The sequence below is a fragment of the Ruegeria sp. SATB045 genome (assembly GCF_059613525.1).
In genome coordinates, this window is record NZ_JBXWSR010000021.1 from 168835 (window position 1) to 210729 (window position 41895).

The following is a 41895-nucleotide window of genomic DNA, read 5'->3' on the forward strand; positions in this document are numbered from 1 at the left end:
CGAAGCCAAATCGCAAATCCTGAGCGAGGCGGATTAACCCTCTGCCCTTGAACTCATGATCTTCATGAGTTTTATGAGTTTGATTCGAAGCCCCGGTCATGAGACACGGGGCTTCTTATTTTTTTCGGCTCCGCCGACTTTTCGGGAACGCCCAATGACAAACGCGCTGACTGATCTTCTTGCCGCAAATGATGCCATCCTTGCCGACGGTGCAACCGGCACAAACTTGTTCAATATGGGATTGCAGTCCGGGGACGCACCAGAATTGTGGAATGTGGACGCGCCAGACAAGATACGGGCATTGTATCAGGGATCAGTTGATGCGGGCAGCGACCTGTTTCTGACCAACACGTTCGGTGGTACGTCAGCACGGCTTAAATTGCACGACGCCCAGAACCGTGTGGGTGAATTGAACCGTATTGGCGCCGAGCTTGGTCGCGAAGTTGCTGGCAAGGCGGGCCGGACGGTCGTTGTGGCTGGTTCGGTCGGTCCGACCGGTGAGATAATGGAACCTGTCGGAGCTCTGTCCCATGCCGGGGCGGTCGAAATGTTCCACGAACAGGCTGAAGCGTTGAAAGCGGGCGGCGCGGACGTCCTGTGGCTGGAAACGATCAGCGCCCCCGAGGAATTCCGCGCGGCGGCCGAGGCGTTTGCCCTTGCCGATATGCCCTGGTGTGGCACCATGAGCTTTGACACCGCCGGTCGCACCATGATGGGCGTCACGTCGGCCGACCTGGCGCAGCTGGTTGAGACCCTTCCAAACCCACCCGTCGCCTTTGGTGCAAATTGCGGCACCGGCGCATCGGACATCCTGCGCACGGTGCTGGGTTTTGCTGCGCAGGGCACAGAACGTCCTGTGATCTCGAAAGGGAATGCGGGCATTCCTAAATATGTGAATGGGCACATCCATTACGACGGTACACCCGAACTGATGGCGCAATACGCCGCAATGGCGCGTGATGCGGGTGCGACGATTGTTGGCGGTTGTTGTGGTACAATGCCTGACCACCTGCGCAAAATGCGCGAGGCGTTGGATAGCACGCCCCGTGGAACGCGCCCGACACTTGATCAGATTACTAATGCGCTGGGGCCGTTTTCGTCCGCCTCTGATGGCACCGGTGACGACGCGGTGCCAGAGCGCCGGACCCGCCGCCGCCGCCGCGCGTGAAGCTCAACGCCCTTCGAATTTCGGGGGGCGTTTTTGCATGAAGGCTACGACGCCCTCGGCAAAATCCCGAGACCGTCCGCATTCACCCTGAAGGTGGGCTTCGATCTCAAGCTGTTCACCCAGCGTCTTTTCGTAAGTCCCGCGGATCGCCTTTTTGATCGCGCCAAACCCAGCGGTCGGACCGCTGGCCAGATAGGCGGCTCGGCGTCGCCAATGGGCGTCGAAATCGGCATCCGGGACGGCCTCCCAGATCATGCCCCACTCATCGGCTTGCCGCGCGCTGATCTTGTCCGCAAACAGAGCGGCCCCCATCGCTTTGGCAAAGCCCATTTGGCGCGGGGTAAACCATGTCCCGCCAGCATCCGGCAACAAGCCGATCCGGGCAAAAGCCTGCAGGAAATAGGCGCTTTCCGTTGCAATCACTACATCCGCGCACAAGGCCATATTGCAACCAGCCCCCGCAGCCGGGCCGTTCACAGCGGCAATGGTGGGAACCGGACAGTTGTAGATCGTTTCGAGCATCGGCTCGTATTCATCCCGCAACGTGCGTTCGAGGTCGATTTTTCCTGTGGTCGAGGAATCGCCCAAGTCCTGTCCGGAACAGAACGCGGCCCCTGCCCCAGTAAGCACTACGGCGCGTGCATTGGCTGCCGCCTCTTTCATGGCATATGCAACTTCGGCCCGCATCTGGGCGGTCATCGCATTCATCTTGTCCGGTCGATTCAGGGTCACTACCGCCAAATCGTCCGAGATGTTCAGCAGCACGGTTTCATAATCCATCAGGTTCCCCCCCAAGCACTATTCTTGAGGACAAGCCTGACTTAATTCACAATCAAGGGAAAGACCGACCAAGGGTCAGTCCTTCAGAATTTGCTCTAACCGCTTCTTTTCAGCGTCGCTAAGCCCGTCAGTGTCCGCGGTCGCGTGCGCATCTGCGCGCTTTCGAAGGAAACTCCAACCCACCGCTGCAGCAATCAACAACATGATCGGTCCCGCAAGCCACAGCAGCAGGTTTGAACCAGTTATGGTAGGCTTCAACAGCACGTACTCCCCATAACGGTCTACAATGAAGCTGATTGCTTCTTCGTCGCTATCGCCCGCAACAAGCCGTTCCCGCAACAACAGGCGCAAATCCCGCGCCAGCCCGGCATTGCTTTCGTCAATACTTTCATTGCGACAGACCAAACAGCGCAAACCGGTACTCAGGTCACGTGCACGTTGCTCCAAGACCGGATCGTCCAGTACCTCGTCTGGCTGCACGGCGTATAAAGGCGACGCGATAATCGCCAGGATCAGGATCAGGCGTTTCATTCTGCTGGCACTCCGCCCGTTGGGGCCTTGCGTGCGCCTGCAGCCACGCGGAACCTTCTGTCGGACAGGCTAAGGAACCCACCCAAAGCCATCAGGATACAACCACCCCAGATCCAGTTTGCCAGAGGCTTGATGTAGGTTCGCATCACCCAGCCTCCGTCAGCCTGCTGATCGCCGATCACAACGTACAGGTCCCCTAAGAACCGGTAGTCGATCGCCGCTTCGGTCGTTGGCATTCTGGCAACAGGATAGTCCCGTTTTTCCGGGTGCAACATACCCATGGGGCGGCCGTTCTTTTCCACCCGAACATCGGCGGTGGTCGAGAAGTAGTTGGGCCCTTGCACGCGGCGGACATCGTCCAGTGTCAGGGTGAATTGACCAACCTCAAAAGGCTGACCAGGCTGCGCCACTCGGATATCCTCAACCTCCCACGCGGTCAGACCGGCAATGGCAAACATGGTCACGCCAAGCCCGGTATGCGCAACGGCTTTGCCCCAATCGGCTCCGGGCAGCCGGAACAGGCGACTTAGGCTTCCGTTGCGGCCTGTACGGCTCCACAAATCAACCGCAGCGCCAAAAGTGACCCACGCCCCAAGGAACAGACCAATAGGGCCAAGCGCGCTACGCCCCGTTTGCATGACCCAGACCAGTATCGCCAAAGCCACGGCCAATACAAAGGCGTAGCGAAGCGAATACGCCGCCTTGCCAATCTTGCCGCGTTTCCACGGCATCATTGCGCCCACAGGTAGAACGATCCCCAAAACGATCATGAAGGGTGTAAAGGCCGCATTGAAAAACGGTGCCCCGACCGAGAGTTTCCGGTCAAAAGCCATCTCGGCCACCATCGGCCACATGGTCCCGAAGAACACCACAAAGCAACTGACAGCCAACAAAATATTATTCAGTACCAGTGCGCTTTCACGGCTGACCATGCCAAAGACGCCCTTGGCCTCCATCGCTTGCGCGCGTGCGGCAAACAGCGTCAGCGCACCACCGATGAAGATGACCAAAATGAACAGGATAAAAACGCCGCGTTCCGGGTCGTTGGCGAAGGCATGAACCGAGGTCAGCAAACCCGAGCGCACGATGAACGTGCCAATCAACGAGAACCCGAACGCGATGATCGCCAACAGGATCGTCCAGCTTTTCAGCGCCTCGCGTTTTTCGACAACGATGGCGGAATGCAGCAACGCAGCAGCCAGAAGCCAAGGCATGAACGACGCATTCTCGACGGGATCCCAGAACCAGAACCCACCCCAACCCAGTTCGTAGTAGGCCCACCAAGACCCCAGCGCGATCCCAATAGTCAGAAAAACCCACGCCGCCAGTGTCCACGGGCGCACCCACCGACCCCACGCCGCGTCGATACGGCCTTCGATCAAGGCAGCAACGGCAAAGCTGAACGCCATGCTGAGACCCACGTAACCCAAGTACAAGAACGGAGGGTGGAACGCCAAACCGGGATCTTGCAGCAATGGGTTCAGGTCCCGCCCATCAAAGGGTGCAACAACAAGCCGGTCAAAGGGGTTCGATGTGAACAGGATAAAGGCATAGAACGCCACGCCAATAGCGGCTTGAACAGCCAGCACGCGCGCCTTCAGTGTAGGTGGCAAACCCGCCCCGAAAATCGCAGCCATCCCACCGAATATGGCCACGATATAGACCCACAACAACATGGACCCCTCATGGTTTCCCCATGTCCCGCTGATCTTGTAAAGCATTGGCTTAGCCGAATGACTGTTCTCGACCACGATGCGCAGCGAAAAATCCGATGTGGCAAAGGCCCAAACCAGCGCACTGAAAGAAAACGTCATGAGCACCAGTTGGGCCACCGCGGCGGTTTCCCCAAAAGTCATCCAACCTGTCCACCTTTTGGACGCGCCAACCAGCGGAATGACGGACTGCACGATCGCCACGAGAAAGGCGAGGATGAGGGCGTAGTGACCAAGCTCTGTAATCATGGCCCTGCATATAATCCTGTTGCAAAGGAAGCACCAATAACTTTCGCGTCCTGAAGGCGCACATAGTGTCGCGGCTCATGCCGTGCGGGCGCGCCTCCAATCGTCCAGTGCCCGGTTTTCGTCAGGGTTCAGCGCGTGCTCGGCTAGGGTTACATCGGTCCCCGGATCAGCCGCGCCAACGGACTTCGCCCGCATATGTCTGAGTTCCGCGATATTCTGCGCAACCACAGGCGCGCGCCGCACTGTCGCCGAAAGCTCGCGTTGCCAGTCCTGCATTTTGGCCTGGTGCCGCGCGCCGAAATAGAACGAAACAATAACCCCCAAAAGCCACCACAGCGGTTCAGGCACAAGGGCGATGCCCTGCATCCGCGCCGCAAACCAAAGGGGGTCCACCATTGCCGCCACAAATAGCGCAAGCGTACCAAGCGCCAGAGCAGGACGCGGCAATCGGTTCAGGCCGTCCATAAAACGGTCGAAATCACCCTTGCGCGGCACGGCATATTCAGCACCGAACTGAACCATTGCCTGCTGTTGAAGCGACAGGTCCCGTTCGGCACCTTTTTCCGCATTTTCACGAAACACTTCGGCAGTTTCGCGAACAACATTCCTTCCGTCCCCAAAAAGGAACGACAAAAAACCCGAGATCAATCCCATCCCGCAACCCTCTGCTGAAATTCCGCATCGCTCAGGTGGTACCCCGGAGAGACAAATTCCTCTGCTCTTCGAATCCACCCACCCTTGTGTCCAGTTTGCGTACGCGCGTATTTCCGCGAAGCAACGCGCCCATCGGCAATCCGGAAATAATAATTCCGACGCGCCACTCCATACGCGTCTCGCAAGGCAATCGGGTCCGGCAGCGCGGCAGTCTTGCTGGCCTTCGCAGCCTGCGGGCCGACAACACCGTCCACTGTGATCTTAAAATCCATTTTCCTCAGAAGATATTGAAGTATTTTAACCGCTTGCGCGCCAGCGTTGACATACATGTCAAAGACAGAAGGTTGCAGTACCTCTGGCAACATGCTCAGTCTTGGGCCCTTGAAATAGTGAGACACGAAAATATCGACAGCCTGTGTTTTTGAGAGGCGCTTAACGTCTTGGCGTGTAATGAATCCATCGCCGGTCAAGTCCAGCCCCAAGCGCCGCATTGTGTGGATCGTGACACCGTATTTTGTCGCGCCGCCCGGATCATCCGGGTCGTCTACAAAGCCACCTTCGCGCGATACGATATCAGTCGCGATCTCTTGAACCGTCTGCATTGCATCCTCCGCTTGAATTCGCACAAAGGCTGCAGTCTCTGGGTTAAGAGCGATCTACGAAAAAGGGCGCTGCTACCGCAACGCCCTATAACAATTCTATCTATTCGAAGGTTCAGCCTTCGCTTGGCTCCACATACACGCCTTGTTCCTTCAGCGCGTCCACAACCTCTTTGGGCATGTAGGTTTCATCGTGTTTGGCAAGAATCTCGGTCGCCTCGAATACGCCATTCACATAAGAACCAGTCCCGATCATGCCCTGGTTTTCTTCGAACAAGTCCGGTAATACGCCTGTGAAAGCGACTGGTACACTTTCCCCGCCATCGGTTACGACAAACGTCACCGTTTCACCCTGCCCGCGAACGATCGAGCCCTCTTCGACCAAACCACCAATCCGGAACACTTCGGTGGACTTTGGCGGCTCTGCGATTACCTCGCTAGGCGAGCGGAAAAAGTTGATACCGTCCTGCAAAGCCCAGCCGATCAATGCTGTAGATGACACAAGGGCCACGACTGCCAGCAGTATGATCTGTACGCGGCGGCGTTTCTTGAGCGACTTCATGATATCCTCATGGGAACAGAGGGGCCATCATCAGGCCCGTTGTTTCAGCTTCACCTAACATCAGGTTGGCGTTCTGCAAGGCTTGGCCACTGCTACCTTTTGTCAGGTTATCCAGGGCACCGATCACGATCGCGCGACGTTCGATCCGGTCGCCAACTACACCGATATGGCAAAAATTCGAGCCCCGCACGTGGTGGGTCGATGGCGTCTCGCCAAAGGGTAGCATCTGGATAAAGGGTTCGTTTTCATAGGTCTTGGTCAACGCCTCGTACACGCTGGCCGGATCGCCTTTGACATAGGTGGTGGCCAGAATCCCGCGGTTCGCGGGCACCAGATGCGGCGTGAACTGGACCTTGACCGGACGGCCTGCCAATGCCGAGAATTCTTGATCGAACTCACCCAGATGGCGGTGGGTGCCGCCGACGGCATAGGCGTTGTACCCCTCGCTAAGTTCGGCGTGCAGGAGGTTTTCCTTGAGCGACCGCCCCGCGCCGGACACTGCGCACTTAAGATCCAGAATGATGTCATCCAGATCAATCACGTTGGCTGAGATCAGCGGGCGCAGCACATATTGCCCCGTTGCCGCGTTACAGCCAGTGCCCGCCACCAGACGGGCGCTGCGGATGTCGTCGCGGTAAAACTCGGTCAAGCCGTAGACTGCCTCGTCCTGCTGCGCCAGAGCGGCATGTGGGTTGCCGTACCATTTTTCATATTCCGCCGGATCACGCAGACGGAAATCGGCGGACAAGTCGATGATCTTGAGGGTCTTGGGCAGATCGCGGATCACTTCCTGACTGGTCTTGTGAGGCAAGGCACAGAAACACAGGTCGATCTGCGAAAAGTCGATTTCGGAAATCTTGCACAGGGTCGGCAGGTCCATGTGGCGCAGATGCGGAAAGACCTGCGCCATGGTCATCCCGGCCTTCCGCTCGGCGGCCAGTGCGGCGATCTCCATGTTGGGGTGTTCGGCAATCAGCCGTACCAGTTCAGCGCCTGTATAGCCCGAAGCCCCTAGAATTGCGATTTTATGGGTCATGTCAGACCTCTTGTTTGCGTGGTGTCACATGTCACGACCGCCGATGCGACGGTCCGGGAATAAATCAGCACAAGGCTGGGCGTCCTTGACCTAAGTCAGACAGCCTCGAACGTGATTTGTCGTCGCAGGAACTGTGTTGCGCGGTCGCTGACCGTGTCGGGCTTGCCGGTTGTCAGGAATCCGCCCTGCCCCCCGCCCCGCATGTTTGGATGACGTTCCAGATAATCCGCAAGGCTTTCGGCGACCAATGCGCCCTGGCTGAATACCTGCACATCCTCACCCAGCGCGGCCTGAAACTCGTCAGCCATCAGCGGATAATGGGTGCAGCCCAGAATGGCCGCCTGCGGTTCGGGCATTTTACGTTTAAGCGCGTCCACATGGCTGCGCACCAGCGCCTCGGCCAGGATCATATCGCCGTCTTCGATGGCATCGACCACACCGCCACAGGCTTGCGCCTCGACATCCACACCGATGGCGCGGAAAGCCAGTTCGCGTTGGAACGCTCGGCTAGAGACCGTCGCAGGCGTTGCAAACAGAGCCACATGCTTGACCGCAACCTCGCGCGGAGGGCTGTTGTCTCCCCATTGCCGTTCGGTCAGCGCCTCGATCAAAGGCACAAAGACGCCGAGCACTCGCTTGCCCTCGGGCACGCCCTCTTCCTGCATCCGGCGCAGAGCCGCGGCGCTGGCCGTGTTGCAGGCCAGAATCACCAGATCACAGCCCCGGTTCCAAAGCTCATTAACCGCGCCGCGTGTAAGCTCATAGATGTTCTGTGCATCCCGCACGCCGTACGGAGCGTGCGCACTGTCCGCGTAGTACAGGAAATCCAAGTCCGGCAGACGTTTCTGCGCGGCGTCCAGAACGGTCAGACCGCCCAAACCAGAATCAAAAATACCTACTGCCATTAGCCCCTTCAGGCGCGATGCCGTTCCTCAAACTCATAGCCGTAGTCATAGGACTCTAACGGCGTTGGAGACAGCTCATACGTGGCTTTGCGCAGGAAATCCATCATCTTGCGCGTGTCCTTGGCCAGAGGGTCCAAAACGTCGCGGCCGATGGGCTCTCCGACCACCACTTTGACCGGAGTGTCGACGCGCTTTTTGAACTCTTTGATCAGCAAGCCCATGCGCAAAGTGTTGTGCAGATGGCTGGCGACCTGAAACAGGCGCGAGGTGTGGCCCTCAAAGAATACCGGCACCACCGTTGCGTTCGACTTGGCGACCATGCGCGCCGTAAACCCGCGCCAACCCGGATCCATGGGGTATGAGAACGGTTTGACCCCGGTGCTAACCGTGCCACCGGGGAAAATCCCGATCGCTCCACCCTCATCCAAATAATTCAGCGCGGTTTTGCGGGTATCCAGATTCAGATTCATCGCCTCTTTCGTCTCATCGAACGAGATCGGCAGGATGATGCGGTTCAAATCTTCGGCTTTGCGGAATACGCGATGGGCCAGTATGCGGAAATCGCCCCGAGCCTGAGACAGGATGTGGCCCATCATCATCCCATCCAGAATGCCGTAAGGATGGTTGGCGATCAGGATCAGCGGACCGGTCTGAGGGATGTTGGATAACGCGCCACCGACTACATCCAGCGACAAACCATACCGGTCCACCATAACCGACCAGAAATCGCGCCCCTGCGCGACCTCGTGCTCGTACCCATCCGCACGCTTGATCAGGCGCATGCGGCCTGTGGTATTCTCCATCAGTTTGATCACCATCCGTCCGCCTTTCGTTTCGGCAGAATGGGCATAAGAAATGTCACGAGCGACGTGGCGGCGCGAGGGCATGGTTGTCTCCGAAACTTGCTGCCTGCAATCTATGTGCGGCTAACAATCTTGCCTAGTGATCGTGACAGTGTTGTGACGATTTACTCGGCCGCTGCGCGCAAATTGGGCCCTCCGCTACGGATCGTTGACAAAAGTTCCTCTCGGCGTTTCGCTGCCTTGGCTTCGTTTTCCTGAAGCACCGGGCCGAAGCCGCGAATATCCAGTGGCAGTTCGGCCAAAGCGATGACGGCATCGCGGGTCTCAGAACTGATCAGCGGAGTGATCTCTTTGAGATCACGCTCGTATTGCTTGATCAGAGCTCGTTCCATTCGGCGTTCTGCGCTGTACCCGAATATATCCAGGGGCGTCCCACGCAAGGCTTTCAACCGGGTCATCAGCTTCAATGGCCCCAGCATCCACTCGCCATAAGTTCTTTTCCGCGGCCGACCATCCGGGCCTGTACCACCAAGGATCGGCGGCGCGAGGTGGAACGTCATCTTGAAGTCACCATCAAATTCGGTCTCCGCTTTTTCGCGGCTGGACAGCAAAAGACGCGCGACCTCGTATTCATCCTTATAAGACAGCAGCTTATGATACCCTTTTGCAACGGCATCACGGATACCCTTATCTTCGAATGTTTCGACCAGTCTGCGGTACCGTTTCGCGAGCCGCGCACTTTGATAAGCGGTCAGGTGATCGGCGCGAAAACTGATCATTTGATCCAGCGTCTTGGGTAGTTCAGCCACACTGGGCCGCAGAATTTCCGCGACTTTTTCCGGATACAGAACCGCCCAGCGACCGATATCAAAAGCCCGCTTGTTTCGCTCTACAGCCGTTCCGTTCAGTTCGATCGCCTGAAGGACAGCCGAATGGTTGATCGGAAGCAAACCACGCTGCCAAGCGGCCCCGAACACCATCATGTTGGAATAGATCGAGTCGCCCATCACTGCCCGCGCCAGATCAGTTGCGTCGAACAGCCAGACATCCTCTTTCAACCGCGCCTGTAAAGCCAGCTCGAGACGATCGCCCGGAATCCGGAACTTGGTATCGCGCGTGAAATCACCGGTGACCGTTTCGTGGCTGTTGACGACGGCACCAGTTTGCCCCGACCGGGTCAATCCCAGAGTCTTGGCCCCGGCAGAGACCACCAGATCACCCCCTATCAGCGCATCGGCTTCTCCTGTGGCGACGCGGATCGCGCTGATATCTTCGGGTCGGTTGGCCAGACGGCAATGGATGTGTACGGCACCCCCTTTTTGCGCCAGCCCGGCCATCTCCATCATCCCGGCTCCTTTGCCGTCGATCTGAGCGGCCTGAGCCAAAACAGCACCGAGCGTGACAACACCTGTGCCGCCGATACCCGTGATGACCACGTTATGCGTGCCTATGATCTTCGGCAGTGTCGGCATCGGAAGGTCTGGCAGGTCGATCTCGGTCGTTGCTTCCTTGCGGATTTTCGCACCTTCCAGCGTCACGAAGGACGGGCAGAACCCCTTGAGGCAGGAAAAGTCTTTGTTGCAACTGGACTGGTCGATCGCGCGCTTCCGGCCGAGTTCAGTCTCTTTGGGCACAATCGACACACAGTTCGACTGAACGCCGCAATCGCCGCAACCTTCGCAGATATCGGTGTTTATAAATACCCGCTTGTCGGGGTCAGGAAAGGTACCGCGCTTACGACGGCGGCGCTTTTCGGCGGCACAGGTCTGTACATAAACCAGGACCGAGACACCTTCGACACCGCGCAATTGTTCTTGGACCTGCATCAGCTCGGCGCGTTCGTGTGTTTCGACACCCGCAGGCAAGGCTTTGAAGTTCACATCTTCCTTTTCATCATAGACCAGCGCGACGTCTTTGACGCCCATAGCCTTAACCTCTGCCACGATCCGTTCCGCGGTCAAATCGCCTTCATTTCCCTGACCACCAGTCATCGCGACGGCATCGTTGAACAGAATTTTGAACGTGATGTTGGTGCCAGCCGACAGGGCCGCGCGGATCGCTTGAACGCCCGAGTGGTTATAAGTTCCGTCACCAAGGTTCTGGAAAACGTGATCCGTGGTCGAGAACGGCTCTTCCCCGATCCAGTTGGCCCCTTCTCCACCCATCTGCGTAAAGCCCGAGGTGCTGCGGTCCATCCACTGGACCATGTAGTGGCAACCGATCCCGGCATAGGCCCGGCTTCCATCCGGCACCTTGGTCGAACTGTTATGCGGGCATCCCGAACAGAAATACGGCAGACGCGTTGCGATCTCCTCCGCGTTGTCGGCACGCCGGGCCTCGGACAGCTTGGCTAATCCGGCGCGAACTCCATCGGTGTCACGGCCTTCCTCAATCAGAATTTCGCCAAGCTTTTCAGCGATCATGTTGGGGTCCAATGCCCCTCGGGTCGGGAACAGTTCTTCGCGATGCAGAGTACCCGCACCGCCCTTGTACCAGCCATAAACACGACGCCCCCGACGGTCGTCAAAGATTGCCTCTTTAACCTGAACCTCGATCAGCTTGCGCTTTTCCTCGACGATTACGATCAGATCCAGACCTTCTGCCCAATCGTGAAACCCAGCCATGTCCAATGGGAATGTCTGGCCCACCTTGTACGTCGTGATGCCCAAACGCTCGGCCTCGGCTTCATCGATGTTCAGAAGAGACAGCGCATGGGCCAAATCCAACCAGTTCTTGCCTGCGGCAACAAACCCGATTTTTGCGCCGGGTTTGCCCCAGACACGTTTGTCCATCTTGTTGGCGTGCGAGAACGTCTCGGCCGCGAAGCGTTTGAAGTCTATCAGTCGTGCCTCTTGCAGGTGCGGCGTGTCCACCAGCCTGATGTTCAACCCGTCCTGAGGCATATCAAAGTCAGGGACGACAACGGACATCCGATCTGCGCTGCCATCCACGACCGAGGTGACCTCGATCGTGTCCTTCATGGTCTTTAGACCGACCCAAACCCCGGCAAACCGGCTAAGGGCAAATCCATAAACACCATAATCCAGAATTTCCTGTACGCCTGCGGGGCTGACGATCGGCATATACATGTCAACCAGCGACCATTCTGACTGATGCAGCACGGTCGAGCTTTCACCGGTATGGTCATCCCCCATAGCCATCAATACGCCGCCATGGGTCGCAGTGCCCGCCATGTTGGCGTGGCGCATCACGTCGCCGGAACGGTCTACTCCGGGCCCTTTTCCGTACCAAAGACCGAAAACCCCATCAAACTTGCCATCCCCTCGAAGACCCGCCTGTTGACTGCCCCACAAAGCAGTTGCAGCCAAATCTTCGTTTAGACCGTATTGAAAGGTGACATCGCTTTCGGCCAATTGCTTTTGAGCGCGCATCATCTGTTGATCAACCGCCCCAAGCGGAGAACCACGGTAGCCGGTTACAAGCCCGGCAGTATTCAGCCCGGCCTGACGATCCCGTGCCTTTTGCATAAGCATCAGACGCACCAGCGCTTGGGTGCCATTCAACAAAACCTGGTTCTTTTCCAGATCGAACCGGTCATTCAAAGTTACTTGTGGCTTACTCATCAAACGCCTCCCCACGTCAGATCAGTGTGCTATCTTTAATTGCATATTAGGTCATAAACTATGACCTGTATAGGGATTTTCCCATAAAACATAAGGATTTCACCGTTTGAATGTAGAAGTTGTTACCTATTTCATATAGGCGTTCCGAAGGATAACGAAAGTTGCGGCGATGGATTGGGATAAGCTTAGGATATTTCATGCGGTTGCAGATGCGGGCAGCCTGACCCATGCGGGCGATAGGCTGAACCTGTCGCAATCCGCCGTCAGTCGACAAATCCGAGCGCTGGAAGAGTCTCTTGATTCGACTCTTTTTCATCGCCACGCGCGTGGTCTGATCCTGACCGAACAGGGTGAGTTGTTGTTTGACGCCACCTCGGCCATGTCTAAACGCCTGGACGCTGCTGCGGCACGCATTCGCGACAGCGAAGAAGAAGTCTTTGGTGTTCTTCGCGTCACCACAACTTTCGGTTTTGGAACCCTATGGTTGGCCCCGCGTCTGCCAAAGCTGTACGAACAGTATCCCGACCTCAACATTGACCTGATGTTGGAAGAGCGGGTTCTGGATCTTCCTATGCGCGAAGCCGACGTGGCCATTCGGATGAAAGAACCCAGCCAGGCAGATCTGGTGCGCAAAAGACTGATGACAGTTCAGATGCAGCTATACGCGACACAGGAGTACATTGAGGAAAACGGCACCCCTCAAACGTTGGAAGACATTTCCAACCATCGACTGATCTGCCAGACCCCCGCTGCCCCACAAGCTGGGGCAAGCGCTGCCATGGTGCGGCATCTTATGACTTATAATCCGGGGTCCTTGCTGACGGTGAACAACTATTTCGGTGTTCTACAAGGCGTACTGCACAATTTGGGCATCGGCGTGTTGCCAGACTACGTGACACAAGATTTCCCCCACCTCGTTCCGCTTCTGGCAGATATCGAAACTGCGGATGTCCCCGTTTATCTCGCCTACCCAGAAGAACTGCGGCACTCCAAGCGCGTGGCCGCGTTCCGCGATTTCGTTCAGGACGAAATTATTGCGCAACGTAAACAGTTGAAGCAGTTGGGAAAGCTGTAGCTATGCGCCTTAAGCATAGCGGGCATGATCACTCAACAGCATGAAACATCTTGATCGTTCATAAACTGATCCCTAAATGAGCACTCGAAGACGGTGATGCTGAAACGCTCATCATCTTCATACCTCCCTGTTGGACTACGGCCGAGCTTAGTGCTCGGCCTTTTTTTTGTTCGAACTTTAGATTTTCGCACGCCACAGGGGAAACATCTGGGAAAATCTGACACTTATCCCTATTATCACGAAAAAATCATCAAGACGTGAGTTCGAGGACAGATTCGATGTTTCACCCCATTCGCCTCATTTTGGCGATCATTTCCGTCATTTGTCTGTCGGCGCCAGTGCTGTCACAAGAGAGCAGCACAACCAGTCCGACTACGCCTATCGCTATTCCCGAAGACCTCACACCTGAACAGGTGGATGATCTGGTCGCGCGGATGTCTGACGACCAGGTTCGCGCCATTTTGCTGGACCGGCTAGACGCCGTAGCAGAGGAACGCGCCGCCGAGGCCGCTGACCGCGAAGACCCCATCAAGGAATTAAATGCCATCTGGGAGGCAATGGTTGCCTCGTGGACGCATGTGTTGACGACCATTCCGAACCTCATCAGCGCTCAGGTTCATGCTACCGAGAACTTTATCGGCACATTTGGTTCAACAGGCGCCCTGACCCTGATGGGTATTGTTCTTAGCGTATTGGTCGTTGGCTTCATTGCTGAGAAGCTGTTCTACCTCTTGACGCGAAAATGGCACGAAAAGTCAGGCATGCACGAAGACAACGACCTGCGGGGAGCTGTTCGCTTTCTGTTCCGCCGCTTTTGCCGAGAAATCGCCGGACTGGTAGTGTTTTACGTAGTCATCCGAGCAGTTGGGCGTGGATTGATGACGCCAGAACAGATCACTTATGCCGCACCTTTCGTCTTCTATCTGATCTGGGTTCCCCGTCTAGGTGCTGCTGCGTCGCGTTTCGTACTGGCACCCAACCAGCCGCATTACCGACTGGTCAACATTGACGATCATTGGGCAAAGTTCCTGCACCGCAATCTGATTGGGTTGCTGATCCTGATCGGTTTGACGCTGTTTACAGTGCACTTCAACGCGCTCAACGGCATCACCCCCGGCGAAACCCGTATCGGTTTCTGGCTGAACGCAGGCATTCACATCTATATTGGTGTCATCGCCTGGAAAGCTCGCGAAGGCCTGACGCAGATGATGCTGGGCACTGACCCGGATCACACTAAGTTTGACGAGGAAGTTGCCTACTATTACCCCTATTTCGCCATTGGCGTTTCAGCGGTGATCTGGCTGCTGGTTGAATTCCTAGCCGCACAGCGAGATCCAGTTCTTCGATCGCTGTTGCTGCAAGGTGCGCATTTCACCACTATGTTCTGGCTGCTGATAGCGCCCGCACTGGATACGCTGATCCGCGGTCTGGTGCGTCACTTGCAACCTCCGATGCTAGGTGAAGGTCCGGTGGCCGAACGCGCGTATAAATCGACCAAGCGCAGCTACATCCGTATCGGGCGCGTTTTGGCCGGTATTCTGGTCATCTTGATGATTTCACGCGCGTGGGATCTGAACCTTCAGGAAATCGCTGGTGGCGGAGATGAGTCCGGCAGCAAACTGGTGCAGTTTTTCATTATTATCGCCATCGGCTATATACTTAATGAGGTCATATCGCTGTGGATCAACCGCCGTCTGGCCAAAGAACACACCGCCAATGGCCAAAGTCCTGATGAAGAGGCTGGCGAAGGTGGCGGTGCCGGTGGCTCGCGTCTGGCGACGGTGCTGCCGCTGCTACGAGTCACCGCGCAGGTCGCGATTGCAGTGATCTTTGTGTTGTTGGCGTTGGGCGCGTTGGGCATCAACATCACACCACTGCTGGCCGGTGCTGGTGTTCTGGGTCTGGCCATCGGCTTTGGGGCACAGAAGCTGGTAGCAGATATCGTTGGTGGGATTTTCTTCCTAGTCGATGACGCTTTCCGCGTGGGCGAATACGTCGATGTCGGCGGCACCACCGGCACGGTCGAAAAGATCTCGATCCGGTCCATGCAGCTGCGTCACCACCGAGGCCCAGTCCACACCATCCCCTATGGTGAGATCCAGAAGCTGACCAACTACAGCCGTGACTGGGTCATCATGAAGCTGAAATTCACCGTGCCTTTCGATACTGATCCCAACAAGGTCAAGAAGATCTTCAAGAAGATCGGAGCCGAGATGATGGCCGACGAAACCCATAAAGACGGGTTCCTGCAGCCCTTCAAATCACAAGGCGTATTCGATTTCGACGATGTGGGCATGATCATCAGGGGCAAGTTTATGGCCAAACCAGGCAAGCAGTTCACGCTGCGCAAAGAAATCTTCAACCGGGTGAAGGCCTCGTTCAAGGAAAACGGCATCGACTTTGCCCGCCGTGAGGTGCGTGTTGCCATTCCGGGCCTGGAAGACGCCGACCACCTGACTGAAGAGCAGAAGGCCGCCGTTGGCGCCGCGGCTGCCGACGCAGCGAACCAACAGCAGAACCCGGCCTAAGCCAAAACCTGACTGCAAAATAGGCGGAACCGGCCTCTGGTCGGTTCCGTTTTACTTTGGCGCGTAACGCCTGCGCTGACTTGACCCTTCCCACGGGCGCATCCTTGCCCTACAAGGCGCGCAATCTCGGCCCATTTGGACACAGGACAGAAGATGCAAGAGCCCGCAATCACACCCGATCTGATCGCCGCACACGGGCTGAAGCCCGATGAATATGACATGATCCTCGAGATCATCGGGCGCGAGCCGACCTTCACCGAACTGGGCATCTTCTCGGCCATGTGGAACGAGCATTGCTCGTACAAGTCCTCCAAGAAATGGTTGCGCACCCTGCCCACCTCTGGTCCGCAGGTGATCTGCGGTCCGGGTGAAAATGCGGGTGTGGTCGATATCGGCGACGGTCAGGCCGTGGTGTTCAAGATGGAAAGCCACAACCACCCCTCGTATATCGAACCCTATCAGGGCGCGGCGACCGGCGTGGGCGGCATCCTGCGTGACGTCTTCACCATGGGCGCGCGGCCCATCGCGTCGATGAACGCCCTGTCCTTTGGCGAACCTGCACACCACAAGACCCGCCAGCTTGTGAATGGCGTGGTTGAAGGTATCGGCGGTTATGGCAACTGCTTCGGTGTGCCCTGCGTGGGTGGCGAAGTGCGGTTCCACCCCGCCTATAACGGCAACTGCCTTGTGAACGCCTTTGCTGCCGGTCTGGCCGACAGCGACAAGATTTTCTACTCAGCCGCGTCTGGCGTCGGTATGCCCGTCGTTTATCTGGGTGCCAAAACCGGCCGTGATGGTGTTGGTGGTGCGACCATGGCCTCAGCCGAATTCGACGATACAATCGAAGAAAAACGCCCCACCGTTCAGGTCGGCGACCCCTTCACCGAAAAGCGCCTGATGGAGGCGACGCTGGAACTGATGCAGACCGGTGCTGTGATCTCGATTCAGGATATGGGTGCAGCTGGCCTGACCTGTTCCGCCGTAGAAATGGGCGACAAGGGCGGCCTTGGCGTGCGTCTGGATCTGGAAAACGTACCCCAGCGCGAAGAAAACATGACCGCCTATGAGATGATGCTGTCGGAATCTCAGGAACGGATGCTGATGGTCCTAAAGCCCGAGCTGGAAGCCGAGGCCCGCGCCGTGTTCGAGAAATGGGATCTGGACTTTGCCATCGTCGGCGAAACGATTGCCGAGGACCGTTTCCTCATCGTCCACAATGGTGAGGTCAAAGCCGATCTGGTGTTGTCGAAACTGTCCTCGACCGCGCCGGAATATGACCGCCCGTGGGTCGAAACACCTGCGGCCGAGGAATTGGCCGAGGTCCCTCAGATCGACCCGATTGACGGTCTGCGCGCCCTGCTCGCCTCGCCCAACTATGCAGGCAAGCAATGGGTGTACGAACAGTACGACACAATGGTGATGGCCGACACCGCCCGCACCCCCGGCCTCGGCGCGGGCATGGTTCGCGTGCATGGAACAGACAAGGCGCTAGCCTTCACCAGCGACGTGACGCCGCGTTACGTGCGCGCCAACCCGATTGAGGGCGGCAAGCAGGCAGTGGCCGAAGCCTATCGCAATCTGACCTCCGTTGGGGCCACTCCGCTGGCGACCACCGACAACCTGAATTTCGGCAACCCCGAAAAGCCCGAGATCATGGGCCAGTTCGTCGGCGCGATCAAAGGCATTGGCGAGGCTGTCGCCGCGCTGGATATGCCGATCGTATCGGGCAACGTCTCGCTCTATAACGAGACCGACGGCCAGGCGATCCTGCCGACCCCCACCATCGGCGCGGTTGGTCTGCTAAACCACACTGATGAGATTATCGGCAATGAGGTTCGCGAAGGCCATGTTGCGCTGGTCATCGGCGAAACCAAAGGCCATCTGGGTCAATCCGCCCTGCTTGCTGAGGTGTTCAACCGCGAAGACGGTGACGCGCCCCATGTCGATCTGGACGCCGAAAAACGCAACGGCGACTTTATCCGCGCCAACCACGAGATGATCAAAGCCTGCACCGATCTGGGCGACGGCGGCCTTGCGCTGGCCGCGTTCGAACTGGCCGAGGCGGCTGGCGTGGGGGTCTGCCTCGATGATGCTTCGACCGAGTTCCTGTTCGGCGAGGATCAGGCGCGCTATCTGGTCGCCTGTAACTTTGATCAGGCCGAGGCACTGATGATCGCCGCCGGTCAAGCAGGTGTTCCGCTGGTCTCGGTTGGTCGTTTCACCGGCGAGACAGTCAAGATCGGAGGATCCGAGGCCGCTCTGAACGAATTGACCGCCACCTTCCGCAGCAGCTTTGCCGACGCTGTGGCCTGATATCGCCTTCGCAAACCAAGATGAAACCCGCGCTTGGACCGGCGTGGGTTTTGTCGTCCCAGGACCACTTGCGCGCCCCGCTTTGGCGCTCTACATCTTGGGAAAGACCTTCAGGAGTGACCTACATGCCGATGAGCGCCCACGAAATCGAACACCTGCTGCGCGAAGCCTTTCCCGATGCGGAAATTCAGGTCGGCGGCAGCGACGGCGTGCATATGTCAGCCATGGTCGTGGACGAAAGCTTTCGCGGCAAAAACCGGGTTCAACAACAGCGGGCGGTCTATGCGGCCTTGAAAGGTAAGATGGACGGCCCAGATGGAGAGTTGCACGCGCTGGCGCTGACTACAAAAGTGCCGGAGTAACATGGAGCATTTGATCGCACTCACAATTGCGATTTCTGTCTTTGTCCTGCTAATCGGACTGTTAGCGTGGAACCACTCAAAGACCGGCCGCAAAACAGGACGAGGATCTCTGCCTGCGCAGGACAAACACATTCTGCACTCGTCTTACAAGTCGCATGACGGTGCAATTCGTTCAACGCAGACCCATATTCCAAAAGACCCACAAGACTTCGCCAAAGCGATGATGCCGAAGAGCAAAGGAAACGCGAAATGACTGACGTGAAAACCCAGATCGACGAAACCGTCAAAGCCAACGATGTGGTGCTTTATATGAAGGGCACCAAGGAAATGCCTCAGTGTGGGTTTTCGTCCCGCGTGGCTGGTGTGCTGAACTATATGGGCGTCGACTATGCCGACGTGAACGTTCTAGCGGATGAAGAGGTCCGTCAGGGCATCAAGGATTATTCCGACTGGCCGACCGTGCCGCAGCTTTACGTCAAAGGCGAATTCGTCGGCGGTTGCGACATCATCACCGAGATGACCCTGTCGGGTGAGCTGGACACGCTGTTTGATGACAACGGCGTTGGTTACAACAAAGAAGCCGCCGACAAGATCCGCGAAGCAAACGCCTGATCACCGGCTGGAGCAATTCTCTAATATAACCTGCTCGCTGGCGGCATCCCCTGTCGCCAGAAAGCTGACCGTTGCATCCCAACCTTTAGACCGCAGAATATAGGTGCCGCCGTTGCCTTCGGATCTGTACTGGATTCCCGATCCACTTATACTCTGCTCTAACGCGATCAGTTGATTGTCGACCAGCATGGCCGCGGCGCTCGAGCCGTCCGAGGCATTAAAGAACACCACCTCAAGCGGAACGGCATTGTCGCAGGTGAAGGTAACAGGGAGAACGTCGAGTTCCGCCCAAGCGGTGTTTCCCAACACCGTCGCCACGAAAACAGCAGATATCCGACGCAACATCATCCCGCAGTCTTTTCTTCCACAACCGAGGCAAGCGCTTCGGCCCGAGCCGCCAATTCAGCTAGCGTGTCTGTCACGGAAGGCGGCACAACCGCTACCTCGACCCTTTCGGGTTCAGGCTGCGGTTTGTTGCGCAAAGCCTGAATTTCGGCCTCGGCCTCGGCCAATTTTGCTTGCAGGGAACTAATCTGATCTTCCGACGCGGCCGTTTTGTCAGCAAGCATGAGGCCGGCCATCAGCAGCATTCTGGACTCGGGCATTCGTCCTATTTGATCAGAAAGAACCTGTGCTTCGTCGTCCAACATCTTAGCGGCGGCTTGCAGGAACACTTCTTCCCCGTCCTGACATGAGACGTCAAAACCCCGCCCACCAATTTGAATGGTTACCTCGGGCATTACTCCACCTCTCCTTCAGCCAGCTTGGCTTGCGACAAAAGCGGCTCTAGTCGCGCCAGCACAGCATGCGCTTCGGCCGCGTCCGTGGCCTGAGCGGCTCGGGTCGCTTCCAGTTCGGCTACTGTTGCGCGATTTAGAAGTTCGGCATCCGGCAAACCGCCCTCGGACGCAGCGCGCAGCTCATCGACCGAATTGCGCAACTGTTCATTAGCCTTGCGCATACGCTGCAGATCGTCATCCAAACGGGACATAGCCGCGCCATGACTATTGCGTTCAGCGCGCAACATCTCAAGCTCGGCACTTAACTCAGCGACCCGCTCGCTATCAGCCAGTTCCGATTTCAAACGCGCATTCTCGGCCTTCAACTCCTCTGCCATGCTTGCAGTCGCCTTCAACCGATCGTTCTCCGCCTTCAAAACAGCAAGCTCGTCCTGATCTTCCAAGGCCGCCTTGGCTTCCGCAAGCTCTGCGCGGGCGGCTTCCACCGCGGCCAGTTTCGCGGTTGCTTCAGCCAATTGCTCGCGCAAAGCTCCATTTTCCGGGTGTTCAGCAGGAACCGAACGCAAGCTCTCCATATCGGCGCGCATTGCGTCGACTTCCTGTTCATGACGTTGCTTGAGGGCTCTAAGACGCTCTTCCAATTGCGCATTTGCTACACGTTCGTCATCCAGCGCGGCACGCAGCGTTTCATCTTGCGCGCGCGGAGGTTCTGACATTGCACCCATGGCGTCCACACTTGCACCGATACGTTCCATCGCGACAACAATACGGCGCTGTAATTCTTCGATCTGGCTCATGCCCCTGCCACCTCTTTATCAAGGTTCCGTGTGCTGCGGTTCATCCGAATCAACTTAATTCACGAATTGGTCTAGTCTAACCGAATGGCGCGGAAAATACCCACTGTTTGCTTTCAAATACTTGAGCCGCGTTCTTGAAGCAGTTCGCCCTTGTAACCCCCGGTTCTGCTTGCACTTTGAGGACTGAGTGGTATTCAGCGCGCAATCTGCCTGTAATCCAAAGGAATAACGCCCGTGGACCTGACTGCGCTGCGCAATGCAAACCCCGAACATTGGGACAAGGCTGCGGCCATCCGCACATTGACCCTTGATGCCGTCGCCGCCGCCAATTCCGGCCATTCCGGCATGCCGATGGGCATGGCCGACGTCGCGACCGTGCTGTTCGAAAAGCACCTGAAATTTGACGCCTCGGCGCCGAACTGGCCCGATCGCGACCGGTTTATCCTGTCTGCAGGTCACGGCTCGATGCTGATCTATTCCTTGCTCTATCTCACAGGCCACGCTGACGTCACTCTGGACGAGATCAAAAACTTCCGCCAGCTGGGCGCAAAAACTGCGGGCCACCCCGAGAACTTCTTGGTCAATGGCATCGAGACCACCACCGGCCCATTGGGTCAGGGCATCTCGAACGCTGTAGGCTTTGCAATGGCCGAGGAAATCCAGCGCGCGCAATACGGTAAGAAGGTCGTTGACCACTATACCTATGTGATCGCGGGCGACGGCTGCCTGATGGAAGGGGTCAGCCAAGAAGCCATCACCCTTGCCGGACGTCATGAGCTGAGCAAGCTGATTGTTTTCTGGGACAACAACAACATCACCATCGACGGCACCGTGGACATCGCAGACCGCACCGATCAGGTGCGCCGTTTCGCGGCCTCAGGCTGGCATGTGATCGAGATTGACGGACACGATCCGCAGGCCATCGACGCGGCCATCGTGCAGGCGAAAAAGTCGAACAAGCCGACCATGATTGCCTGCGAAAGCCACATCGCATTGGGTCACGCAGCGCAGGACACTTCGAAAGGCCACGGTGCGCTGACCGATCAGGATCAGCTGAAAGCCGCCAAAGAAGGCTATGGCTGGCCGCATGGCGCGTTTGAAATCCCCGCCGATGTGAAATCCGCATGGGAAGCCATCGGTGCACGCGGTGCCGCAGAGCGCGCGGCATGGGAAGAACGTTTCGCACAAATCTCGGAACGCAAGCAGGCAGATTTCAACCGCGCCTACGCATTTGAAGCGCCCAAGAAACTGGCCGGCGCGATCCGCGCGTTCAAGAAACAAGCCTCAGAAGACCAACCGAAACTGGCCACCCGCGCCTCATCGGAGAAAGTTTTGAACGTCGTCAACCCGATCATGACCGAGACCGTGGGCGGTTCGGCCGACCTGACGGGCTCGAACAACACCAAATCTGCTGATATGGGCGTGTTCCTGCCGGAAAATCGCAAGGGCCGTTACATCCATTACGGTATCCGTGAACACGGCATGGCCGCTGCGATGAACGGCATGGCGCTACATGGTGGCATCCGCCCGTATGGCGGCACGTTCATGGCCTTCACCGACTATGCGCGTCCGTCGATGCGTCTGGCAGCGTTGATGAAAATCCCTTCGGTCTTCGTGATGACCCACGATTCCATCGGTCTGGGCGAAGACGGCCCGACCCACCAGCCGGTCGAACATCTGGCCATCAGCCGCGCGACGCCCAACACCTATGTGTTCCGCCCCGCCGACACGGTTGAAACAGCAGAAGCCTGGGAACTGGCGCTGACCTTCAAGGAAAGCCCCTCGGTCCTGTCGCTGACTCGTCAGGGCGTACCGACCGTGCGCAAGGATCACAAAACCAAGAACCTGTCCGCGCAAGGCGCCTATGTTCTGGCCGAGGCCGAGGGCAAACGTCAGGCCATCCTGATTGCCACCGGCTCTGAAGTGTCGCTGGCGATGGAAGCCAAGGCGATGCTTGAGGCCGAAGGCATCGGTACCCGTGTCGTCTCCATGCCCTGTATGGAGTTGTTCGCCGAGCAGGACGAAGCCTATCGCAAGCGCGTGCTGCCCGCTGGTGCCGTCCGCGTCGGGATTGAGGCCGCTGTGCGCGCCGGTGGCTGGGATCGCTGGCTGCTGGGCGAGCGTGGCCGTGAAGCCAAAGCCGGGTTCATCGGCATGTCGGGCTTTGGTGCTTCAGCCCCTGCGGGTGAGCTGTATAAGCATTTCGGCATCACTGCCGAGGCCACCGTTGCCAAAGTCAAGGAACTGCTGGGTTAATTCCCGACGTCAGTCCAAAGGAAACAGGCGGTCCGCATGGGCCGCCTTTTTTTGCGCCCTACCCTCACAGACTGGTGAGGCGTCGTGATCCCACCTGCCCTATTTCGTAGGCCGTAACGTCTTAAGTGCTGGAGGCAATGCAGTTACAGGGAAGTTTAGAAATGAAGAAACACGCCGTACTGAGCGCCGTAGCAGTTATCCTGGCTGCCCCAGCATTCGCGGGGGATTTCGCTAGCAAGGAAGAAATTCAAAAAACGATGGCCGACCACACCTATCCAGGCGGTATGCTGTCAGGCGCGTTTACCGAGTATTATGCAGCCGACGGTACCATCAAAGGCGAAGGCTATTCGGGCAAGTGGGAAGCAACAGATAATGGGATGTGCTTTCAGTATGGCGATGATCCCAAAAACTGCTGGGACCTGAAAATTGACGGAGCCGCCGTTACCCTGGTTGAAGATGGTAAGATTGACGGGTCTGGCGTCGTGGTAAAAGGCAACACTAACGGGTTCTAACTCCAATCCGCGCCGCCGAAACTGCGGCGCGGATTTTATTTTTCAGTGGGATTTTAACAGTTTCGTCGCCGGGGGGATTAGTACCATCCCCCAAGCCAGTCCGAATACTCCGTCCATGGCGGCCTTGGCGATCCACTCCACGGCACCCTCGTATTGAGCAGAAACCATATGGCCCACCGCATAGGCCCAGTCGTGAATGTGGTGGCCCAGCCAGCCAAAGCCCAAAACCTCGAGCCCGTGGATGATGATCGACCCGCCGACCCACAGCATCGCGGCGGTCCCGACGATAGAGAGTACTTTCATTACAATCGGCATGGCTCTGACCAAGCCTCGCCCGGTTCCGCGCCCGATCGGGGTTGGTGCGTTCTGCGCCAGAAACAGGCCCACATCGTCCATCTTCACGATCAACGCCACCGAGCCATAGACCGCCACCGTCACACCTATCCCGACAACAGCCAACGTTGCCGCCTGCATCCAGATGTTCGGCGCCTCGATGGCGGCAAGCGCGATGGTCATGATTTCGGCTGACAGGATGAAATCGGTCTTTATTGCACCTTTGACTTTTTGCTCTTCCAGATGGCCCGGATCACGGATTTTCATATCCTCGTCGATGACGTGGCTGCCATGGGGGAAGAGGACATGGAAAATTTTCTCAGCCCCCTCGAAACATAAATATGATCCGCCCAGCATCAGCAAAGGCGTGATCAGCCAAGGTGCGAAATTAGCCAGCAACAGCGCAACGGGCAGCAGCAGCACGATCTTGTTGAAAACCGAACCGCGCGCGATGCGCCAGATGATCGGCAACTCGCGCGCCGGGGCGAAACCTTGCACGTATTTCGGCGTCACGGCGGCATCGTCAATGATTACACCCGCCGTTTTGGCCCCGGCCTTGCCCGCCGCAGCAACAACATCATCAACCGACGATGCCGCAACTTTTGCAATTCCGGCAACATCGTCCAGCAATGCCAAAAGACCGCTCATGCCTAGTTCCTTCCTGTAACCAGCCGCAGGTGGACCCTACCTGATCTTTCAGCTAGCGCAAGCGTTAGCGATACCGGAGAAGGTTTGCGCTAACACGTTAAAAATATGTCACTTTTACTCTTTTGAGAACGCGTTAGGGCCGCTATATCGCCTGCAACGCAAGCGCATTTTGGAGACGTCATATGACCATCAAGGTCGGCATCAATGGTTTTGGCCGTATCGGCCGCTGCACCCTGTCGCATATCGCGGCATCGGCCCGCAACGACATCGAAGTGATCAAGGTCAACGCAACCGGCCCGCTGGAAACCACGGCGCATCTGCTGAAATATGACAGCGTCCACGGGCGCTTCCCCCGCGACGTCTCGATCGAGGGCAACACCATGGATCTGGGCCGCGGCCCTATGGAAATGTTCTCGACCTACGACATGAACGAGCTGGACTGGGAAGGTTGCGACGTCGTTCTGGAGTGCACCGGCAAGTTCAATGACGGCCTGAAGGCCAAGACTCACCTTGAGCGTGGGGCGCAAAAGGTTCTGCTGTCTGCACCGGGCAAGAATGTAGATAAAACCATCGTCTATGGCGTGAATCACAACAGTCTGGCTGTTGACGATAAAATGGTCTCAAACGGGTCTTGCACCACGAACTGCCTTGCTCCGCTTGCCAAGGTTCTGGACGAAGGCATCGGGATCGAGCATGGCATCATGACCACGATCCACGCCTATACTGGCGACCAGCCTACGCTGGACCGTCGCCACAGCGACCTGTACCGCGCTCGCGCTGCCGCTATGTCGATGATCCCGACTTCTACCGGTGCTGCCAAGGCGCTGGGTGAGGTTCTGCCGAACCTCAAAGGTCGTCTGGATGGCTCGGCAATCCGGGTTCCGACCCCGAATGTATCCGCTGTTGACCTAACATTCCGCGCCGGTCGCGACGTGACTGTGGATGAGGTGAACGCGATTGTCCGTGAAGCCTCGCAAGGTCACATGCAGCGCGTTCTGGGTTACGAACCTGCTCCACTGGTCTCGACAGATTTCAACCACACTGAGGAAAGCTCGATCTTCGCTCCGGACCAGACCCGTGTTGTTAATGACCGCATGGTGCGCGTTCTGGCGTGGTACGACAACGAATGGGCCTTCTCAGTTCGCATGGCCGATGTTGCTGTGGCAATGGGTCGCCTTAACTAAGACCCGTTTGAATTCTTGAACCTTTTTGCCCGCTCAGGTTATCTGGGCGGGCATTTCTGTTCGGGGCCTTGATGACCAATCAAATCGCTATCTGGCTGGGTTTTTTGATTCTGGGCATCATGATTGCCGATGTCGCCGTCTATGGAACCGAGCATCTGCTTTTCCTGGGCAAAAAACTCTACGACTTTTTGGATTGGATCGCATTCTGGCGATGAGATAGGTTTTGCTTGACTTTTTGACCAATTTGGCTTTGTTAGCGCTAACCTTTTATTGGACGACACGCGACGGAGCGGATCATGACACTCAAGCTTGCAATCAATGGATTTGGACGGATCGGACGTGGCGTCTTGCGCGCCGTGATGGAAAGTGGCCGGACAGACGTTGAAATCGTCGCGATCAATGATCTCGCCAAACCCGAGATGAACGCCCATATGTTTGAATTCGACAGCGTCCATGGCCGGTATTTCAAACCTGTAAAGCTCACCGAAGCTGGCTTGGATGTGGGCACTGGCCCTATTCGCCTGACAAGCGAGCGTGAGCCTGAAAAACTGGACTGGTCAGATGTTGATGTCGTGTTGGAGTGCACTGGAGTGTTTCGCACGCGCGAAGCAGCAGCTCGTCATCTTGAAAACGGGGCAAGCAAGGTGCTGATTTCAGCCCCCGCACGCGGGGATGGCGGCGTCAAAACCGTAGTTTACGGAGTGAATGATCACGAACTGACAGCCGATGATATTATCGTGTCAAATGCATCATGCACGACCAACTGCCTGTCGCCAGTTGCAGCCGCGTTGGACGATGGCCTGGGAATTGTGCATGGCAACATGACAACCGTCCATGCTTATACCGCCAGCCAACCCGTCCATGATACCGCCGGCAAAGACCCCTACCTTTCCCGCGCTGCGGCATTATCGATGATTCCTACGACAACCGGCGCAGCCGCCGCAGTGGGCTTGGTGCTTCCACAACTTCAGGGCAAACTGACGGGACAAGCCATTAGGGTTCCAACCCCGAATGTTTCGGTTGTTGATCTTGTTGCCGAGGTTTCGCGCCCGACGAACGAGGACGAGGTAAATGCCTTGTTTGTCGCTGCTGCCGAGAAGATCCCGGGTGTTCTGGCGGCTGAGAAACGCCCCTTGATATCTGTCGACTTCAATCACGATTCCCACAGCTCGACCGTGTCACTTGCAGAAACAAAGGTAACCGACGGGACATTGGTCCGGGTTCTGGCTTGGTATGATAACGAATGGGGTTTCTCCAACCGCATGCTGGATACTGCAATGGCAATGGGTGCGTCAGCTTAAGCGGTTCTGTAAGGCTGTAGCAACGCGGGGCGTAACGAACTTGGATACGTCCCCGCCCAGCCGCGCAATTTCCTTGACCAGCTTGGACGCGATCGCCTGATGGCGCGCCTCGGCCATCAGAAAGACCGTTTCGATTGAATCATCCAGCGCGCGATTCATTCCAACCATTTGAAATTCGTACTCAAAATCAGCCACGGCCCGCAATCCGCGAACTATGGTTTGCGCTCCAACGTCGCGTGCGCAATCGATCAGCAGGTTTTCGAAGGGATGCGCGACAATCACTGTACCGGTCTGCTCGGATAGTTGGGCGCACTCGGCTTCGATCATAGCGACGCGCTCTTCCAAAGAAAACAACGGGCCCTTGTCTCGGTTGATAGCCACACCAATCACAAGCTTGTCGACCATCGCAGCAGCCCGGCGAATAATGTCGATATGGCCCAGTGTGATCGGATCAAAAGTTCCGGGATATAATGCGACCCGCATCGCGCCCTCCTGCGCAATAAAATTTCGGCGCAAGCAAACACAACTCTGCCGCGGGTGCAATAGGGCGCTTTGGCCCCGTCTGAAATTAGTGGCCCATGATCATTGTCTGGAGCGCCTCTTTCTCCATAGCCAATTCCGAAAGCTGTGCCTTGACCACATCTCCAAGTGTTACGATACCGATCAGCTTGCCATCTTCGACGACAGGCATATGGCGGAAACGCCCTTCGGTCATGCGGCTGAGGACATCCTGAACCGAGTCCTGACGCGTAGCAGTTACAAGATCGCTGGTCATGTAAGCGCTGACCGGTTTCGCCAGACAACCACTTCCACTTGCAGCCAACTCTCGCACGATGTCACGTTCCGACAAAATTCCAGATGCCGTTTCCCCCCCGTCTTCAGAGACCACAACCGTCCCGATCCGCTTTTCTGCAAGGATTTTTGCCGCATCGGACACAGTGAGATCGGGCGTAACCGTTTCGACCCCTTCCGTAGCCTTTGATTTCAGAATGGCCTGAACCAGCATGTGCGAAACCTCCGAAATAACTCGCTGTTTTACAAAGCGTTGCCGGAATGCCCATATGTGTCAAGGTGAAGCTTCAGCTTCCAGACGCACGACTTCCTCGCGGATTCCGGCAGTCAAAGCCTGTGCGAACCGGTTCAAGCGTTCATTTCGTTGATCGCCCTGATGTCGGATTAGAAAATACCTGCGGGTCAGACTAAGCTGATCCGTTAGGATTTTCCGCAGGTTTGGATGGAATGGCAGCGCAAAATCGTGCCCCACACAAACCCCTGACCCGAGCGATGCTTGCCCTAGCTGAACCGATATCGAATTCGATGCAAGGGCAACTCGTTCAACCCCGATATCGACCAGATAGTCGAGTTCCCGGTCAAAAATCATATCCGGGATATAGCCAATAAATCGATGCCTTCTAAGAGCTTCCAGGTTCTCAATTTTGGCTTGCGCATTCAGGTATTCCTGACTGGCAACCAGATGTAGCCGGTAGTCCGTGATCTTTTGCACCAGAAACCGGCCAGCCGTGGGCGCGCTGACCGTTATGGCCATATCCGCCTCACGGCGGGACAGGTTAATCACACGGGGCAAAGACAGAATCTGAATATCCAATTCGGGATTTGCGTCGCAGATTTTCGCGCAGACTTGTGGCAAAAGATACGTAGCGCAGCCATCCGGAGCACCGATCCTGATTTGGCCACTCAGTGTCTTGGATGATCCCGAGACAGAACCGGATGCGGCCCGCATGGCTTCTTCGGCCTTCAAGCCGTGATCAAGCAAGCGTTCCCCGATTGGCGTCAGAACATAACCTTGCTGCGACTTGGTAAACAAAGGCGCATCCAGCGATGCCTCAAGCCGTGCGACCCTGCGCCCTACCGTCGCCGGGTCGATCTTAAGACGCCGACCTGCGGCTGATAGGCTTTCCTCACGCGCGACGGCCAAAAACACCCGCATGTCATCCCAGTTTGGAACCACCGCTCCTCCTTTTGCATTTTTGCAAAATATTTTTGAATTATTGCCTCTGTTCACGCGATTTATGCAAGCCTATTCTGCGCCGAAACAACCCGGAGGAATTCGCAATGACCGAACTGTCCCATTTCATCAACGGTGAGAATGTCGCCGGCACATCCGGTCGCTTTGACGATGTGTTCAACCCGGCCACTGGTGAAGTTCAATACAAATGCCCGATGGCCAGCGCTGCCGAAACCACAGCCGCCATCGAAAGCGCAGCTGCAGCGCAACCCGCTTGGGGCGCAACCAACCCACAAAAACGCGCGCGCGTGATGATGACCATGGTTGGGCTGATCAACCGTGACATGGACAAGCTGGCCGAAGTCCTAAGCCGCGAGCACGGCAAGACTATTCCGGACGCCAAGGGCGACCTGCAACGCGGTTTGGAAGTGATCGAATACTGTGTCGGTGCCCCACATATGCTGAAGGGTGAGTACACAGACAGCGCCGGCCCCGGCATTGACATCTATTCGATGCGTCAGCCCCTTGGCGTCGTGGCTTCGATCATGCCGTTCAATTTCCCGGCCATGATGCCTTTGTGGCACGTTGGCCCCGCGCTGGCGTGCGGCAACGCCATTGTTCTGAAACCTTCAGAACGTGATCCGTCGGTCCCGTTGATGCTGGCCGAGCTGTTCATCGAAGCGGGTCTTCCGAAAGGTGTGTTCCAGGTTGTGAATGGCGACAAGGAAGCAGTCGACACCCTTCTGGACAGCGAGATCATCCAAGGTGTTTCGTTTGTGGGTTCGACTCCGATTGCGCTGTATATCTACAGCCGCGCCTCTGCGAATGGTAAGCGTGCGCAGTGTTTCGGTGGGGCCAAGAACCACATGATCGTCATGCCCGATGCCGATATGGATAAGGCTGCCGACGCGCTTGTTGGCGCCGGTTTCGGTGCCGCTGGCGAACGCTGCATGGCCGTTTCGGTTGCTGTTCCGGTCGGTGACGACACTGCAGACGCGCTTGTCGAAAAGCTGATCCCGCGCATCGAGAAACTGAAGGTCGGTCCCTATACTGCAGGTGATGACGTGGATATGGGCCCCGTCGTGACGGCCGCCGCAAAAGAACGCATTCTGGGTCTGATCAACTCTGGCGTGGAACAAGGTGCCAAGTTGGTCGTCGACAACCGTGATTTCAGCCTGCAAGGCTATGAAGATGGCTTTTTTGTTGGCCCGCACCTGTTCGATCACGTGACGCCGGAAATGGATATCTACAAGCAAGAGATCTTCGGCCCGGTTTTGTCCACCGTGCGTGCAGGTTCGTACGAAGAGGCGATTGGTCTGGCAATGGACCACGAATACGGCAACGGTACTGCGATATTCACGCGTGATGGTGACACTGCACGTGACTTTGCCAGCCGGATCAACATCGGCATGGTCGGCGTCAACGTTCCGATCCCGGTGCCGTTGGCCTACCACACCTTTGGCGGCTGGAAGAAATCCATGTTCGGTGATCTGAACCAGCACGGCCCTGACAGCTTCAAATTCTACACCCGCACCAAAACCGTCACGGCCCGTTGGCCGTCGGGCATCAAAGAAGGTGGCGAGTTTAACTTCAAAGCGATGGACTAAGTCACCTGCCTACGAAACCGGCCCCAAGCGGGCCGGTTTTTTAACGCTTCACGATAAATTCAGACCTCTATATCTGGAAAAACCCGATCAACAGGAATATTTTCAGCACAAACTATTGTTTGAGCAGTTCCTGATCCGGAGGCAAAATTGTCGAAATCCAGAATGACCCGTCGCTCTGCGGTGCTGGGCGTAGCGACCCTAGTGGCCACACCTGCTTTGGTGCGCGCGCAAAGTTTGGATGCGTTCCCGCAAAACGAAGATGCAATCAGCACTCAGCTTCCGGTTCGTAGAAACGTCTCATCTTTCTCACAACAAAACTGGCAGGATCACTTCGATGAACTCGGAGTAGGTGCATTGTTGGCGGATATCACAAGCCGCGCGGTGCACTACTGGGGGCCTGATGGGACTTACAAACTGTACCCCAGTTCGGTTCCCATGAGCGAAGAATTGACCAAGCGCGGCTATACCGAAGTCGTACGCAAGCGCGAAAATCCAAGCTGGACGCCCACCGCTTCGATGCGCGAGCGTGATCCTGATCTGCCTGTTCGAATGGAAGGCGGAGAACCGGGGAACCCACTTGGAACGCGCGCGATGTATTTGGGTTGGCCCGCCTATCTGGTACATGGCACCCATGATACGCGAAAGATTGGTCGACAAAGTTCGTCTGGTTGTATTGGCCTATACAATCAACATGTCGAAGAATTGTACCCTCTGGTCCAGGTCGGAACCCAAGTCCGTCTGGTCTGACAAAGAGCCCCGGACCGTCAAGGACCGGGGCTTTTTGTTAATGCTTGGCTTTATTATTCAGGCAGGATCACAGCGTCGACGACGTGGATCACACCGTTGCTGGTTTCGATGTCTGCCTGGATGACTTCGGCATCATTCACCTTGACGCCACGCTTGGCATTCACGCTCAGACGGTCACCCTGTACGGTTAGAACCTTGGCGCGTTTTCCGGCAATGTCACCAGACATGACCTTAGCAGGAACAACGTGGTATGTCAGGATTTCAACAAGTTGGTCCTTGTTCTCGGGCAGAAGCAGAGTTTCGACCGTACCCTCAGGCAAAGCTGCGAAAGCTTCGTCAGTCGGAGCGAAGACAGTAAATGGGCCGTCACCTTTCAACGTTTCAACAAGACCTGCGGCCTGAACGGCGGCAACGAGAGTTTCGAACGAACCGGCCGAAACGGCGGTATCCACAATGTCAGCGGCTTGTGCTTTGACGGGCAAAGTCAGTGCAAGTGCGGCGGCAGCGCCCATCAGTGTTTGGCGGAACATGGCTGTATCTCCTCTCCAGCGTGTTGTGGAAAGGGATACGGGGCCTCAGCCACAGCGGATCACTTTGAGTTCAATTTTCTTTGATCTGCACCCAGATACTTTGCGCACGACCATCGCCCAGGAACGGCAAAGCCTCGACCGCATCGGGGCGATCCTGTTGCAGGTAATACCCCGGCCAAAGCATTGAAAACGAACCAGATTGCAGCAATGCGTGCAGCATGTACTGCTCGCCCCACCCGGGGCAGTCATAGAAGAATCGCTTGGGATATTCATAAGGTAGAAAAACATCATGCACGTGAATCACCACACCGGGTTTCAGTGCAGGGATGATGCGGCAAAACAAATGCGCGACGTCATTGCTCATCCGGACTACATGGCTGGAATCGATGAACAGAACGTCGCCCGCCTCCAACTGATCGAACAGCGCGGGATCCACTTCTTCCAGCCGTCTCTGCTCGAAATGATCTACCACATGAGCGATATCAGCACGCGGATAGGGATCAATCGCGGTGATCTGCGTCTCAAGCCCGCCGTCGATGATCGCCTGCCGAGTAACGCGCGTGGAGTTTCCGCAGCCAACCTCAATCACACGCCGGGGTTTGAATCGGCGGATCATCAAATACAGCGCGTCGGCATCGGGACTATCGTAGTAACCGTTACCGACCCGATACCCCGTCTGATTGCGCTCGGGGTCCTTGAGGGCCGCAAGCGCATCCGCATGTTCGGTGTATTCTGCGACGAGAGGCGCGATATCAAACCCCTCCATTCCCGGTGACAACGCATAAGCGGGACGGGTCAAGCCGCCTGCCCGTTCAAATGCCTCAAGCCGGGCGCGCTCGTCGTCTTCTGGTCCTTTGTCGACCAATTTAACTCCAAGCTCCGAAAGCGTGTCGTTGATCTTTGGGAATTTCCTGGGTTTCACGCGAACGCTCCGGGGTTTGGACAGTTTACTGAAGGGTTCTTATCGCCGGCGCCGGGGGCTTCGCAAGCCAAACACTTGGCAAGGCGGTCATTTCCGTATTCACTGTTTGGAATAACCGACGAGGGCGACCATGCAGCAGGAATACACGCTGGGCATTGAAGAAGAGTATCTTCTGGTCAATCGGGACACGTTCGAGCTTGCCGAAGCGCCCGAAGCTTTGATGGAGGCCTGTCAGGCCGATTTCCAAGGTCAGGTCAGCCCCGAATTCCTGCAATGTCAGATCGAGGTCGGCACCCGCCCCCATGCGACCATTGCCGGCGCGCGCGAGGATCTGAAACGCTTACGGTCTTGCGTGGCCAAACGTGCAGCGGACTACAACCTCGCCCCAGTGGCGGTATCGTGTCATCCGTTTGCCGATTGGAAAAAGCAAAGCCATACGCGAAAAGATCGCTATGACGCCCTGCACCATGCACTTGGCGGCGTAGCGCGACGAATGCTGATCTGTGGAATGCATGTCCATATCGGAATTGATGACCCTGCCCTGCGCGCCGACCTTATGCCGCAGCTTTCGTATTTTCTGCCCCACCTTTTGGCCCTTTCGACCTCATCCCCCTATTGGAACGGCGAGGATACGGGGCTGTCGTCCTACCGTCTGACAGTCTTCGACAACCTACCCCGAACTGGCTTGCCTCCGACCTTGGCCAGTTGGGCCGACTATGAGCGCACCACGGGCATTTTGGTCGAATTAGGTGTGATCGAGGACACGTCGAAAATCTGGTGGGACTTGCGCCCATCACACCGCTTCCCAACGCTTGAGACGCGCATAATGGACGTGCAGCCCCGGCTGGAACACGCCTTGTCTTTGGCTGCGATGGTCCAGGCGCTGACCCGGATGCTATGCCGGTTAAAAGCTAGAAACTTACGCTGGCGCAACTATGACCAGTTCCTGATCGGAGAAAACCGTTGGCGCGCACAGCGCTATGGCGTCGGCGAGGGCATGATCGACTTTGGCGACCGCTCGATCAAGCCCATGCCCGAATTGATGGGCGAACTGATGGGACTACTGGCCGAAGACACCGAGGCACTTGGTACAATGACCGAACTGGCGCGGTTGCAACAAATCGCGCAGAACGGAACATCGGCCACACGTCAGCGACGCGTTTATGCCGAGGCATCCGCCCGTGGCGAAGATCCGGGAAAAGCGGTTGTCCAACACCTGATCGAGGAATTTCACCACGACCTTTAATCCCCAAGAGACAGATGCTGGGAATTGCTGGCCGTGAAAAATTTCTGTAAGGATTAGGAAATAAACACTCGTTCAATTCATCCGTCGGCGTGGGAGGGAAGCCATGGATTTCGCTTTAACCGAAGAGCAGACTGCGATCTTCGACATGGCCTATGAGTTCGGGCGGGAGAACATTGCCCCCTATGCTCGACAGTGGGAGGCCGAAGGCACCATCCCCAAAGACCTGTGGCCCCGTGTCGGAGAGCTTGGGTTCGGCGGCCTCTACGTCTCTGAAGACAGCGGTGGTTCTGGTCTGTCGCGTCTGGATGCCACCATGGTTTTCGAGGCGTTGTCGATGGCCTGCCCGTCCGTTGCAGCGTTTTTGTCGATTCACAACATGTGCGCCAAGATGCTGGACAGTTTCGCCGGGGATGCGCTGAAAGCGCGCATTATGCCCGATGTTCTCAGCCTGAATACCGTTCTCAGCTATTGTCTGACCGAACCGGGCTCGGGCTCGGATGCTGCCGCGTTGAAAACCCGCGCGGACCGCAGCAATGAAGGATACGCCCTGAACGGGACCAAGGCATTTATCTCGGGCGGCGGGTATTCCGATGCTTATGTCTGCATGGTGCGCACCGGACAGGACGGCCCCAAGGGAATCTCAACGGTCTATGTAGAAGACGGTGCGCCCGGCCTGTCCTTCGGCGCCTTGGAGCAGAAGATGGGGTGGAAAAGCCAACCCACAGCACAAGTGCAGTTCGATGATTGCAAAATCCCGGCCGAGAACCTTGTCGGCGTCGAAGGCGATGGATTCAAATACGCCATGATGGGGCTGGATGGCGGACGGCTGAACATCGCCTCATGCTCGTTAGGGGCCGCGCAAGCGGGGCTGAATATGACGTTGCAATATATGTCCGAGCGGCAAGCGTTCGGTCAGTCCATCGACCAGTTTCAGGCGCTGCAATTCCGTCTGGCCGATATGGAGATCGAGTTGCAGGCAGCCCGAACGTTCTTACGGCAGGCGGCCTGGAAACTGGATCAGGGCGCGCCGGATGCCACCAAGTTCTGCGCCATGGCCAAGAAATTCGTGACCGAGACTGGATCGAAAGTGGTGGATCAATGCCTGCAACTGCATGGCGGCTATGGCTATCTGGCAGATTACGGGATCGAGAAACTGGTCCGCGACTTGCGCGTGCATCAGATCCTGGAAGGCACGAACGAAATCATGCGCGTGATCGTGTCGCGCCAGATGCTCGCCAATCGCTGAGGGGGCCATGGCTGATATCGACATTCGCACCACCGGTCGCGCCGGACGGATCACACTGACCCGGACCAAAGCCCTGAACGCGCTCAGCTATGACATGTGCATGGCCATAGACACTGCTTTGCGCAACTGGCGTGAAGATGACTCGGTTGATCTTATTGTTATGGACGCCGAGGGCGACAAGGCATTCTGCGCTGGCGGCGACATTGCGGAACTGTACGAGACCGGCAAGAACGGTGACTATGCTTACGGCCAGACGTTTTGGCGCGATGAGTACCGCCTGAACGCGCTGATATTTGAATTCCCAAAGCCCGTCGTCAGCTTTCTGCAAGGGTTCACCATGGGCGGTGGCGTTGGCATTGGCTGTCACGGCAGCCACAGGATTGTAGGCGAAAGTAGCCAGATCGCCCTGCCCGAATGCGGGATCGGATTGGTTCCGGATGTCGGTAGCTCGCTGATGCTGGCGCTCGCACCGGGACGGGTCGGCGAATACCTTGGCATGACCGGTCATCGGATGGGCCCGGATGATGCCATTTTCGCAGGTTTCGCGGATCACTTCATCCCCATGGCTCAATGGTCGGACTTGATCGAACTGTTGGAAGCATCCGGAGACGCCAGCCTTCTGACCACCCACGCCCAAACACCCCCGGAGGGCGTGTTGACCGGATTGCAAACCAAGATCGACGCGCATTTTGACGGCGAAAGGCTGCAAGACATCCTCAATAGCCTCAAAGGCAGCGAAACGGACTTCGCAACCGCCGCGCTTAAATTGATCAACCGGGGTTCGCCGCTGGCTATGGCCTGCTGTATCGAGATTCTGCATCGCTTGCGCACCCCCAGCCTCACCATCCAGAAGGCGCTGGAACACGAGTTCCGCTTTACAAGTCGTGCGATGGAACACGGTGACTTTCTGGAAGGTATTCGCGCACAGATTGTCGACAAAGACCGCACTCCGCGTTGGAGGCACCCCGACCAGAACGTACCCATTGTCGAGGTATCGAGGATGCTTCAACCGATGGGCGCTAAAGCACTGACATTCTAGGAGGATTGAGGAATGAAGATCGGATTTATCGGGCTTGGGAACATGGGGAATCCGATGGCTGCCAATCTGGCGAAAGCCGGTCATGACGTGGTCGGGTTTGATATGGCGGATGTGGATGTTGCAGGCGTGACCCTTGCCTCATCAGGCGCTGAGGCTGCAGGCGGTGCCGACATTGTTATCACCATGCTTCCGAACGGCCAGATCCTGCGGGCGGTGGCGGATGATATTTTGCCAGCGATGAATTCCGGTTCAGTTTGGATTGATTGCTCGACCGTGGATGTCGACAGCGCCCGCGCCGTGGCCGAGCAGGCTGCACAAGTCGGTGTCTTGGCAGTAGACGCACCCGTATCCGGCGGGATCGGTGGGGCTGCGGCCGGTACCTTGACCTTTATGGCAGGTGGCAGTGATGTCGCCTTTGGCAAGGCTGCCCCCCTGTTCGAAATCATGGGACAAAAGGCCGTGCATTGCGGCGGATCAGGCGCAGGTCAAGCCGCCAAAATATGCAATAACATGATTCTGGGCGTGACCATGATTGCCACCTGTGAAGCGTTTGCATTAGCAGACAAGCTGGGTCTGGACCGACAGAAAATGTTTGACGTAGTCAGCACATCCTCGGGATATAGCTGGACAATGAACGCTTATTGCCCCGCACCGGGGGTCGGCCCCTCCAGCCCTTCGGACAATGACTACCAGCCCGGCTTTGCCGCCGAACTGATGCTCAAAGACTTGCGCCTAAGCCAACAGGCCGCGGAAAGTTCAGATGCGGATACGCCACTTGGTCAGGCGGCTACGGCTCTTTATGAGCAGTTCGTGGAATCCGAAGACGGTTTGGGCAAAGATTTCTCTGCCATGCTGCCACGTTTTGAAAAACGAGGAAGAAGTTAACCTTCGTCCGTGGGCGACAAACTGCCCACGGGGTTGACCCGCTCTGATCGGACCGCCATCTATCGGCGTAGATCAATTCGTGTGCCGGAGGTTTCTATGTCCCGTGTTTTGAAAGTAATAATGGTTGCTTCCATGTTTGTCGCAGCGCCCGCAGCGGTGATGGCAGGCAATGGTAAAGGCAACGGTAAAAACGCCGACAAGGTCTTTCGCGTGCCCTCGCAACCTGTGATTCAAACCAAAGGCAAGGCTGGGCATTGCCCTCCGGGATTGGCCAAGAAAAATGTCCCCTGCGTTCCACCTGGACAGGCAAAAAAGCTGTATCGCAACGGTGACTTCATCAACAACGATTACCGCTGGATCAATGATCCGTACCGCTATGGCTTGAACCGAGGGTCATATGTCCGCGCCGGGGACTATGTCTACCGGGTCGATCCCGAGACCCGCAAAGTGCTGAACTTGATCGGCGCCGTTGCGGATATCCTTAACTAAGTCACACAACCTCTGCGTTAGCTCCCTACTTTTGACGCAATTCAGCGTCATTTCAATTCTCATTATTGCGAGGATTGAATATGCATAGTGACAATTCGATTTTTGAGTTCCGCGGACCGTGGAACGTACCCATTCAGTTAAACCAAAGTCTGATTTTTCTAGTTTTGCTCATAGTGGGGTTCAGTTTTGATCCCGAATCCCTGCCCTATGCGCTTGGTTTTGTGGCCATTTTATTGACCTCAATCCTGCTGCATGAGCTCGGACACGCCTGGGGGTGCTTGATACAGGGTATCCCCGTCAATCGCGTCGTCCTGTATGGAGGTGGCGGGTTTTGCGAACATCGCCGCTCGACCTCATCCTACGAAGACGAATTGATCGTCGCTATGGGGCCGATCGTCAACCTGACGCTGTGGGCATTGTGTTCACTGCTGGAACCCTTCGTCACCTCGCCCGAACTGGGCTGGGTTCTAGTCGTGACCGCCCAATTGAACCTGTTTTTGGCGGTATTCAACATGTTGCCCCTGATGCCGTTGGACGGTGGCCGTCTGTTTCACGCTGTCCTTAACCGCATGGTCAAACCTGTGACTGCGACACGAATTGCCGGGCTTGTCGGACTGATCGGGGTCGCACTTTGGTTACCTATGATAGTATTCGCCTACGTAAACTTCGGCTTTGTGTTCCTGTTCTTTCCACCCTTGCTGCGTCATTGGCACATGCTCAGACACGCACAATACTAGCTTATTCAGCCGCAACCTGTTCCGGGTTCAACATCTGTTTTAGGTACCGACCGGTATGACTGCGGTCAACAGCGGCCACATCTTCGGGTGTGCCGGTGGCCACGATCTCACCGCCACCATCACCGCCTTCAGGGCCAATGTCGATGATATGATCGGCGGTTTTCACCACGTCCAGATTATGTTCGATCACTACAACTGTATTGCCCTGATCGACCAGTTCATGCAGCACTTCCAACAGCTTGCGCACGTCTTCGAAATGAAGACCCGTGGTCGGCTCGTCCAGAATATAAAGCGTCCGCCCGGTCGAGCGTTTGGACAATTCTTTTGACAGCTTCACCCGCTGCGCCTCGCCCCCTGACAGGGTCGTGGCCTGCTGGCCCACCTTGATATAGCCCAGCCCAACACGCGCCAGCGCATCCATCTTGTCGCGGATTGAAGGCACGGCCTTAAAGAACTCCTGCGCGTCTTCCACTGTCATATCAAGGACGTCGGCAATGGACTTGCCCTTGAACTTGATTTCAAGCGTCTCACGATTGTACCGCGCGCCTTTGCAGGTCTCGCAGGTCACGTAGACGTCGGGGAGAAAGTGCATCTCAATCTTGATAACGCCGTCGCCCTGACACGCCTCGCACCGGCCACCTTTGACGTTAAAGCTGAACCGACCGGGCTTGTACCCCCGGGTCTTGGCCTCGGGCAGACCGGCGAACCAATCGCGGATCGGGGTGAAGGCCCCGGTGTAAGTCGCTGGATTCGAACGCGGAGTTCGCCCGATAGGCCGCTGGTCAATGTCGATGACTTTGTCCAGATGCTCCAGCCCTTTGATCGTCTCGCAGGGCGCAGGCGTCTGGCGCGCGCCGTTCAACCGCATCGAAGCCGTCTTGAACAGCGTCTCAATCGTCAGGGTCGACTTACCGCCGCCGGACACGCCAGTCACGCAGACGAACTTGCCGAGAGGGAACTCGGCCGTGACATTCTTTAGGTTGTTTCCAGTGGCTTTGACGACCTTGAGCTTTTTCTTGTTACCCTTGCGTCGGTCACCCGGCACAGCAATCTCGCGCGTGCCCGACAGGTACTGCCCGGTCATCGAGGCCGCATCCGCCGCGATATGTTCAGGCGTACCGTGGCTGACCACCTGCCCGCCATGCACACCCGCGCCGGGGCCGATATCGAACACATAATCGGCCTCGCGGATGGCCTCTTCGTCATGCTCAACGACGATCACCGTATTACCCTGATCGCGCAGGTTCTTGAGCGTCCCCAGCAGCCTGTCATTGTCGCGTTGGTGCAGACCAATCGAAGGTTCGTCCAATACGTAAAGCACCCCGGTCAGGCCCGAGCCGATCTGGCTGGCCAGACGAATACGCTGGCTTTCGCCGCCCGACAGCGTACCACTTGAGCGCGAAAGCGTAAGATATTCCAAACCAACATTATTCAGGAATCCAAGGCGTTCACGGATCTCTTTCAGAATCGCCCGCGCAATCTCATTCTTCTGTACGCTCAGATGGTTCGGCGCGTCCTCGACCCAAGCTAAGGCCTCACGGATCGACATCTGCACGACCTGCCCCACATGCAGACCCGCGATCTTGACGGCAAGCGCTTCGGGCCGCAGGCGGTAGCCTTCGCAGGCCCCGCAAGGACGGTTGTTCTGATAGCGTTCGAACTCTTCACGGATCCACGCGCTGTCGGTTTCGCGATAGCGGCGTTCCATGTTTGGAATCACGCCCTCAAAGCTGCGCGTCACCTGATAGACACGGCCGCCCTCGTCATAACGGAACTGGATTTCTTCATCACCAGAGCCGCGCAGGAACACCTGTTGCACCTTGCCGGGAAGGTCTTTCCACGGGGTGTTCTTGTCGAACTCAAAATGTCGCGCAATGGCTTCGATGGTTTGCAAGAAATAGGGCGACTTACCCTTGCGCCACGGGGCCAAGGCACCGTCATACAGCTTGAGCGTCTGGTCCGGCACCACGAGGCGTTCATCAAAGAACAGCTCGACCCCTAACCCGTCGCAATCGGGGCACGCCCCAAATGGCGCGTTGAAGGAAAACAGGCGCGGTTCTATCTCGGGGATGGTGAAACCGCTGACCGGACACGCAAAATTCTCACTGAAGGTGATGCGCTCGGCGTCGCCTTCCTTCGGCGCAGTTTCCAGAATCGCGATGCCATCCGCCAAATCCAATGCGGTGCGCAGGCTGTCGGCCAGCCGTGTCTCCATCCCTTCGCGCACGACAAGGCGGTCCACCACCACGTCGATGTCATGGCGGAATTTTTTGTCCAGCGTCGGCGGCGAGTCGAGCTCATAGAACTCTCCATCCACCTTCACACGCTGAAAGCCCTGTTTGCGCAGTTCCAAAAACTCTTTCTTATATTCACCTTTCCGGTCGCGCACGATGGGAGCCAGCAGGTAGCCGCGTGTGCCCTCCTCCATCGTCATGATGCGGTCAACCATATCCTGTACCTGCTGCGCTTCGATCGGCTGGCCTGTGGCGGGGCTATACGGCGTGCCTGCGCGGGCGAACAAAAGGCGCAGATAGTCGTAGATCTCAGTCACGGTACCGACGGTCGAACGCGGGTTCTTCGAGGTCGTCTTCTGTTCGATCGAAATCGCCGGGGACAGCCCGCTGATGTGATCCACATCCGGCTTTTCCATCATGTCCAGAAACTGCCGCGCATAGGCCGACAGGCTTTCGACGTAGCGACGCTGACCCTCGGCATAAATCGTATCAAAAGCCAGCGACGACTTGCCCGAGCCAGACAGTCCCGTGATCACCACAAGCTGATCCCGCGGAATATCCACATCAATGCTTTTGAGGTTATGTTCGCGCGCGCCGCGCACCTCGATATTCTTCAGCTCAGCCATTTTGGCCCCCAAAAGGTAAGTATCCTAGAGATAGGCGAGCGGCGCTGAGTCTCCAACACAAAAATTAGAACAAAGTGAGAACGAACGAATTATTGCCGAACTCTCCTGACAGAACGCACGCACGGTTTGTAGTGGATGGTTGTTATCTGACTGATCAGGGAAGATTTTGATGAAATAAATGGCGCGGTTGACGGGGCTCGAACCCGCGACCCCCGGCGTGACAGGCCGGTACTCTAACCAACTGAGCTACAACCGCGCATCTATTTTCGTGGCCTTTAACCTGGACCAAGGATGGCAGCGATGGCGCGGTTGACGGGGCTCGAACCCGCGACCCCCGGCGTGACAGGCCGGTACTCTAACCAACTGAGCTACAACCG

General features: G+C 56.8%; 40 protein-coding genes and 1 tRNA gene (1 of these 41 only partly in view). 20 read left to right on the top strand and 21 right to left on the bottom strand.

The window, feature by feature from the left end; genetic code table 11:
- Nucleotides 1-37, top strand: partial view of a DUF1476 domain-containing protein gene (locus AC2FNR_RS12375; protein WP_170751086.1) — the end only. Its footprint begins 281 nt before the window's first position; 37 of the gene's 318 nt are visible here — the last part of the coding sequence; its start codon lies off the left edge, out of view; the stop codon is at nucleotides 35-37.
- Nucleotides 38-154: 117 nt separating this feature from the next.
- Nucleotides 155-1168 carry a betaine--homocysteine S-methyltransferase gene (gene bmt / locus AC2FNR_RS12380; protein ID WP_496849234.1) on the top strand — a complete coding sequence of 338 codons (1014 nt, stop codon included), beginning with the start codon at nucleotides 155-157 and terminating at the stop codon, nucleotides 1166-1168.
- A 3-nt stretch (nucleotides 1169-1171) separates the two neighbouring features.
- On the opposite strand, the gene AC2FNR_RS12385 is transcribed toward bmt, so the two are convergent.
- The 10 genes from AC2FNR_RS12385 to AC2FNR_RS12430 form a co-directional block, all read right to left on the bottom strand.
- Nucleotides 1172-1948, bottom strand: coding sequence for an enoyl-CoA hydratase-related protein (locus tag AC2FNR_RS12385; protein WP_170354093.1), 777 nt, complete (start codon nucleotides 1946-1948; stop codon nucleotides 1172-1174).
- Nucleotides 1949-2023: 75 nt separating this feature from the next.
- Nucleotides 2024-2479 carry a cytochrome c-type biogenesis protein gene (locus AC2FNR_RS12390; protein WP_170751080.1) on the bottom strand — a complete coding sequence of 152 codons (456 nt, stop codon included), beginning with the start codon at nucleotides 2477-2479 and terminating at the stop codon, nucleotides 2024-2026.
- Entirely contained in the window at nucleotides 2476-4440 is a 1965-nt protein-coding gene (locus tag AC2FNR_RS12395) for a heme lyase CcmF/NrfE family subunit (RefSeq protein WP_353389628.1), read from the bottom strand. Before AC2FNR_RS12395 ends, AC2FNR_RS12390 begins: the two co-directional genes overlap by 4 nt.
- Before the next feature lie 75 nt (nucleotides 4441-4515).
- On the bottom strand, nucleotides 4516-5094 hold the full coding sequence (locus tag AC2FNR_RS12400) for a holin family protein (protein WP_496849236.1): 579 nt from the start codon (nucleotides 5092-5094) through the stop codon (nucleotides 4516-4518).
- Nucleotides 5085-5696, bottom strand: a complete 612-nt coding sequence (locus AC2FNR_RS12405) for a holin-associated N-acetylmuramidase (RefSeq protein WP_496849238.1) — start codon at nucleotides 5694-5696, stop codon at nucleotides 5085-5087. Before AC2FNR_RS12405 ends, AC2FNR_RS12400 begins: the two co-directional genes overlap by 10 nt.
- 112 nt (nucleotides 5697-5808) lie before the next feature.
- Nucleotides 5809-6255 (bottom strand): cytochrome c maturation protein CcmE, encoded by a 447-nt coding sequence (gene ccmE / locus AC2FNR_RS12410; RefSeq protein WP_170354088.1) that lies wholly within the window; start codon nucleotides 6253-6255, stop codon nucleotides 5809-5811.
- A 7-nt stretch (nucleotides 6256-6262) separates the two neighbouring features.
- Nucleotides 6263-7291: an N-acetyl-gamma-glutamyl-phosphate reductase gene (gene argC / locus AC2FNR_RS12415; protein ID WP_496849240.1), complete on the bottom strand. Its 1029-nt coding sequence runs from the start codon at nucleotides 7289-7291 to the stop codon at nucleotides 6263-6265.
- 95 nt (nucleotides 7292-7386) lie between these two features.
- Nucleotides 7387-8196: a glutamate racemase gene (gene murI / locus AC2FNR_RS12420; protein ID WP_170751072.1), complete on the bottom strand. Its 810-nt coding sequence runs from the start codon at nucleotides 8194-8196 to the stop codon at nucleotides 7387-7389.
- A gap of 8 nt (nucleotides 8197-8204) precedes the next feature.
- Nucleotides 8205-9083, bottom strand: a complete 879-nt coding sequence (locus tag AC2FNR_RS12425; RefSeq protein WP_496849243.1) for a lysophospholipid acyltransferase family protein — start codon at nucleotides 9081-9083, stop codon at nucleotides 8205-8207.
- A gap of 80 nt (nucleotides 9084-9163) precedes the next feature.
- On the bottom strand, nucleotides 9164-12583 hold the full coding sequence (locus tag AC2FNR_RS12430; RefSeq protein WP_496849245.1) for an indolepyruvate ferredoxin oxidoreductase family protein: 3420 nt from the start codon (nucleotides 12581-12583) through the stop codon (nucleotides 9164-9166).
- A 169-nt stretch (nucleotides 12584-12752) separates the two neighbouring features.
- On the opposite strand from AC2FNR_RS12430, the gene AC2FNR_RS12435 reads away from it, so the two are divergent.
- From AC2FNR_RS12435 to grxD, 5 genes are all read left to right on the top strand, one after another.
- Nucleotides 12753-13658 carry a LysR family transcriptional regulator gene (locus tag AC2FNR_RS12435; RefSeq protein ID WP_170354083.1) on the top strand — a complete coding sequence of 302 codons (906 nt, stop codon included), beginning with the start codon at nucleotides 12753-12755 and terminating at the stop codon, nucleotides 13656-13658.
- A 278-nt stretch (nucleotides 13659-13936) separates the two neighbouring features.
- Nucleotides 13937-16186 (top strand): mechanosensitive ion channel domain-containing protein, encoded by a 2250-nt coding sequence (locus tag AC2FNR_RS12440; RefSeq protein WP_496849247.1) that lies wholly within the window; start codon nucleotides 13937-13939, stop codon nucleotides 16184-16186.
- Nucleotides 16187-16339: 153 nt separating this feature from the next.
- Nucleotides 16340-18499, top strand: a complete 2160-nt coding sequence (purL, locus tag AC2FNR_RS12445) for a phosphoribosylformylglycinamidine synthase subunit PurL (RefSeq protein WP_496849249.1) — start codon at nucleotides 16340-16342, stop codon at nucleotides 18497-18499.
- 125 nt (nucleotides 18500-18624) lie between these two features.
- Nucleotides 18625-18861 (top strand): BolA/IbaG family iron-sulfur metabolism protein, encoded by a 237-nt coding sequence (locus AC2FNR_RS12450; RefSeq protein ID WP_170354080.1) that lies wholly within the window; start codon nucleotides 18625-18627, stop codon nucleotides 18859-18861.
- Nucleotides 18862-19110: 249 nt separating this feature from the next.
- Nucleotides 19111-19473 carry a Grx4 family monothiol glutaredoxin gene (grxD, locus tag AC2FNR_RS12455; RefSeq protein ID WP_170354079.1) on the top strand — a complete coding sequence of 121 codons (363 nt, stop codon included), beginning with the start codon at nucleotides 19111-19113 and terminating at the stop codon, nucleotides 19471-19473.
- Here grxD and AC2FNR_RS12460 read toward each other — a convergent pair whose 3' ends face one another.
- The 3 genes from AC2FNR_RS12460 to AC2FNR_RS12470 are packed head-to-tail and all read right to left on the bottom strand — an operon-like array spanning nucleotide 19474 to nucleotide 21010.
- Entirely contained in the window at nucleotides 19474-19821 is a 348-nt protein-coding gene (locus AC2FNR_RS12460; protein WP_170751063.1) for an MliC family protein, read from the bottom strand.
- Nucleotides 19818-20213, bottom strand: a complete 396-nt coding sequence (locus AC2FNR_RS12465) for a cell division protein ZapA (protein WP_170751061.1) — start codon at nucleotides 20211-20213, stop codon at nucleotides 19818-19820. Before AC2FNR_RS12465 ends, AC2FNR_RS12460 begins: the two co-directional genes overlap by 4 nt.
- Complete coding sequence (locus AC2FNR_RS12470; RefSeq protein WP_496849252.1) at nucleotides 20213-21010, bottom strand: hypothetical protein; 798 nt, start codon at nucleotides 21008-21010, stop codon at nucleotides 20213-20215. Before AC2FNR_RS12470 ends, AC2FNR_RS12465 begins: the two co-directional genes overlap by 1 nt.
- Before the next feature lie 234 nt (nucleotides 21011-21244).
- On the opposite strand from AC2FNR_RS12470, the gene tkt reads away from it, so the two are divergent.
- Nucleotides 21245-23266, top strand: a complete 2022-nt coding sequence (gene tkt / locus AC2FNR_RS12475; RefSeq protein WP_496849254.1) for a transketolase — start codon at nucleotides 21245-21247, stop codon at nucleotides 23264-23266.
- Between the two features lie 161 nt (nucleotides 23267-23427).
- Entirely contained in the window at nucleotides 23428-23778 is a 351-nt protein-coding gene (locus AC2FNR_RS12480) for a hypothetical protein (protein ID WP_496849256.1), read from the top strand.
- 42 nt (nucleotides 23779-23820) lie between these two features.
- On the opposite strand, the gene AC2FNR_RS12485 is transcribed toward AC2FNR_RS12480, so the two are convergent.
- Nucleotides 23821-24759 (bottom strand): DUF808 domain-containing protein, encoded by a 939-nt coding sequence (locus AC2FNR_RS12485; protein ID WP_496849258.1) that lies wholly within the window; start codon nucleotides 24757-24759, stop codon nucleotides 23821-23823.
- A gap of 182 nt (nucleotides 24760-24941) precedes the next feature.
- On the opposite strand from AC2FNR_RS12485, the gene gap (AC2FNR_RS12490) reads away from it, so the two are divergent.
- The 3 genes from gap (AC2FNR_RS12490) (at nucleotide 24942) to gap (AC2FNR_RS12500) (ending at nucleotide 27244) form a co-directional block, all read left to right on the top strand.
- A complete protein-coding gene (gap, locus tag AC2FNR_RS12490; protein WP_496849260.1) occupies nucleotides 24942-25943 on the top strand; it encodes a type I glyceraldehyde-3-phosphate dehydrogenase in 1002 nt (333 codons plus the stop codon).
- A 71-nt stretch (nucleotides 25944-26014) separates the two neighbouring features.
- On the top strand, nucleotides 26015-26158 hold the full coding sequence (locus tag AC2FNR_RS12495) for a hypothetical protein (RefSeq protein WP_170354071.1): 144 nt from the start codon (nucleotides 26015-26017) through the stop codon (nucleotides 26156-26158).
- Between the two features lie 81 nt (nucleotides 26159-26239).
- Nucleotides 26240-27244, top strand: a complete 1005-nt coding sequence (gene gap, locus AC2FNR_RS12500) for a type I glyceraldehyde-3-phosphate dehydrogenase (RefSeq protein ID WP_496849262.1) — start codon at nucleotides 26240-26242, stop codon at nucleotides 27242-27244.
- Here gap (AC2FNR_RS12500) and coaD read toward each other — a convergent pair.
- The 3 genes from coaD to AC2FNR_RS12515 form a co-directional block, all read right to left on the bottom strand.
- The gene (gene coaD, locus AC2FNR_RS12505; RefSeq protein WP_170751048.1) at nucleotides 27236-27727 is read right to left on the bottom strand and encodes a pantetheine-phosphate adenylyltransferase; all 492 of its coding nucleotides are present in this window, start codon (nucleotides 27725-27727) and stop codon (nucleotides 27236-27238) included. The two genes, gap (AC2FNR_RS12500) and coaD, sit on opposite strands and share 9 nt — an antisense overlap.
- A gap of 85 nt (nucleotides 27728-27812) precedes the next feature.
- On the bottom strand, nucleotides 27813-28250 hold the full coding sequence (locus AC2FNR_RS12510; RefSeq protein ID WP_170354068.1) for a CBS domain-containing protein: 438 nt from the start codon (nucleotides 28248-28250) through the stop codon (nucleotides 27813-27815).
- Between the two features lie 60 nt (nucleotides 28251-28310).
- Complete coding sequence (locus tag AC2FNR_RS12515; RefSeq protein WP_174821799.1) at nucleotides 28311-29192, bottom strand: LysR family transcriptional regulator; 882 nt, start codon at nucleotides 29190-29192, stop codon at nucleotides 28311-28313.
- Nucleotides 29193-29317: 125 nt separating this feature from the next.
- Here AC2FNR_RS12515 and AC2FNR_RS12520 point away from each other — a divergent pair, with 125 nt between their 5' ends.
- Nucleotides 29318-30817, top strand: coding sequence for a CoA-acylating methylmalonate-semialdehyde dehydrogenase (locus AC2FNR_RS12520; RefSeq protein WP_496849264.1), 1500 nt, complete (start codon nucleotides 29318-29320; stop codon nucleotides 30815-30817).
- Between the two features lie 162 nt (nucleotides 30818-30979).
- Complete coding sequence (locus AC2FNR_RS12525) at nucleotides 30980-31564, top strand: L,D-transpeptidase (RefSeq protein ID WP_496849266.1); 585 nt, start codon at nucleotides 30980-30982, stop codon at nucleotides 31562-31564.
- Between the two features lie 53 nt (nucleotides 31565-31617).
- Here the strand turns inward: AC2FNR_RS12525 and AC2FNR_RS12530 are convergent, their stop codons facing one another.
- Together AC2FNR_RS12530 and AC2FNR_RS12535 are read right to left on the bottom strand one after the other, a co-directional pair.
- Complete coding sequence (locus AC2FNR_RS12530; RefSeq protein WP_170354064.1) at nucleotides 31618-32094, bottom strand: fasciclin domain-containing protein; 477 nt, start codon at nucleotides 32092-32094, stop codon at nucleotides 31618-31620.
- Nucleotides 32095-32164: 70 nt separating this feature from the next.
- Nucleotides 32165-33016: a class I SAM-dependent methyltransferase gene (locus AC2FNR_RS12535; protein ID WP_480865437.1), complete on the bottom strand. Its 852-nt coding sequence runs from the start codon at nucleotides 33014-33016 to the stop codon at nucleotides 32165-32167.
- Nucleotides 33017-33146: 130 nt separating this feature from the next.
- On the opposite strand from AC2FNR_RS12535, the gene AC2FNR_RS12540 reads away from it, so the two are divergent.
- The 6 genes from AC2FNR_RS12540 (at nucleotide 33147) to AC2FNR_RS12565 (ending at nucleotide 38658) form a co-directional block, all read left to right on the top strand.
- The gene (locus tag AC2FNR_RS12540; RefSeq protein ID WP_496849268.1) at nucleotides 33147-34262 is read left to right on the top strand and encodes a carboxylate-amine ligase; all 1116 of its coding nucleotides are present in this window, start codon (nucleotides 33147-33149) and stop codon (nucleotides 34260-34262) included.
- A 103-nt stretch (nucleotides 34263-34365) separates the two neighbouring features.
- A complete protein-coding gene (locus AC2FNR_RS12545; RefSeq protein WP_496849270.1) occupies nucleotides 34366-35508 on the top strand; it encodes an acyl-CoA dehydrogenase family protein in 1143 nt (380 codons plus the stop codon).
- 7 nt (nucleotides 35509-35515) lie between these two features.
- Complete coding sequence (locus AC2FNR_RS12550; RefSeq protein ID WP_496849271.1) at nucleotides 35516-36547, top strand: enoyl-CoA hydratase/isomerase family protein; 1032 nt, start codon at nucleotides 35516-35518, stop codon at nucleotides 36545-36547.
- 12 nt (nucleotides 36548-36559) lie between these two features.
- Nucleotides 36560-37432: a 3-hydroxyisobutyrate dehydrogenase gene (gene mmsB, locus AC2FNR_RS12555; protein WP_353389588.1), complete on the top strand. Its 873-nt coding sequence runs from the start codon at nucleotides 36560-36562 to the stop codon at nucleotides 37430-37432.
- 96 nt (nucleotides 37433-37528) lie between these two features.
- Nucleotides 37529-37921 (top strand): hypothetical protein, encoded by a 393-nt coding sequence (locus AC2FNR_RS12560; RefSeq protein ID WP_496849273.1) that lies wholly within the window; start codon nucleotides 37529-37531, stop codon nucleotides 37919-37921.
- Between the two features lie 80 nt (nucleotides 37922-38001).
- Nucleotides 38002-38658: a site-2 protease family protein gene (locus AC2FNR_RS12565; RefSeq protein WP_480865430.1), complete on the top strand. Its 657-nt coding sequence runs from the start codon at nucleotides 38002-38004 to the stop codon at nucleotides 38656-38658.
- A 1-nt stretch (nucleotide 38659) separates the two neighbouring features.
- Here the strand turns inward: AC2FNR_RS12565 and uvrA are convergent, their stop codons facing one another.
- Together uvrA and AC2FNR_RS12575 are read right to left on the bottom strand one after the other, a co-directional pair.
- Nucleotides 38660-41518 (bottom strand): excinuclease ABC subunit UvrA, encoded by a 2859-nt coding sequence (gene uvrA, locus AC2FNR_RS12570; RefSeq protein WP_496849275.1) that lies wholly within the window; start codon nucleotides 41516-41518, stop codon nucleotides 38660-38662.
- Between the two features lie 179 nt (nucleotides 41519-41697).
- Nucleotides 41698-41774 (bottom strand) — tRNA-Asp (locus AC2FNR_RS12575).
- Between the last annotated feature and the right edge of the window lie 121 nt (nucleotides 41775-41895).

What these genes read in the sequence shown, in the direction of transcription:
- bmt (WP_496849234.1), top strand. Translation starts at nt 155, where the DNA reads ATGACAAACGCGCTGACTGATCTTCTTGCCGCAAATGATGCCATCCTT.
- AC2FNR_RS12385 (WP_170354093.1), bottom strand. Translation starts at nt 1,948, where the DNA reads ATGGATTATGAAACCGTGCTGCTGAACATCTCGGACGATTTGGCGGTA.
- AC2FNR_RS12390 (WP_170751080.1), bottom strand. Translation starts at nt 2,479, where the DNA reads ATGAAACGCCTGATCCTGATCCTGGCGATTATCGCGTCGCCTTTATAC.
- AC2FNR_RS12395 (WP_353389628.1), bottom strand. Translation starts at nt 4,440, where the DNA reads ATGATTACAGAGCTTGGTCACTACGCCCTCATCCTCGCCTTTCTCGTG.
- AC2FNR_RS12400 (WP_496849236.1), bottom strand. Translation starts at nt 5,094, where the DNA reads ATGGGATTGATCTCGGGTTTTTTGTCGTTCCTTTTTGGGGACGGAAGG.
- AC2FNR_RS12405 (WP_496849238.1), bottom strand. Translation starts at nt 5,696, where the DNA reads ATGCAGACGGTTCAAGAGATCGCGACTGATATCGTATCGCGCGAAGGT.
- ccmE (WP_170354088.1), bottom strand. Translation starts at nt 6,255, where the DNA reads ATGAAGTCGCTCAAGAAACGCCGCCGCGTACAGATCATACTGCTGGCA.
- argC (WP_496849240.1), bottom strand. Translation starts at nt 7,291, where the DNA reads ATGACCCATAAAATCGCAATTCTAGGGGCTTCGGGCTATACAGGCGCT.
- murI (WP_170751072.1), bottom strand. Translation starts at nt 8,196, where the DNA reads ATGGCAGTAGGTATTTTTGATTCTGGTTTGGGCGGTCTGACCGTTCTG.
- AC2FNR_RS12425 (WP_496849243.1), bottom strand. Translation starts at nt 9,083, where the DNA reads ATGCCCTCGCGCCGCCACGTCGCTCGTGACATTTCTTATGCCCATTCT.
- AC2FNR_RS12430 (WP_496849245.1), bottom strand. Translation starts at nt 12,583, where the DNA reads ATGAGTAAGCCACAAGTAACTTTGAATGACCGGTTCGATCTGGAAAAG.
- AC2FNR_RS12435 (WP_170354083.1), top strand. Translation starts at nt 12,753, where the DNA reads ATGGATTGGGATAAGCTTAGGATATTTCATGCGGTTGCAGATGCGGGC.
- AC2FNR_RS12440 (WP_496849247.1), top strand. Translation starts at nt 13,937, where the DNA reads ATGTTTCACCCCATTCGCCTCATTTTGGCGATCATTTCCGTCATTTGT.
- purL (WP_496849249.1), top strand. Translation starts at nt 16,340, where the DNA reads ATGCAAGAGCCCGCAATCACACCCGATCTGATCGCCGCACACGGGCTG.
- AC2FNR_RS12450 (WP_170354080.1), top strand. Translation starts at nt 18,625, where the DNA reads ATGCCGATGAGCGCCCACGAAATCGAACACCTGCTGCGCGAAGCCTTT.
- grxD (WP_170354079.1), top strand. Translation starts at nt 19,111, where the DNA reads ATGACTGACGTGAAAACCCAGATCGACGAAACCGTCAAAGCCAACGAT.
- AC2FNR_RS12460 (WP_170751063.1), bottom strand. Translation starts at nt 19,821, where the DNA reads ATGATGTTGCGTCGGATATCTGCTGTTTTCGTGGCGACGGTGTTGGGA.
- AC2FNR_RS12465 (WP_170751061.1), bottom strand. Translation starts at nt 20,213, where the DNA reads ATGCCCGAGGTAACCATTCAAATTGGTGGGCGGGGTTTTGACGTCTCA.
- AC2FNR_RS12470 (WP_496849252.1), bottom strand. Translation starts at nt 21,010, where the DNA reads ATGAGCCAGATCGAAGAATTACAGCGCCGTATTGTTGTCGCGATGGAA.
- AC2FNR_RS12480 (WP_496849256.1), top strand. Translation starts at nt 23,428, where the DNA reads ATGAAGAAACACGCCGTACTGAGCGCCGTAGCAGTTATCCTGGCTGCC.
- AC2FNR_RS12485 (WP_496849258.1), bottom strand. Translation starts at nt 24,759, where the DNA reads ATGAGCGGTCTTTTGGCATTGCTGGACGATGTTGCCGGAATTGCAAAA.
- gap (WP_496849260.1), top strand. Translation starts at nt 24,942, where the DNA reads ATGACCATCAAGGTCGGCATCAATGGTTTTGGCCGTATCGGCCGCTGC.
- AC2FNR_RS12495 (WP_170354071.1), top strand. Translation starts at nt 26,015, where the DNA reads ATGACCAATCAAATCGCTATCTGGCTGGGTTTTTTGATTCTGGGCATC.
- gap (WP_496849262.1), top strand. Translation starts at nt 26,240, where the DNA reads ATGACACTCAAGCTTGCAATCAATGGATTTGGACGGATCGGACGTGGC.
- coaD (WP_170751048.1), bottom strand. Translation starts at nt 27,727, where the DNA reads ATGCGGGTCGCATTATATCCCGGAACTTTTGATCCGATCACACTGGGC.
- AC2FNR_RS12510 (WP_170354068.1), bottom strand. Translation starts at nt 28,250, where the DNA reads ATGCTGGTTCAGGCCATTCTGAAATCAAAGGCTACGGAAGGGGTCGAA.
- AC2FNR_RS12515 (WP_174821799.1), bottom strand. Translation starts at nt 29,192, where the DNA reads ATGCGGGTGTTTTTGGCCGTCGCGCGTGAGGAAAGCCTATCAGCCGCA.
- AC2FNR_RS12520 (WP_496849264.1), top strand. Translation starts at nt 29,318, where the DNA reads ATGACCGAACTGTCCCATTTCATCAACGGTGAGAATGTCGCCGGCACA.
- AC2FNR_RS12525 (WP_496849266.1), top strand. Translation starts at nt 30,980, where the DNA reads ATGACCCGTCGCTCTGCGGTGCTGGGCGTAGCGACCCTAGTGGCCACA.
- AC2FNR_RS12530 (WP_170354064.1), bottom strand. Translation starts at nt 32,094, where the DNA reads ATGTTCCGCCAAACACTGATGGGCGCTGCCGCCGCACTTGCACTGACT.
- AC2FNR_RS12540 (WP_496849268.1), top strand. Translation starts at nt 33,147, where the DNA reads ATGCAGCAGGAATACACGCTGGGCATTGAAGAAGAGTATCTTCTGGTC.
- AC2FNR_RS12545 (WP_496849270.1), top strand. Translation starts at nt 34,366, where the DNA reads ATGGATTTCGCTTTAACCGAAGAGCAGACTGCGATCTTCGACATGGCC.
- AC2FNR_RS12550 (WP_496849271.1), top strand. Translation starts at nt 35,516, where the DNA reads ATGGCTGATATCGACATTCGCACCACCGGTCGCGCCGGACGGATCACA.
- mmsB (WP_353389588.1), top strand. Translation starts at nt 36,560, where the DNA reads ATGAAGATCGGATTTATCGGGCTTGGGAACATGGGGAATCCGATGGCT.
- AC2FNR_RS12560 (WP_496849273.1), top strand. Translation starts at nt 37,529, where the DNA reads ATGTCCCGTGTTTTGAAAGTAATAATGGTTGCTTCCATGTTTGTCGCA.
- AC2FNR_RS12565 (WP_480865430.1), top strand. Translation starts at nt 38,002, where the DNA reads ATGCATAGTGACAATTCGATTTTTGAGTTCCGCGGACCGTGGAACGTA.
- uvrA (WP_496849275.1), bottom strand. Translation starts at nt 41,518, where the DNA reads ATGGCTGAGCTGAAGAATATCGAGGTGCGCGGCGCGCGCGAACATAAC.